Source organism: Roseobacter sp. SK209-2-6, from assembly GCF_000169455.1.
GTDB lineage: Bacteria > Pseudomonadota > Alphaproteobacteria > Rhodobacterales > Rhodobacteraceae > Pseudophaeobacter.
This window is the reverse complement of record NZ_AAYC01000011.1, coordinates 57672-114432: the sequence shown is the minus strand read 5'-3', so window position 1 is coordinate 114432 and position 56761 is coordinate 57672. Positions and strand designations below refer to the sequence as shown.

At 58.5% G+C, this 56761-nt stretch carries 52 protein-coding genes and 1 pseudogene (1 of these 53 running past the window's edge); 20 read left to right on the top strand and 33 right to left on the bottom strand.

The window, feature by feature from the left end; all coding sequences use genetic code 11:
- Positions 1-61: 61 nt before the first annotated feature.
- The 6 genes from lpdA to RSK20926_RS16365 are packed head-to-tail and all read right to left on the bottom strand — an operon-like array spanning position 62 to position 8923.
- The gene (lpdA, locus tag RSK20926_RS16390; protein ID WP_037255433.1) at positions 62-1759 is read right to left on the bottom strand and encodes a dihydrolipoyl dehydrogenase; all 1698 of its coding nucleotides are present in this window, start codon (positions 1757-1759) and stop codon (positions 62-64) included.
- A gap of 12 nt (positions 1760-1771) precedes the next feature.
- Positions 1772-3076, bottom strand: coding sequence for a 2-oxo acid dehydrogenase subunit E2 (locus RSK20926_RS16385; protein WP_008208398.1), 1305 nt, complete (start codon positions 3074-3076; stop codon positions 1772-1774).
- 13 nt (positions 3077-3089) lie between these two features.
- Entirely contained in the window at positions 3090-5771 is a 2682-nt protein-coding gene (gene mdeB, locus RSK20926_RS16380) for an alpha-ketoglutarate dehydrogenase (protein ID WP_008208395.1), read from the bottom strand.
- A 33-nt stretch (positions 5772-5804) separates the two neighbouring features.
- Positions 5805-6356, bottom strand: coding sequence for an OsmC family protein (locus RSK20926_RS16375; RefSeq protein WP_008208393.1), 552 nt, complete (start codon positions 6354-6356; stop codon positions 5805-5807).
- The gene (locus RSK20926_RS16370; RefSeq protein ID WP_037255428.1) at positions 6346-7695 is read right to left on the bottom strand and encodes a trans-sulfuration enzyme family protein; all 1350 of its coding nucleotides are present in this window, start codon (positions 7693-7695) and stop codon (positions 6346-6348) included. Before RSK20926_RS16370 ends, RSK20926_RS16375 begins: the two co-directional genes overlap by 11 nt.
- Before the next feature lie 28 nt (positions 7696-7723).
- The gene (locus RSK20926_RS16365; RefSeq protein ID WP_008208390.1) at positions 7724-8923 is read right to left on the bottom strand and encodes a methionine gamma-lyase; all 1200 of its coding nucleotides are present in this window, start codon (positions 8921-8923) and stop codon (positions 7724-7726) included.
- 84 nt (positions 8924-9007) lie between these two features.
- Between RSK20926_RS16365 and RSK20926_RS16360 the strand changes: the two genes are divergently transcribed.
- Positions 9008-9493: an Lrp/AsnC family transcriptional regulator gene (locus RSK20926_RS16360; protein WP_008208388.1), complete on the top strand. Its 486-nt coding sequence runs from the start codon at positions 9008-9010 to the stop codon at positions 9491-9493.
- 68 nt (positions 9494-9561) lie between these two features.
- Here the strand turns inward: RSK20926_RS16360 and RSK20926_RS16355 are convergent, their stop codons facing one another.
- Positions 9562-10488: a glutathione S-transferase C-terminal domain-containing protein gene (locus tag RSK20926_RS16355; RefSeq protein WP_008208386.1), complete on the bottom strand. Its 927-nt coding sequence runs from the start codon at positions 10486-10488 to the stop codon at positions 9562-9564.
- An 80-nt stretch (positions 10489-10568) separates the two neighbouring features.
- A complete protein-coding gene (locus tag RSK20926_RS16350; protein ID WP_157133158.1) occupies positions 10569-11534 on the bottom strand; it encodes an MBL fold metallo-hydrolase in 966 nt (321 codons plus the stop codon).
- A gap of 156 nt (positions 11535-11690) precedes the next feature.
- Here RSK20926_RS16350 and RSK20926_RS16345 point away from each other — a divergent pair, with 156 nt between their 5' ends.
- Complete coding sequence (locus RSK20926_RS16345) at positions 11691-12044, top strand: winged helix-turn-helix transcriptional regulator (RefSeq protein ID WP_050773112.1); 354 nt, start codon at positions 11691-11693, stop codon at positions 12042-12044.
- A 49-nt stretch (positions 12045-12093) separates the two neighbouring features.
- Here the strand turns inward: RSK20926_RS16345 and RSK20926_RS23210 are convergent.
- Positions 12094-12910 (bottom strand): annotated as a pseudogene (locus RSK20926_RS23210) (LysR family transcriptional regulator).
- Between the two features lie 77 nt (positions 12911-12987).
- On the opposite strand from RSK20926_RS23210, the gene RSK20926_RS16335 reads away from it, so the two are divergent.
- A complete protein-coding gene (locus RSK20926_RS16335) occupies positions 12988-13392 on the top strand; it encodes a hypothetical protein (RefSeq protein WP_008208377.1) in 405 nt (134 codons plus the stop codon).
- 82 nt (positions 13393-13474) lie between these two features.
- Here RSK20926_RS16335 and RSK20926_RS23205 read toward each other — a convergent pair whose 3' ends face one another.
- The 8 genes from RSK20926_RS23205 to hutI all read right to left on the bottom strand — a co-directional run bounded on the left by RSK20926_RS23205 (position 13475) and on the right by hutI (position 23002).
- The gene (locus tag RSK20926_RS23205; RefSeq protein WP_332306549.1) at positions 13475-13873 is read right to left on the bottom strand and encodes an invasion associated locus B family protein; all 399 of its coding nucleotides are present in this window, start codon (positions 13871-13873) and stop codon (positions 13475-13477) included.
- A gap of 808 nt (positions 13874-14681) precedes the next feature.
- Positions 14682-16256, bottom strand: coding sequence for a methyl-accepting chemotaxis protein (locus tag RSK20926_RS16325; RefSeq protein WP_008208374.1), 1575 nt, complete (start codon positions 16254-16256; stop codon positions 14682-14684).
- Positions 16244-16543 (bottom strand): hypothetical protein, encoded by a 300-nt coding sequence (locus RSK20926_RS16320; RefSeq protein WP_008208373.1) that lies wholly within the window; start codon positions 16541-16543, stop codon positions 16244-16246. Before RSK20926_RS16320 ends, RSK20926_RS16325 begins: the two co-directional genes overlap by 13 nt.
- 371 nt (positions 16544-16914) lie before the next feature.
- Positions 16915-17604, bottom strand: a complete 690-nt coding sequence (locus RSK20926_RS16315; protein WP_008208372.1) for a UTRA domain-containing protein — start codon at positions 17602-17604, stop codon at positions 16915-16917.
- Positions 17605-17761: 157 nt separating this feature from the next.
- Positions 17762-19444: a urocanate hydratase gene (gene hutU / locus RSK20926_RS16310; protein WP_008208371.1), complete on the bottom strand. Its 1683-nt coding sequence runs from the start codon at positions 19442-19444 to the stop codon at positions 17762-17764.
- A complete protein-coding gene (gene hutG, locus RSK20926_RS16305) occupies positions 19441-20244 on the bottom strand; it encodes an N-formylglutamate deformylase (RefSeq protein WP_008208370.1) in 804 nt (267 codons plus the stop codon). The genes hutU and hutG overlap by 4 nt, the downstream gene beginning before the upstream one ends.
- Complete coding sequence (gene hutH / locus RSK20926_RS16300; RefSeq protein ID WP_037255482.1) at positions 20241-21779, bottom strand: histidine ammonia-lyase; 1539 nt, start codon at positions 21777-21779, stop codon at positions 20241-20243. Before hutH ends, hutG begins: the two co-directional genes overlap by 4 nt.
- 11 nt (positions 21780-21790) lie before the next feature.
- Positions 21791-23002 carry an imidazolonepropionase gene (hutI, locus tag RSK20926_RS16295; protein ID WP_037255479.1) on the bottom strand — a complete coding sequence of 404 codons (1212 nt, stop codon included), beginning with the start codon at positions 23000-23002 and terminating at the stop codon, positions 21791-21793.
- 83 nt (positions 23003-23085) lie between these two features.
- Between hutI and RSK20926_RS16290 the strand changes: the two genes are divergently transcribed.
- Complete coding sequence (locus RSK20926_RS16290) at positions 23086-24456, top strand: formimidoylglutamate deiminase (RefSeq protein WP_037255477.1); 1371 nt, start codon at positions 23086-23088, stop codon at positions 24454-24456.
- An 82-nt stretch (positions 24457-24538) separates the two neighbouring features.
- On the opposite strand, the gene RSK20926_RS16285 is transcribed toward RSK20926_RS16290, so the two are convergent.
- Positions 24539-25567: an alpha/beta hydrolase family protein gene (locus tag RSK20926_RS16285; RefSeq protein WP_008208364.1), complete on the bottom strand. Its 1029-nt coding sequence runs from the start codon at positions 25565-25567 to the stop codon at positions 24539-24541.
- Positions 25568-25697: 130 nt separating this feature from the next.
- Between RSK20926_RS16285 and RSK20926_RS16280 the strand changes: the two genes are divergently transcribed.
- Positions 25698-26786 (top strand): helix-turn-helix transcriptional regulator, encoded by a 1089-nt coding sequence (locus RSK20926_RS16280; protein ID WP_008208362.1) that lies wholly within the window; start codon positions 25698-25700, stop codon positions 26784-26786.
- A 59-nt stretch (positions 26787-26845) separates the two neighbouring features.
- Here RSK20926_RS16280 and RSK20926_RS16275 read toward each other — a convergent pair whose 3' ends face one another.
- A complete protein-coding gene (locus RSK20926_RS16275) occupies positions 26846-29194 on the bottom strand; it encodes a methyl-accepting chemotaxis protein (RefSeq protein WP_037255423.1) in 2349 nt (782 codons plus the stop codon).
- 418 nt (positions 29195-29612) lie between these two features.
- Between RSK20926_RS16275 and RSK20926_RS16270 the strand changes: the two genes are divergently transcribed.
- The 5 genes from RSK20926_RS16270 to RSK20926_RS16250 all read left to right on the top strand — a co-directional run bounded on the left by RSK20926_RS16270 (position 29613) and on the right by RSK20926_RS16250 (position 34925).
- The gene (locus RSK20926_RS16270; RefSeq protein WP_008208357.1) at positions 29613-30464 is read left to right on the top strand and encodes a LysR family transcriptional regulator; all 852 of its coding nucleotides are present in this window, start codon (positions 29613-29615) and stop codon (positions 30462-30464) included.
- A 187-nt stretch (positions 30465-30651) separates the two neighbouring features.
- Positions 30652-31791 (top strand): amidohydrolase, encoded by a 1140-nt coding sequence (locus tag RSK20926_RS16265; protein ID WP_008208355.1) that lies wholly within the window; start codon positions 30652-30654, stop codon positions 31789-31791.
- Between the two features lie 95 nt (positions 31792-31886).
- Positions 31887-33080: a diaminopropionate ammonia-lyase gene (locus tag RSK20926_RS16260; RefSeq protein ID WP_008208354.1), complete on the top strand. Its 1194-nt coding sequence runs from the start codon at positions 31887-31889 to the stop codon at positions 33078-33080.
- Positions 33070-34242, top strand: coding sequence for a M24 family metallopeptidase (locus RSK20926_RS16255; RefSeq protein ID WP_008208353.1), 1173 nt, complete (start codon positions 33070-33072; stop codon positions 34240-34242). The genes RSK20926_RS16260 and RSK20926_RS16255 overlap by 11 nt, the downstream gene beginning before the upstream one ends.
- Positions 34243-34475: 233 nt before the next feature.
- Positions 34476-34925 (top strand): Lrp/AsnC family transcriptional regulator, encoded by a 450-nt coding sequence (locus RSK20926_RS16250; RefSeq protein ID WP_008208352.1) that lies wholly within the window; start codon positions 34476-34478, stop codon positions 34923-34925.
- 23 nt (positions 34926-34948) lie between these two features.
- Here the strand turns inward: RSK20926_RS16250 and RSK20926_RS16245 are convergent, their stop codons facing one another.
- The 7 genes from RSK20926_RS16245 to RSK20926_RS16215 all read right to left on the bottom strand — a co-directional run bounded on the left by RSK20926_RS16245 (position 34949) and on the right by RSK20926_RS16215 (position 41862).
- Positions 34949-35800, bottom strand: a complete 852-nt coding sequence (locus RSK20926_RS16245) for a hypothetical protein (RefSeq protein ID WP_008208351.1) — start codon at positions 35798-35800, stop codon at positions 34949-34951.
- Positions 35801-36015: 215 nt separating this feature from the next.
- Positions 36016-37239 carry an NADH:ubiquinone reductase (Na(+)-transporting) subunit F gene (gene nqrF, locus RSK20926_RS16240; RefSeq protein WP_008208350.1) on the bottom strand — a complete coding sequence of 408 codons (1224 nt, stop codon included), beginning with the start codon at positions 37237-37239 and terminating at the stop codon, positions 36016-36018.
- Positions 37240-37255: 16 nt separating this feature from the next.
- The gene (gene nqrE, locus RSK20926_RS16235; RefSeq protein WP_008208349.1) at positions 37256-37864 is read right to left on the bottom strand and encodes an NADH:ubiquinone reductase (Na(+)-transporting) subunit E; all 609 of its coding nucleotides are present in this window, start codon (positions 37862-37864) and stop codon (positions 37256-37258) included.
- A complete protein-coding gene (locus tag RSK20926_RS16230) occupies positions 37864-38517 on the bottom strand; it encodes an NADH:ubiquinone reductase (Na(+)-transporting) subunit D (protein WP_008208348.1) in 654 nt (217 codons plus the stop codon). The genes nqrE and RSK20926_RS16230 overlap by 1 nt, the downstream gene beginning before the upstream one ends.
- A complete protein-coding gene (locus RSK20926_RS16225) occupies positions 38517-39323 on the bottom strand; it encodes a Na(+)-translocating NADH-quinone reductase subunit C (protein ID WP_008208347.1) in 807 nt (268 codons plus the stop codon). Before RSK20926_RS16225 ends, RSK20926_RS16230 begins: the two co-directional genes overlap by 1 nt.
- Entirely contained in the window at positions 39316-40515 is a 1200-nt protein-coding gene (locus RSK20926_RS16220) for an NADH:ubiquinone reductase (Na(+)-transporting) subunit B (RefSeq protein ID WP_008208345.1), read from the bottom strand. Before RSK20926_RS16220 ends, RSK20926_RS16225 begins: the two co-directional genes overlap by 8 nt.
- Positions 40516-40518: 3 nt before the next feature.
- Entirely contained in the window at positions 40519-41862 is a 1344-nt protein-coding gene (locus RSK20926_RS16215) for a Na(+)-translocating NADH-quinone reductase subunit A (RefSeq protein ID WP_037255421.1), read from the bottom strand.
- Between the two features lie 199 nt (positions 41863-42061).
- On the opposite strand from RSK20926_RS16215, the gene RSK20926_RS16210 reads away from it, so the two are divergent.
- Together RSK20926_RS16210 and nqrM are read left to right on the top strand one after the other, a co-directional pair.
- Positions 42062-43087, top strand: coding sequence for an FAD:protein FMN transferase (locus RSK20926_RS16210; protein ID WP_037255418.1), 1026 nt, complete (start codon positions 42062-42064; stop codon positions 43085-43087).
- A 12-nt stretch (positions 43088-43099) separates the two neighbouring features.
- Complete coding sequence (nqrM, locus tag RSK20926_RS16205) at positions 43100-43348, top strand: (Na+)-NQR maturation NqrM (RefSeq protein WP_008208341.1); 249 nt, start codon at positions 43100-43102, stop codon at positions 43346-43348.
- 124 nt (positions 43349-43472) lie between these two features.
- Here the strand turns inward: nqrM and RSK20926_RS16200 are convergent, their stop codons facing one another.
- Positions 43473-43661 carry a hypothetical protein gene (locus RSK20926_RS16200; RefSeq protein ID WP_037255415.1) on the bottom strand — a complete coding sequence of 63 codons (189 nt, stop codon included), beginning with the start codon at positions 43659-43661 and terminating at the stop codon, positions 43473-43475.
- An 80-nt stretch (positions 43662-43741) separates the two neighbouring features.
- Between RSK20926_RS16200 and RSK20926_RS16195 the strand changes: the two genes are divergently transcribed.
- Complete coding sequence (locus tag RSK20926_RS16195) at positions 43742-44263, top strand: CBS domain-containing protein (RefSeq protein WP_008208336.1); 522 nt, start codon at positions 43742-43744, stop codon at positions 44261-44263.
- Between the two features lie 103 nt (positions 44264-44366).
- On the opposite strand, the gene RSK20926_RS16190 is transcribed toward RSK20926_RS16195, so the two are convergent.
- On the bottom strand, positions 44367-45161 hold the full coding sequence (locus RSK20926_RS16190) for an IclR family transcriptional regulator (protein WP_008208335.1): 795 nt from the start codon (positions 45159-45161) through the stop codon (positions 44367-44369).
- A gap of 108 nt (positions 45162-45269) precedes the next feature.
- Positions 45270-45968 carry a GntR family transcriptional regulator gene (locus RSK20926_RS16185; RefSeq protein ID WP_008208334.1) on the bottom strand — a complete coding sequence of 233 codons (699 nt, stop codon included), beginning with the start codon at positions 45966-45968 and terminating at the stop codon, positions 45270-45272.
- A gap of 175 nt (positions 45969-46143) precedes the next feature.
- Here RSK20926_RS16185 and RSK20926_RS16180 point away from each other — a divergent pair, with 175 nt between their 5' ends.
- The 3 genes from RSK20926_RS16180 to RSK20926_RS16170 all read left to right on the top strand — a co-directional run bounded on the left by RSK20926_RS16180 (position 46144) and on the right by RSK20926_RS16170 (position 49350).
- On the top strand, positions 46144-47229 hold the full coding sequence (locus RSK20926_RS16180) for a TRAP transporter substrate-binding protein (protein ID WP_037255471.1): 1086 nt from the start codon (positions 46144-46146) through the stop codon (positions 47227-47229).
- Between the two features lie 74 nt (positions 47230-47303).
- The gene (locus RSK20926_RS16175) at positions 47304-47807 is read left to right on the top strand and encodes a TRAP transporter small permease subunit (RefSeq protein WP_037255412.1); all 504 of its coding nucleotides are present in this window, start codon (positions 47304-47306) and stop codon (positions 47805-47807) included.
- Positions 47800-49350 carry a TRAP transporter large permease gene (locus RSK20926_RS16170; RefSeq protein ID WP_008208331.1) on the top strand — a complete coding sequence of 517 codons (1551 nt, stop codon included), beginning with the start codon at positions 47800-47802 and terminating at the stop codon, positions 49348-49350. The genes RSK20926_RS16175 and RSK20926_RS16170 overlap by 8 nt, the downstream gene beginning before the upstream one ends.
- A gap of 260 nt (positions 49351-49610) precedes the next feature.
- Here the strand turns inward: RSK20926_RS16170 and RSK20926_RS16165 are convergent, their stop codons facing one another.
- From RSK20926_RS16165 to RSK20926_RS16155, 3 genes are all read right to left on the bottom strand, one after another.
- Positions 49611-50000 (bottom strand): type II toxin-antitoxin system death-on-curing family toxin, encoded by a 390-nt coding sequence (locus RSK20926_RS16165; protein ID WP_008208330.1) that lies wholly within the window; start codon positions 49998-50000, stop codon positions 49611-49613.
- Entirely contained in the window at positions 49997-50221 is a 225-nt protein-coding gene (locus tag RSK20926_RS16160) for a MazE family transcriptional regulator (protein ID WP_008208328.1), read from the bottom strand. Before RSK20926_RS16160 ends, RSK20926_RS16165 begins: the two co-directional genes overlap by 4 nt.
- A gap of 95 nt (positions 50222-50316) precedes the next feature.
- On the bottom strand, positions 50317-51465 hold the full coding sequence (locus RSK20926_RS16155) for a lytic murein transglycosylase (protein ID WP_008208326.1): 1149 nt from the start codon (positions 51463-51465) through the stop codon (positions 50317-50319).
- 237 nt (positions 51466-51702) lie between these two features.
- Between RSK20926_RS16155 and RSK20926_RS16150 the strand changes: the two genes are divergently transcribed.
- From RSK20926_RS16150 to RSK20926_RS16135, 4 genes are all read left to right on the top strand, one after another.
- On the top strand, positions 51703-53319 hold the full coding sequence (locus RSK20926_RS16150) for a DUF4153 domain-containing protein (protein ID WP_050773105.1): 1617 nt from the start codon (positions 51703-51705) through the stop codon (positions 53317-53319).
- Positions 53297-53980, top strand: a complete 684-nt coding sequence (locus tag RSK20926_RS16145) for a response regulator transcription factor (protein ID WP_008208322.1) — start codon at positions 53297-53299, stop codon at positions 53978-53980. Before RSK20926_RS16150 ends, RSK20926_RS16145 begins: the two co-directional genes overlap by 23 nt.
- Positions 53977-54966: a sensor histidine kinase gene (locus tag RSK20926_RS16140; protein ID WP_008208320.1), complete on the top strand. Its 990-nt coding sequence runs from the start codon at positions 53977-53979 to the stop codon at positions 54964-54966. The genes RSK20926_RS16145 and RSK20926_RS16140 overlap by 4 nt, the downstream gene beginning before the upstream one ends.
- 68 nt (positions 54967-55034) lie before the next feature.
- Positions 55035-56351 (top strand): lytic murein transglycosylase, encoded by a 1317-nt coding sequence (locus RSK20926_RS16135; RefSeq protein WP_008208318.1) that lies wholly within the window; start codon positions 55035-55037, stop codon positions 56349-56351.
- A gap of 9 nt (positions 56352-56360) precedes the next feature.
- Here the strand turns inward: RSK20926_RS16135 and RSK20926_RS16130 are convergent, their stop codons facing one another.
- Positions 56361-56761 carry the 3' portion of a hypothetical protein gene (locus tag RSK20926_RS16130; protein ID WP_157133156.1) on the bottom strand. It continues 322 nt past the right edge of the window, so 401 of the gene's 723 nt are visible here — the last part of the coding sequence; the start codon falls outside the window, past its right edge; it ends in the stop codon at positions 56361-56363.

Here is a 56761-nt window from a genome sequence, read left to right as displayed (position 1 = left end):
AACTCATTTATGTAAAAAAGCCGCTTGCAGCATGCATTCAGCCCGGGCACCTTTAATTGCATCAAAGATCCGTAATGGTGCCCTCAAAGACCTCAGCAGAAAGCCCAATGGTTTCTGAAAGCGTTGGATGTGGGTGGACCGTCAGGGCGATGTCCTCAGCGTCCGCACCCATTTCAATCGCAAGGGAAACTTCGGCAATCAGATCCCCTGCGCCCTGCCCCACGATACCCGCTCCCAGCACACGTTTGCTACTGGGGTCAAAGATCAGTTTGGTCAGCCCTTCGTCGCGCCCCATGGACAGGGACCGCCCCGAAGCCATCCAGGGAAAGACTGCTTTCTTGATGGCAATGCCCTGCACTTTGGCTTCGCTCTCTGTCAGTCCGACCCAGGCGATTTCCGGATCACAGTAGGCAACTGAAGGGATCACCGCCGCATCAAACGCGGCCTTCTGCCCGGCGATGACCTCTGCTGCGACATGGCCTTCGTGTACGGCCTTATGTGCCAACATTGGTTGGCCGACGACATCGCCAATAGCAAAGATATGCGGCACATTGCTCCGCATCTGGCGATCAACAGCAATGAACCCAAGGTCATCGACAGCGACGCCTGCCGCTTCAGCTGCCAATCTGGTCCCATTGGGTTTGCGCCCAACAGCCACAAGGATCTTGTCAAAGCTCTCCTGGAAACTGTCGCCGCCTTTTTCGAAGGTAACCAGCAGCCCCTCCTCCTGCGCGTCCACTGCCGTTACACGCGTTGTAAGGTGGATGTTTTTGAACTTGGTCGAGATGCGCTTCATCAATGGGGCGACAATATCCTTGTCCGCACCAGGAATGATCTGAGGCATCATTTCAACCACCGAGACCTCTGCGCCAAAACGCTGGTAGACCTGCCCCAGTTCCATACCGATAATTCCGCCACCCAAAACCAACATTCGGGCAGGAATATCTTCCAGCGCTAGGGCACCGGTGCTGTCGATGACACGGGGATCTTCAGGCAAGAATGGCAGACGCACGGGGCTGGAGCCCGCAGCAATGATTGCATGCTTGAAGCCAATGGTCTTCTCACCATCGGGTATTGTGACACTCAGCTGATGCGAGCCGGAGAACCGGCCAGTGCCTTGGATCACCGTTACTTTGCGCTTTTTCGCCAATCCGTCCAGCCCGCCGGTCAGACGCGCCACAATGCTCTCTTTTCGGGCACGAACCTTTTCCAGATCGAACTGTGCTGTACCAAAATCAACGCCATGGGCGGCAAGATCCTCTGCCTCATCCATGACTTTTGCAACATGCAGCAGTGCTTTGGATGGGATACAGCCGACATTCAGGCAAACACCGCCCAGGTTTGCCCCACTATCAACTAGGGCTACAGATTGCCCAAGGTCTGCCGCACGGAAGGCCGCGCTATAGCCGCCAGGGCCTGCGCCAATGACAACGGTATCAAACATCTGGTCGCTGTTGTCTGCAACTGGTGCCGGTGCTGCTGCAGGTTTTTGCGAGCTGAGCGCCGCTTCCTGCGCTACCCCTTGCGACGGTTCAATCCGCATCACAAGAGAGCCTTGGCTTACAGTGTCACCTTCTGCGACCAGAATCTCGGACACGGTCCCAGCAAATGGAGCTGGTATATCTAAAGTGGCCTTATCACTTTCAAGCAGCAAAATCGGGTCATCTATGGCAACGGTATCGCCCACCGCCACGTTGATTTCGATCACCGGCACATCGCTAAAGTCGCCAATATCGGGGATTTCCACATTCATAGTCATGATCTGTCTCCGTTACAGGCTGATACGCCTAAAATCCTGCAAGATTGCCTGCACAGATTTCAGGAAGCGTGCGGCGGCCACACCATCAACAACGCGGTGATCCCAACTCAAACTCATGGGTTGGATAAGCCGTGGCTGAAAGGCATCGCCATCCCAAACCGGTTGGATCGAAGAGCGCACCATGCCGAGAATAGCCACCTCTGGCGCGTTGATGATCGGTGTGAAATTATCGCCGCCAATTCCGCCGAGGGAAGAGATTGTGAACGTCCCACCCTGCATGTCTGCAGATTTCAGTTTTCTGTCACGCGCCTGTTGCGCCAAGGAGGCCATTTCCCGGGAAATCTCAGAGAGACTCTTCTGGTCTGCGTCCTTGATTACCGGAACCACCAACCCATCTGGCGTATCTGCGGCCACACCAATGTGGTAATAGTCCTTCATCACCAGTTCATCGCCATCAAGCGAACTGTTGAAGGTCCGGTGTTGTTTCAATGCGGCGACCACAGCTTTTACAACAAACGCCAGAATGGTCATTTTTGACCCGTCTTTCGCTTCGCTGTTCACCTGTTTGCGGAAGGCTTCCAGATCCGTGATGTCGGCGCTTTCAAAGTTGGTCACATGCGGGATGATGACCGAATTGCGCGCAAGGCTAGGGCCCGAGATTTTGGCGATACGTGAAAGTTTCTGGCGGGAGGTTGGACCAAATTTGGCAAAATCCACCTGCGGCCAGACGGGCAGCTCCAGGCCAAGCCCGGTGCCAGAGGGTGCGGTTTTTGGCGATTGAAGCGCCGTCTTCACAAAACCTGCAACATCTTCGCGAGTCACACGCCCTTTGACACCGCTACCGGAAACCTGACTGATATCGACCCCTAGTTCACGGGCAAATTTTCGGATCGACGGGGAAGCATAGACCATATTGTCCGCAGTCGGCCCGGGCAGCGGAGTGGCCACTGGAACAGTTGGTTGTTCCGCAGGCGCTACCGGTGCAACTGCTGTTTTTGTTTCAGCAGCGGGTACTCCAATTTCTGGCTCCACTGCAGGTGCAGGAGCAGCAGCTGCGCTTTCATCTGCGGCATCACTGGTAACCTCAAGCCGGGCGACAAGATCCCCCTTTGAGACTGTGTCCCCCTCTGCCAGCAAAAGCTCGATCAGCTTGCCACCCTGTTCCGCTGGTACATCCAGCGTCGCCTTATCGCTTTCCAGCACCATGATCGTGTCATCTTCGGCAATTGTATCACCAACCGAAATGGGAATTTCAATCACCGGGACATCGTTGAAATCGCCAATATCGGGCACACGCAGTTCAATTGTATTTGTCATGATCTTTGCCCCCTCACACGGTCCACGGAGCTGGTTTGTCAGCACGCATGGAGAATTTCTCCAAGGCACTCGCCTGCACTTCGGCCTCTAGCGTGCCCTCACGAACCAGGGCTTCGATAGCAGCCAGCGCGATATGGTAGCGATCAACCTCGAAGAAGGAGCGCAGGTTTGCACGCTGATCGCTGCGCCCAAAGCCATCGGTGCCCAGTGCAACAAAACGCTGCGGCAGGTGCTGGGCAATCATCTGGGGCACTGCACGCACATAGTCCGTGGCAGCGATGACCGGCAGCTTGCAACCCAGCTGCTTTTGCACATGAGACTGGCGTGGTGCCTTCAGCGGATCGTACCGGTTCAGGCGTTCCGTCTGTTCGGCGTCACGGGAGAGTTCCGAGAAACTCGTCGCGCTAAAGACGTCGCTTGCGATGCCAAAATCGCGTTCCAGCAATTTGGCGGCCTCTATTGTTTCAAGCAGAATAGTACCTGCACCAACCAGATTAACCCGCGCATCAACCTTGGCGTCCCCAAAGCTTTCGACCCGATGCAGACCTTTGATTATGTCGTCTTCCGACCCTTTAGGCAGTGAGGGCTGCGCGTAGTTCTCATTCATCACGGTGATGTAGTAGAACTCGTCGATCTGCTCTTCCATCATGCGTTTGCTACCTTGGTCCATGATCACCGCCAGCTCATAAGCAAAAGCGGGATCATAGCTGCGGCAGTTGGGCACGGTGGCTGAAATCAGATGACTGGTGCCATCCTGATGCTGCAGCCCCTCCCCGGAGAGGGTGGTCCGGCCCGCTGTAGCCCCCAGAAGGAAACCACGGGAGCGTTGATCCGCAGCCGCCCAGATCAGATCACCGACCCGCTGAAAGCCAAACATCGAATAGTAGATGTAGATCGGCAGCATTGGCATGCCGTGGATCGAGTATGAGGTGGCAGCGGCTGTCCAGGAGGAAAGCGCTCCGGCCTCGGTGATGCCCTCTTCCAGCATCTGGCCGTTTTTAGCCTCTTTGTAGTACATCATGGAGCCCGCATCTTCGGGCTCGTAGAGCTGTCCATCAGGCGCATAGATCCCGATTTGGCGGAAGAGATTGTCCATGCCAAAGGTGCGCGCTTCATCTGCGACGATCGGCACCAAACGCGGACCAAACGCCTTGTCTTTGAGCATCCCGCCCATCATGCGCACCGCCGCCATTGTGGTGGACATCTCTTTGCCATCCGCCTCTAGGGCGAATTTTGCGTATTTTGCGACATCAGGCACTTTGGCAACCGTGTTCTCCGGTGCTTTGCGCTCTCGCTTGGGCAAAAAGCCCCCCAATGCCGTGCGACGTTCGCGCAGGTATTCCATTTCGGGGCTGTCGGCCTCTGGTTGGAAAATGCGGAATTTCTCCACATCTTCGTCAGACATGGGCAAATTAAAGCGGTCGCGGAACTGATACAGCGCTTCGGTGTCCAGCTTTTTCGCCTGATGCGCAATCATGCGGGATTCACCCGCACCCCCCATGCCATAACCCTTTTTGGTCTTGGCAAGGATCACGGTAGGGCGCCCTTTATGCGCCTTGGCAGCGGCAAAGGCAGCATAGAGTTTCCGGAAATCATGGCCGCCGCGTTTGAGATTGTTGATCTCTTCCTCGGTCATATGGCTGACCAGCTGCGCCGTACGTGGATCTGCATTGAAGAACTTGTCGCGGTTATAGTCCCCGTCCTTTGCGCCCAGGTTCTGATATTGGCCGTCCACTGTTTGCGCAAAACGGCTGAGCAGCACATTGTCCTTGTCGCGCGCAAACAGCTCATCCCATTCGCTGCCCCAAAGAACTTTGATCACGTTCCAGCCCGCACCGATAAAGAGGGATTCCAACTCCTGAATGACCTGGCCGTTGCCCCGCACAGGTCCATCCAGACGTTGCAGGTTGCAGTTCACAATGAAGGTCAGATTGTCCAGGCCCTCGCGCGCGGCGAGGGTCAGGCCAGCGATGGATTCCGGTTCATCCATTTCCCCGTCGCCATAAACGCCCCACACGTGCCGCCCTTCGGTCTCTGCGAGACCCCGGTCTTGCAGATAGCGCATGTATCGCGCCTGATAGACCGCGCTGAGAGGGCCAATCCCCATTGAACCCGTTGGCACCTGCCAAAAATCGGGCATCAACCAGGGGTGTGGATAGGAACACAGACCATTCCCGGCAACCTCCTGGCGGTAGTTGTCCAATTGCTCCCGGCTCAGTCGTCCTTCGAGGTTTGCACGCGCATAGATACCCGGCGCGGAATGGGGCTGAAAATAGACCAGATCACCCCCGAAACCCTCTGTCCTGGCCCGGAAAAAGTGATTGAACCCCATCTCAAAGATTTCCGCCGCCGAGGCATAGCTCGCGATATGTCCGCCAAGACCGCCATAGGCTTCATTTGCACGCACAACGGTAGCCAGTGCATTCCAACGAATGATCGAGGTCAGGCGGTTTTCGATCTCCAAATCACCGGGATAGACCCCCTGCTCCTCTACGGGAATAGTGTTCCTGTAGGAGGAATAGGGCTGCTCCCCTGTCAGCAATCCTTCGACCCGGGCCTTGTCCTCTAGCGCTTTCAGGATGTGCTGGGCACGTTCTGTACCAGCGACCTCCTTTGTGCTGACCAATGCGTCAATCCATTCCTGGGTTTCTGCGGGATCGGTGTCGGTTTCGGAGTTGTGCAAAGAAAGTGTCATGGGGTCTTCCGGAGATTGGTCTTTGAGAAGGGATCAGGTGGAGATTGGAGTGCTGAGAACCTCGCCCTTTAGCTGAACCGGGTTCATGATGGTCTGTGCATTTGGACTGTGAGCAATTGCCTTTTTATGCAGGTCTTCGAATTGCTCTTTGGTTCCGTCACCTACCACATGGATCCTGTAGGAGAGTTCAGGAAAACCAATGGCGGAATTTGTGCCCAACCCCATAAATCCGCGCAGATCCAATTCACCATCAAAGTCGATCTTGACGGATTCCAGTTGGATCCCCTCGGCGGTTGCCCCTGTAACAAAGGCCACCATCATGCAGGAGCCCAGCCCCGACATCAGCAGCTCCTGCGGGTTGGGACCGTGGTTATTGCCCATGAGCTGCCGTGGTTCGTCCGCTTTCCAGCTAAAGGATCGGCTGACACGATGAGGCCCGACCAACATAGGTTTGGTCTCGGTCTTTGAACGCGTACCGCTTTCCCAATCGATTTCGATGCCATAGCGCATCAGCCCCTCTTCCGGGCTATCGCTCACTTCGTTGACAAATTCACTCAGAGCGGCTGCCGGGATGCTATTTCGCATGGGATATTTCCTTATTTTCAGCAGGTTGAGTGGGGATCTCCCTTGAGATCCGCTTCAAAGCCTGGTCAAAATCTTGAATAAGATCAGCGGCATCTTCGATGCCAACAGATAAGCGGACGCAGCCGGGATCAATCCCGATTTCAGCCCGTTGCTTGGAGGTCATGGTTGCCTGAGAAGAATTGAAAGGCAGGCTAATCAGGCTTTCGACTCCACCCAGACTAGTGGCCTGTTTTGGGAGGTTCAGGTGGTCCAGCAAAGCCAGCGCCGCCATGTCGCCGCCTTTGACAAAGAAGGTCACATTGCCCGTTCCCATCTTCATCAAGCTTTTGGCCAGGGCATGATCGGGATGGCTTGGCAACATGGGATAGAGCACCTTTTCCACCATCGGGTGGCTTTCCAGGAACTTGGCCAGGGCCGTGGCGCTTTCTTCATGGGCGCGCATGCGGATTGGTAGGGTTTTCAATCCGCGTTCCAGCAAGAAACAGGCATGTGGATCTAGTGACCCGCCAAAGTTCAGGAGCCTGGGCCAGACCGTATCAACCAGCTTACGTGGGCCGGCCACGACGCCTGCGATCAAATCAGAATGCCCATTCAGATATTTGGAGGCAGAATGGATGACCAAGTCGACCCCCAACTCCAGCGGGCGCATCACAGGTGGCGGCGCAAAGGTGCTATCAACAATCAGGCGAAGATTGTGACGTTTTGCGATCTCAACCAAGGCCGGGATGTTCACAACCTTCAAAACCGGGTTGGTTATTGCTTCGAAATACAATGCCTGAGTGTTGGGCTGAATTGCTTCTTCGATGGCGTCCAGATCATAGGAATCCACCAGCGTCGCTGACATCCCAAAGGATGGAAACTCTTGATTGAACAGATTGTAGGTGCCCCCATAAAGGTCGCTCGCCGCGACCACATGTGCCCCCTTGTCAACCATCGCCAGGACGCCGGCGGTGATGGCCGCCATGCCAGAGCTGAAGACAATCGCAGATTCAGCACCTTCCAGTGCAGCCAGCTTCTCTTGGACGGCCCATTGGGAAGGGTTTCCATAGCGACTGTAGATAAAGCGATCACGGGCAAAACCACCTTCGACCGATTCATACTGATCGTCGTTCAGCACAAAGGTTGATGTTTGATAGATCGGGGTGCCAACGGCGCCCGTACGCGGGTCATCATGGGTCCCGGCATGAACTGCGCATGTTGACAAACCCAAGGAGTTGACATGATCAGCCCCCATGAATGGGCCGGCCTGACGTTTGCGCTCAAGAGTGTCCAGCCAGCTGTCCTGAGTTCTGTTTGGCGCCTTGCTGGAATGGTCGCCTCTAATTTCTGTAGTTGTCATCTTGCTCTCCAATCCGGTTTGGGAAGCCTTAGGCGGCTGCGCTGTTATGCTGTCCCAAAGCGCGCATCAGATCGCTCAGGATGTCATCGACGTCCTCCAGACCGACGGAGAGCCGTAGCAGACCTTCGCCGATACCGTGTTTCGCGCGTTCTTCCGGGGTATAGGTCGAATGTGTCATGGAGGCGGGATGCTGGATCAGGCTTTCCGCGTCCCCCAGGCTGACAGCCCGCTGGATCATGGACAGCCTGTTCATAAAGGCAATGCCGCCCTCTTTGCCGCCGACAACTTCAAATGGGATCATGCCACCGAAATTGGCCATCTGACGCCGCGCCAGATCACCCTGTTCGAAGCTCGCTAGCCCAGGATAATAGACCTTGGCCACCGCCGGGTGTGCCTCCAACGCCTGGGCAACTTCCAATGCAGATTTGCAGTGCCGCTCAACCCTTAGCTGCAGGGTCTTGAGGCCGCGCATAACCAGCATTGCGGTCATCGGCGCCATCACCGCGCCAGTCATGTCTTTCAATCCGACCAGACGAATATTGGTGATGTCTTCCGCGGAGCCTACCACAATCCCGGCAATCAAATCGCCGTGGCCACCCAGATATTTGGTTGCAGAATGCACGACGATATCCGCGCCATGCTCGATCGGGCGGGTCTGCACCGGGGTTGCATAGGTGTTATCAACAACGACTTTGGCCCCCGCTCGATGCGCAATTTTCGAAATCGCAGCGATATCCACCAGCCGGTTGTTTGGGTTCGCCGGTGTCTCGAAATAGACCACACGTGTGCGATCACTGATAACCTCTTCCAGGTTGGATGGGTCCGTCATGTCCACCGGACGCACCGAAACATCAAACCGGGTAAGACCATGGGTCAAGAAGGCAAATGTGCAGCCATAGAGCGTCTTGTCGATGATCACCTCATCGCCCGCGCGGACCAGAGACCAGAGGGTTGAGGTGATTGCCCCCATACCAGAAGCCGTGCCCAGCCCAGCTTCGGCGCCTTCCAGGGTCGCCATGCGTTGTTCCAACAGATCAAGCGTTGGGTTGGAAATCCGTGAATAAAAATGACCGGATGCTTCACCTGCAAACATCGCCCCGCCAGCTTCAGCGCTTTCAAAGGCAAAGGTTGATGTCATGTGGATCGGCGGCGTCAAAGCGCCCTCGTTTTCCTGTGGATCATACCCGTGATGGATTGCTCGCGTGGCGAAACCCTGTGAAGTGGTCATTTGTTGCTCCTCATGTGGACAACGAAATTTGCGCACAGGCTGAGGGAAATTTTATTGCGAACTATGCTCAAGTTGATATGAAAAATGGCAGATTATGCCAACGAGGAGCAAAGGATGGATCAGATTGACCGCCAAATATTGAGAACCCTGCAATCGGAAGGGCGTATCACGAATCAAGATTTGGCCGAGAAGGTCGGCCTCTCGCCCTCTCCTTGCTTAAGACGCTTGCGTAATTTGGAGACCACGGGAGCCATAAAAAGCTATAGCGCGGATGTTGATCCGGTTGCCTATGGTTTGCCCATTGTTGCGTTTGTGAATGTCCGACTGGAGCATCACAACGGTGATGCGGTTCAACACTTTGAGCGGAAAATTGCTTTATTCGACGAGGTGCTCGAGTGCTTCATGCTGACCGGCGGAACGGACTATTTCCTGAAGGTCATGGTATCCGGGCTGGGTGCCTATGAGGATTTCATCCGCAACAAGCTGCACTCGATCGGTGGGGTCGGATCAATTGATAGCAGTTTCGTCTACGGGGTCGTGAAAAAGACCAGTGTTTTCCCAATGTTATAGTAGGTAGCGGGCCTAGCAAAACAAGCCTAAGGTCTTCGACACTAGTGCTTTATACCCCCGTCTCGCCCTCACGCGAACGGATCTGGGGTAAAGGGTATAATGTAGTGCCCGTCATCCATCGTGTGGCGGATTGGAAAACCAATCTCATCAAAGTAGTGCCTGCGATAGTCGTCAACTGCCACGGTTTCTGCAATGCCTTCCAGCTGAGCAACACGTTTCAAATGGGCACTCAGGCTGGAGTCATCGCTCCAACGCCGATGCTGGATTTGGAACGCACCTTGATAGGCCACGTCAAACCTTATGCCTGTGGCAAAAATCATGAGATCGGCTAATGTCGGGCTATCACCATAGGCATAGCCATCGCAGACCAGCGTGCTGACCTGCTGCAGCGTATCCTCAAGTGCCGCAATGGCAGCATCATAGTCTTGCTGAGTGGTGGCAAATCCAACCTTGTAGACCCCCACATTCAGAGCATCGTGGATCCAATCGCATAGTTCTGCAAAACCCGTCTCATTGGGAATAAGATGTGGGCCAAACGCTATCGCCAGCGCTTGAATGATGTCCAGCGACTCCGCTGAAGCGATGGCCTGAGCGTCACAATCCCATAGCACAGGCACAGTTACTCGCCCGGAATAGGCTGGGTCAGATGCAGTGTAGACCTGCCAGAGATATTGACCTCCTATGGGTGAGGTCGCTCCGGCCTCAAATGTCCAACCCTGCGGGTGCCCCAACCAAGGAGCACAATGGGTCACGCCGATTTTAGCGTCCGGCAAAAGGGCCAGCATCATCAGCACACGATGGGCAAAGGGACAGGCCTTGGCGGCATAGAGTTGATAGCTCTCTGGCCGCTGGCGCAAACGATCAATGTCGATCTCAACCCGGGCCGCTGGCGTTTTAAAACTCTGCTGAAAGTCGCTGTTGCGGTCCGGCATAGTGTTTAGATCCGCATGCCATTGGCCTTGACACAGGCCACGTCTCGGGATGCTGCTCATCATGATTGCCTCATCGAGATGAAGGGAGCAGGCACAAGGCCTGCTCCAATCGGGAAAACCTGATGGATCACTGAAAGGTTCAATCAGACCTCAAAACGGTATTCGCCGGGCTGCCAGGCATATGCCTCCCCGGCGCGCAACACACGGCCAAAACTGGGAAACGGCAGGTGCGCCGATGCAACCAGAACACCCTCACCAGCGGCCATATCCAACAGCTTGGCACGTGTTGCCTTTCCAGTGGCCCCATCAACGTCAAAGGCCAGACCCGCTTCGGGGTGCTCGAACTGCACTGATGCGATGCCGCAGGCATCCCCCCAGATCAACAGATCTTCACCACGGGACGACAGGCGATAGCCGCTATGGCCGGGGGTATGCCCATGAAGTGGCACCGCCGTAAGCCCTGGGAGCACTTCGGGAGCGCCAGAGAAGACATTGAGGCGTCCGTCATAGGCCGCCTTTACGCCGAGCGCCGCATCAAACCAGGGTCTGGCGAAATCAGGCGCATTGGACTGAGCGGTTGTCGATGTCCAATGGTCGAACTCCAGTCTGGCGACGTGGATCTGTGCATTCGGGAAAACTGCGGCGCCGTTTTCCAGCAGGGCCCCGATATGGTCCGGGTGCATGTGGGTGATCAGAATGTCATCCACCTGATCCGGTGTATGGCCCGCCGCTGCCAGCGCAGAAAGGAATTTTCCCGCGGTCGGGCCAAACAGATCCGCCGAGCCAGTATCGACCAGAACCAGGCGATCGCCCTGATTGATCAGATAAGAGGTTACACCAATCCTAATAGAGCCATTGTCGGGAAGGCCGGCGGCGGCTGCCAACTCTTCAACGGTGGCTTGCTCAATCCCGGTCCAGAACCCATGGGCAACATCAATATAGCCGTCTAGCAGGGCCGTGACCTGGGCCTCCCCCACCTTGCGACGATAAAATCCCGGTGCCTGACCGGTTGCGCGTGGCGCCTTGGCCGAAGCCGCACCTGACAAAGTGGTTGCAGCAGCGGCAGCGGCGGCGGTTCCAAAAACCTGTCTGCGTGTCAGTGATGTCATCATTGATCTCCTTGCAATTCTTTCGCAAGCCAATCCGGATGACGCAGGCAGCGCGGCCGAACTGCATCCGTGGCTTGCATCGATTGAATCAGAGGATAAGATCAAGGGCACCACAGAAGAAGTACGCACCTTTTGGTTCCTATGGGATTTTCACATATGCTTGATATCAAGCCTGACCCCTATATCGCTCTCTGCCCGTCGCGCCAGATCATCGCTGTGATCGGGGATAAGTGGTCTTTACTGGTCATCCCCCTCTTGCTGGAGGGGCCGATGCGCAACGCCGAATTGATGCGTGCGATTGAGGGAATCTCGCAGAAAATGCTAACTCAGACCCTAAAAAGGCTGGAGGAGTACAATCTGGTGATCCGCCAGGACTATGGCGAAGTCCCGCCTCGGGTGGACTACCGCCTGTCCCCGCTTGGGCTGTCTCTGGCTCAGGTAATCGGCACCCTCGACAACTGGGTCATCGAGAATTTTGACGCGATGACCCAGACGCAAAAACAGGCCTGATCAACGGAGAGGTCAGGTCGCGTTTGCTGCCTCTGGCCCCATTGTTGCATCAAGCCATGGCGCGTTTCATGAATTTGACAAAGGCCTGAATCAGAGGATTCCCACGGTTGCTGGAATGATAAAGGCACCAGATTTCAGAGGTCTCTGTGACCTCCAGCCCCTCGATTTTGTGCAACCCCTCGGTCAGGGCAGGAAGATCCGGCAGCAAAGAAACACCCAGATCCTCCCGGACCGCTTTGATCATGAGGTTCATGAAATCAAGACTGGTAACGGAGGCGCTGGGGACAGCGTTTCTGGCAAACCACCTGCGGATAGGGTGCTGTGCCAGCCCGCTACCCGGGATCAGCCAATCCAGATCCCCGATCTGCCGCCATATAGCCTGGCCCACCGACCGCAACAAATCCCAACCGGGTCAGGAACTGTCCAAGCAGTTGACCTGGCGGGTTGGACGAGGGGCGCACAGCCAGATCAAAGCCACGTTCCCAGAGTTTCGCAAACTGGTTGCTGGTGCTGAATTCAATTTCGATCTGCGGCACCTCGCGCCTGAACTGTGCCAAGTTCGGCAGGATAAAGTGCTCCAAAAGAACGTCCGTTGTCGTGATGCGTAACCGCCCGGTCAGCTGCTCTTCCAGACCAGAACAGATCCGATCCGCATGAGACAGGGATTCACTGATTTCACGCCCCCGTTCAGCCAGTTCTGCGGCTGCGGGAAAGGGCTCGAATCCGGTCTTTGAGCGGGAGAAAAGCGGTGCTCCGACCTTTGTCTCGATCCGTTTGATGGCCCGAAATACTGATGAGACATCCCGATCCGGAAACAACCCGGCCCGTTCAAGTGTCCCCTCGCAACACAGAGCCAACACCACCATCAGATCATCGCTCGTCAGTTTCATCGGCAACTCCGAAACAGTTGGTTGCAGCGCTGCATATTTAGCTCCTCTGCCATTTGCTTAGGTTCAATCCCATCAACTTCGCCCGGCCCGTCAACGGCACTCCGTCGCTGGCCGTCATTGCTAAAGGAGCTCAAATCAAGGGTATTTTCAAACTTGTGGCCGCCGCCGCAGTTTCCTTCGCCGCGGCCACTGCCGCTGTTGCAGACACCGGCCTGATGACCAAATTCGACGACATCCAATGGACCCCGATCGAAGGCACTCCGATGTCGCTGTCCAATCTTTGGGGCGACCGTGACAGTTGGCCCTGTGCTATGTACCTCAAAATGCCAGACGGATTTGCCGTACCGGATCATGCCAATACCTACGCCTTCCATGGCGACGCTTGTATAAGTGTGGAAGACTGTGTTCTCTTCATCTTTCAAGACGGCAAGGGAGATGCGATTTTCCACAGCGAATAACGCACCTCACACGGTCACGAGTACAGCCACCCCCATAGCGGGACGGCTTTTGCTTGTTGAGGAACAATAGAAAGTAGATTTGTCACTGACGCCGTTGCCATTCGGCCTCATAGGTTGCAAAAGCCTCCGCAAACCCCTCCAAGGGCCATTGCAAATTGAAGTGGCGGCCGCGGCTGTCAGCAAACTCAAAATGAAAACTTCCGCCCTGAAGCTTTGCCTCAAGGAGTTGCGCTGGGGCCTCTGCTTCCAGGCTGCAGTCCGCCCAAAGCAGGCATTGACGATCTGTCATCTGCCAGGTGGTGCCATTATCCAGATCTATCCGAAGACCATCAGCAACAATGGCGGTCCCTGGCTCGGGTCCAAACTTCACATCATGCCCGCCAAGCCTCTCCTTTTGCGGTGTCATAAAGGTGAACAATGCGCCTAACCGAGGCGCTGGGGCGTAAACATCAACCCAACGAATGTAGCATCGTTGCCTCAAAGAGCCGTCTTCTTCGCGCTCATCACAGAAACTCTTCCAAATGCCATGGGCCCATAATGCGTGACACGCCAGTTTCCTGCCGTGTCACGCCCCTGCAGATCCTAGGCCGCGGCGGGGCCTTCCGCCAGCAGTAGCCCCATGCCGATTGCCAAATCGCGCAGCAAAGTCATCCGGCCTGTCCGGCCAGTTGGCCTGCGGCTTCCAATGCGGCCAGCCACTCTTGGCCATGCACCGAAACAATGGCACCGCCCTAGAACACAAAAAATGGTGGGTAAACATATTCCAGCTGAGGTGCGGCAAGGCGCAGGATTGGATCGCGTTCCCCGTAAACCCCAGTCTTTGGCCCGTCACTCTTTGGCCGCCGCAAAAACACGCACAGCCGAACTGACGACCGCTTTGCTCTCGGAGTGAGCGGCAAAAGCATTCCTAAAAAGTGTTGCGGGGGGCAAACCTCCCGCAAATCACTTTTGCTCAACCCCCACTCTCGACTGGCCCCACTCTCAGACGTCCATTGAGATCAGAAGATCAACAGGCCCACAACTACAGCACAACTCACTGGATGGTAGTTGGTAGAAGGGCTCGTGAGCTGCATTGCGCAACCATGTTTATGATGCGCCCTATCAGAGCGGCTATTCATGATTGAATACGCTTTGAGCCCCCTCATCCACAATGATTGCCAGTCAGACAGGCCAAGCGGATGTTTCGCATCCACCTAAAACGCTTTTGACTGCGAAGAAACGCAACGGATCCTGACTGGCGTTTCTTCGCTGCATAGAGCAATCAATCCCGATCCGGGCAAGCCTGTAGTTCAGGCCGCCGCTGCAGAAATTGCATGTGCCGAGCTCTCGGAAGAGAAATGCCCCACGAGTTCCGCAAGCTTCTGAGCATCTGAATGCAGCATGTGACCGGCTGAGTTGGCTTCTTCGACCATGGCCGCATTCTGCTGTGTCACGTGATCCAGCTGGCCAACACCGGTGTTGATCTCGCTCAGGCCTATGGATTGCTCAGCGGCACCTTTGGCGATGTTGGAAACCAGTCCAGAGATCTGGTTCACACGTTCTACGATGCTCTCAATCGCATCACCGGCTTTACCAACCAGATCGACCCCCTGCTCAACATGCTCAGAGCTTTCATGGATCAGTGTTTTGATCTCGGTTGCTGCATCCGAAGAGCGTTGCGCCAGGCCACGTACCTCGGACGCGACCACGGCAAAGCCTCTGCCTGCCTCACCGGCGCGGGCAGCTTCCACCCCGGCATTCAAGGCCAATAGATTGGTCTGAAAGGCAATATCATCGATCACGCTGATGATGCGCGCAATCTGCGTGGCAGAGTTTTCGATCTCGCCCATTGCCGAAACGGCATCTCTGACAATCTGCCCACTGTTGACCGCTTCGTCTCTGGCCTCACCCATGGTGGCTTCGACGCTTTTTGCCCCTTCGGCAGCCGATTTCACAGAAACAGTCAGTTCCTCCAGTGCTGCGGCTGTCTGTTCCAAAGTCGCGGCCTGGCTTTCGGTTCGGTTGGACAGATCTTCTGACGCCTGGCTAATTTCGGTTGCCCCGCTGTTGATGCTATGGGTTGCATCCAGAACCTGATCGATCGTTTCCTTCAGTGTATCAACCGTCGCGTTGAAGTTCTTTTGCAGCAGGCGGTATTCTGCCGGGAACTCCTCATCAATACGGCTATCCAAACGGCCATCTGCCAAATCACAGAGATGGTCCCCAACGATGCCGACCACGCGCTCGGCGTCCTTCTTGTTTTGTGTCGCCTCTGCCTCGGCACGGGCGGCTGCTTCTGCCTGCTCCTGCGCGGCTTTTTGTTGTTGCTTTAGTGCGGCATCCGCCGCTGCACTTTTGCGCAGGCTAATCAGCAAGACGCCCGATTCCAGCAAGACAATGCCCGCGTGCAACACCGTACGCTGCAGGTTTTCAGCCAATCCACCGCTTGGATAGACCAGGGTCGGCAACAGGAAGCTAAAGGAGATATGATGCAGCGCCACAAGAACCGTTGCAAAGAGCAGCGCATTGGCATTGGCCAGAGTTGATACGATGGCCAGCGCTGCAAAGAAGAGCATATGCGCATCCAGCTGCCAGGCGTGCCCGCTCAGGGAAGCGGTGAACAAAATGCAGTGTCCGATGAAACAGAAACTCAGCAGATAGTCCCGGGTTGAATCCGCCAGTTTTTGCGAAAGGAATGCCAAGGCCCCCAAGGTCAGTCCAAGGGTTGCAAACAACCACCATCCCGCACCATCGTTCAAGAAATAGGCGGCCAGGGCCGGAAGCGGGACCAAAATCCAGCTGGAGATCTGCTGAATGCGCCGTTCCGTTGCATCAGTCCCCAGGGAACCAGTCTTTGGAAGCGCGGATGTCATCAGTTTGCGCATAGTTCTAAAACCCTCTTTCCATCTACAACCAGCCAAGCTCCCTGATTGTAGAGTTGATCAATGCTGTGTGGAGACTGCAGCAAAACCAGAGCCCCCATGGGTGCCCGTTCTGGCGTGACTTCCAGCAATCCGTTTTTTGCTGCAATAACCGCCGCGCTCTCTCCCCATGGAGGCGCGATAACCAATGCCACCTCCCCCTCTGAAGGGCGGCTTTGCGCAGCCAATAACAGAACAGGCGAACAAAGTACGACGGCGGCTGCACCGAGAATCAGAAACAGATTTTGCATGGAGTCCCCTTTGTGAGGGTTGTGCAGGAAACTCGTTACCAAGTTCTTGAAAGAACGAGCTCTATCCTGCTGGGCCTTTGTGTTTTCTTTCCGGCGTTACAACCGCACCTCTCTCCTGTGCAAAACAAAGCACAGCCAGCCGGTATTCAGGATCAAACCGAGTACAAGGTCATGCCAAGCTCCGAACTTGCAAAAGCAATAAGCCGCCTTCTAGAAGTAGCGGTGGATAGATTGTTTTGGCTTTGGCATTAAGGACGTTGAGCAGTTCCTGCGACATGCCGAACCTGCTTCTTTTAGGTGGTCCTGGGCAAAAAACCCAGGCACCACCCGCTAACCCAACTTTCCCCGGTTGTGCCAAAGCGCCTTTGATTTCAATAGCGAGTGGTCATTCGGTGGCCTGGGCGGAAATACTGGCGCACAAAGGTGACCGCCTCCCCTTCCAGACGGGTTGAACGCTCCACCGTGAAGAGGGCCGCGCCACGGGTGCAGCTCAGGCAATCCGCTAGGGTCTCATCGGCGCTGGCGGCGGAAAAGCTGATCTCCGCATCGGAGAAGGGCACAGTTGCCACCAGCCACTCATTGGGGCCAAGCGTGGCAAAATCCGCCGCTTCCGCCTGTGGCAGCAATGCCAGATTGATCCAGCGGTCCTCATATTGATAGGGGTTGCCGTCGGCGTAATGCATGCAGGTGAGATGCAGAACCGGGGTGCCTTCGGGCAGCTGCAACCGGGCGCGCAGCCAGCCGGGCGCCGCGTCCTTGCTGCGGCTGATCAGGGCATAGCGGTATTCACCGTTCTGCTCTTCAATCTCGTCGCGCACCACCGGGATCGCGAAACGTGCCTGCCGCACCGGCGCTATGCGCACGCGGGTGCCCGCTTTGCGGCGGCGTTCAATGACGCCCTCATCCGCCAGCTCCCGCATGGCCCGGTTCACCGTGGCGCGGGCGCAACCATAGCTTTCGGCCAGGTCCATCTCATTGGGAATCAGAGCGCCCGGCGCCCATTCCCCGGCAGAAATCTTACGCATGATGTCGGCTTTGACATCCCGGAAAGTGGCTTTCATCGCGTCGGGTCCATTCAGCTGTTATGACTACGCATAACAATATTTTGTCTGAATGTATAGGCAAACGCGGGAAGGCGCTTTGCACCTTCCCAAAATCAGCCACGGCCCTCATTTTCTCCAAAACTCGTTGCAGTTTCAGACTTCAAGCCGTTTCTATTCAGCCCAGGATCCCCGGCAGGCGCAGTCCATGTTCGCGGGCGCAGTCCTTGGCGATCTCATAGCCCGCATCCGCATGACGCCAGACGCCAGACGCCGGGTCGTTCCACAGCACCCGCTCCAGCCGCTTGGCCGCCGCATCCGTGCCATCGGCGCAAATCACCACGCCGGAGTGCTGCGAGAAGCCCATACCAACGCCGCCGCCATGGTGCAGCGACACCCAGGTAGCGCCCGAGGCGGTATTGGTCAGCGCATTCAGCAAAGGCCAGTCGGAAACGGCGTCAGAGCCGTCCATCATTGCCTCGGTCTCACGGTTGGGAGAGGCCACGGAACCTGAATCCAGGTGGTCGCGGCCAATGACAACCGGCGCTTTCAGCTCGCCGTTCCTGACCATCTCGTTGAAGGCTAGTCCCGCCTTGTGACGATCGCCCAGGCCAATCCAACAGATCCGCGCGGGCAGGCCCTGAAAAGCAATGCGCTCCCGCGCCATGTCCAGCCAGTTGTGCAGATGGGTGTTCTCGGGGAAGAGTTCCTTCATCTTGGCGTCGGTCTTTGCGATATCCTCCGGATCGCCCGACAGGGCCGCCCAACGGAAGGGGCCAATGCCGCGGCAGAACAGCGGACGGATATAGGCCGGCACAAAACCGGGGAAGTCAAAGGCGTTCTCCAGCCCTTCTTCCAGCGCCATCTGGCGGATATTGTTACCGTAATCCACGGTAGGAATGCCCATGGCATGGAATTTGCACATGGCATCAACCTGCACTTTCATGGAGGCGCGCGCGGCCTTGTCGACGCCCTTGGGGTCGCTCTCGCGGCGCTCTTTCCACTCGCCCATGGTCCAGCCCAGCGGCAAGTAGCCATTTACCGGATCATGGGCAGAGGTCTGGTCAGTGACGATATCGGGGCGCGCACCGCCCGCTTCGGCGCGGCGCAGGATCTCGGGAAAGATCTCGGCCGCATTGCCCAAGAGGCCGACAGATTTGGCCTCACCGGCTGCGGTCCAGCGCTCGATCATCTCCAGCGCTTCGTCCAGGCTCTCCGCCTTTTCGTCCAGGTATTTTGTCCGCAGCCGGAAATCGATGCTGTCGGGGTTGCACTCCACCGCCAAGCAGCAAGCGCCGGCAAAGACTGCCGCCAGAGGCTGGGCGCCGCCCATGCCGCCCAGGCCGCCAGTCAGAATCCATTTGCCGGTGAGGGCACCGCCATAATGCTGGCGGCCCGCCTCGGCAAAGGTCTCATAGGTGCCCTGTACGATGCCCTGGGTACCGATGTAGATCCAGGAGCCGGCCGTCATCTGGCCGTACATCATCAGGCCCTTTTTATCGAGCTCGTTGAAGTGGTCCCAATTGGCCCAATGGGGCACCAGGTTGGAGTTGGCGATCAGCACACGGGGTGCGTCCGCGTGGGTCTTGACGATGGCGACCGGCTTGCCAGACTGCACTAGGAGGGTCTCGTCCTCTTCCAGATCCTTAAGGCTCTCGACCATAAGGTCAAAGTCTTTCCAGGTCCGTGCCGCCCGGCCGATGCCGCCGTAAACCACCAGCTCATGCGGGTTTTCCGCCACATCGGGATGCAGGTTGTTCATCAGCATCCGCAAGGGCGCTTCGGTCATCCAGCTCTTGGCGTTGAGCTCGGGTCCGGTGGGCGGGAAGATGTCACGGGTGTTCTTGCGGGGATCGGTCATGAGTTTCCTCCGGTTTGCGGGGCCCAGGCGGCCAGGCTTTCAAGAATGTCTTTGAGATGGGCGCGCAGGCGGACTGCCTTGGCGCTGTCATAGGTCCAGGGGGCGGCCTCTAAGGTCAGATAGGTGCTTTGCGCCAGTTCCATCTGGATCGCATGCAGCCCCTCGGCGGGGCGCCCGTAATGGCGGGTGGTCCAGCCGCCCTTGAAGCGGCCATTCAGCACCGATGTATAGCCCTCGGCACTGGCGCAGCGCGAGACTACCAGCTCTTCGATCAAAGGATCGCAGGTCGCGCCCATATTGGTGCCGGTGTTGAAATCCGGCAGCACGCCCTCAAACAGAAAGGGGATTTGCCCCCGGATCGAGTGGCAGTCGTAAAGAATGGCAAAGCCGTGCTTGGCATTCACCCGCTGCAGCTCTGCCTCCAGCGCCGCGTGATAGGGTGCGTGGAACGCCGCGCGGCGGGCTTCGATATCCGACTCTGTCGGCGGCACATCCCAGATGTCACGCCCTTCAAAATCCGTGAGCGGCACCAGGGTGGTGGTGTTCTGCCCGGGATAAAGCGAGACACCGGAAGGATCCCGGTTGGCGTCAATAACATAGCGGTGGAAAGTGGCGCGCACTGTGGTGGCACCAGGCAAAAGCCCATCGTAAAGCTGGTGGATATGCCAATCGGTGTCATCCAGCCCCCTGCCCCGCGCATTCAACCTGGCCAGGACCTCCTCGGGCACATAGGTCCCGGTATGGGGCAAGCCCAGCACCACGGGGCTGTCGCCGCGCGTGATTTCAACGGGGTCGATCATGCGCCCAGCTCCGGCATGCCGATGCCTGTGCCGCTGGCGATGTCACCGCTGGCGATGAGAGTAGAGGCTGCCTCGATATCCGGGGCGGTATAACGATCATCCCCAAGCGGCGGCACCACTGCGCGCAGGCGCGCCATGACACCCTGCAGAGTCTCACTGGTGGGCAGCGGCGCGCGGAACTCAACCCCTTGCGTGGCGCAGAGCAGCTCCACGCCGAGGATGCGCTCCAGGTTCTCCACCATTTGCGCCAGGCGCCGCGCGCCATGGGCAGCCATCGAGACATGGTCCTCTTGGTTGGCCGAGGTCGGGGTAGAGTCCGTGACGCAAGGATTGGCGAGATGCTTGTTCTCGCTCATCAGGGCGGCGGTAGTAACCTCGGCAATCATATAGCCGGAGTTCAGGCCCGGGTTCGGCGTCAGGAAGGGCGGCAGATCATGGCTGAGCACCGGATCGACGATCAGCGCGATGCGGCGCTGCGCGATGGCGCCGATCTCTGCCACAGCCAGGGCGATCATATCGGCAGCGAATCCCACCGGCTCAGCATGGAAGTTACCTCCGGAGACAATCAGCCCGGCCTCTGACAGGACCAGCGGATTGTCGGTGGCGGCATTGGCCTCGATCTCCAGCGTCGTAGCGGCTTGGCGCAGGACGTCCATCGCAGCACCCACCACCTGTGGCTGGCAGCGGATGCAGTAAGGGTCCTGCACCCGGGTGTCATCTTCGCGGTGGCTTTCGCGAATTACAGAACCAGCCAAAAGCGCGCGCATGGTCGATCCGGCCTCAATCTGACCACGATGGCCCCGCAAGCTATGGATCTCCGGCTGCAAAGGCGCGGTGGAGCCCATGATGGCGTCAGTGGTCAGGGCCGAGGTGACCAGGGCGCTTTGTGCCGCCTGCCAGGCCCCGAAGAGGCCTGCCAGGGCAAAGGCGGTCGAAAACTGCGTGCCATTGATCAGCGCCAGGCCCTCCTTGGGGCCCAAAACCACCGGCTCAAGTCCGGCCTTTGCCAGGGCTTCGCCGCCGGTCATGACCGCGCCGCCGAATTCTGCCTCTCCGGCCCCCATCATCACCGCCGCCATATGCGACAACGGCGCCAGATCGCCCGAGGCGCCGACGGAGCCCTGCGCCGGGATCACCGGGGTGACGCCCTTTTCCAGCATGGCCTCGATCAAGTCGATCAGCTCCAGCCGCACGCCGGAGGCGCCGCGCCCCAGGCTGAGCAGCTTCAGCGCCATCATCAACCGGGCATGGGCGCGCGGGATCGCCGGGCCGACACCGCAGCAATGGCTGAGGATCAGGTTGCGCTGCAGGGTAGCGGTATCCTCGGCTGCGATCTTTACGCTGGCCAATTTGCCAAAGCCGGTGTTGACGCCATAGACAGCGGCCTCACCCGCTGCCGCAGCTGCGATGCGCGCTTGCGCGGCCTCAATCGCCGGGCGGCAAGCGGTATCCAGCCGCACCGCGCATTCCTCGCGGAAGACACGCTCAAGATCGGCCAGGGAAACGGCGCCGGGGGTCAGGGTCAGGGTGGTCACGGATTGCGTGGTCACAGTTTGCCTCCAAAGATACGGGCATGAAGCGGGTTGAAACCGATACGGTAGGCGAGCTCTGCCGGGTGTTCCGCGTTCCAGACAGCCAGGTCAGCGCGCTGGCCGGCGGCAATTCGGCCGCAGTCCTTCAGGCCCAGAGCCTGGGCCGCATGGGCGGTGACCCCACGCAGAGCCTCTTCGGGAGTCATGCGGAACAGGGTGCAGCCCATGTTCATGGTGAGCAAGAGCGAGGTCATCGGCGCCGAGCCGGGATTGCTGTCTGTGGCCAGCGCCATCGGCACGCCGGCCTCGCGCAACAGATCAATCGGCGGCGCCTGGGTTTCGCGCAGGGTATAAAAGGCGCCGGGCAGGATCACCGCCACGGTACCGGCCCCGGCCATGGCCGCGACGCCCGCTTGATCCAGGTATTCGATGTGATCCGCCGAAAGCGCGCCATAGCTGGTGGCCAGCTTGGCCCCGCCCAGGTTCGACAACTGCTCTGCATGCAGTTTCACCGGCAGGCCCAGGTCGCGCGCGGCATCAAAGAGCGGCACAAGCTGGTCCGGCAAGAAGGCGATGCCTTCGCAGAAAGCATCCACAGCATCCACCAGACCTTCAGCATGGGCCTCTTTCAGCACCGGAATGCAGAGATCGGCGATATAGGCCTCGGGCCGGTCCTTATATTCCACTGGCACCGCATGGGCGCCCAGAAAACTGGTCACCACCCGGATGGGGCGGTGCTCTTCCAGCGCACGGGCGGCGCGCAGCATGTTGAGCTCGGTCTTCCGGTCTAGCCCGTAGCCAGATTTCACCTCGATCAGCGAGACCCCCTCGGCCAGCATCGCATCGACGCGCGGCAGGGCCTGGGCGATGAGATCTTCAACTGAGGCGGCCCGCGTTGCCTTGACCGTGGAAATGATGCCGCCGCCGGCGCGGGCGACCTCTTCATAAGAGGCGCCGTTGAGGCGCATCTCGAACTCCACCGCCCGATGGCCGCCATGCACCACATGGGTGTGGCAATCGATCAGCGCCGGGGTGACCAGCCGGCCGCCCAGCGAGTGCCGGGTCCACGCAGCGTAGTCTGCGGGCAGGTCCTGTTCCGCGCCCACCCAGGCGATCTTCCCCTCCGATACCGCAATGGCAGCCGCATTGATCAGCCCATAGGCCGCAGCCCCATCTGCCATGGTGGCCGCACTCAAGTCGGTGAAAACCTGGTTTTCCGCCTGCATCTGATCCTCTTCGATGTGCAAATCTTCTCTTTTCTAGTACAAATCAATATGGCATATGTCTATACATAAAATCGAGGTGGATGATGACGGCACTTTTTGCAAAACGCGCCCTGCTGCCCGGCGGATGGGCAGAAAATCTACGGCTTGAGATTGAATGCGGCCATATTTCAACGCTGGCTGCAGATGGCATGGCCCAGCCCGGCGACACTCAGGTCGACACCCTGCTGCCAGCGCTCGCTAACCTGCACAGCCATGCCTTCCAGCGCGCCATGGCCGGCATGACTGAATACCGCATGGCGGGGCGGGACAGTTTCTGGACCTGGCGCGATCTGATGTATCGTTTTACCGCACAGCTGTCGCCAGAGCAGATCGAGGCCATAGCCGCCCTAGTCTATCTCGAGATGCAGGAAGCGGGTTATGCCTCGGTTGGGGAGTTCCACTATCTGCACCACCAGAAAGATGGCAGCGCCTATGATAACCTGGCGGAGCACTCGGACCGGATCATGGCGGCCGCGCTTGAGACCGGCATCGGCCTGACCCATCTGCCGGTGCTCTACAGCTATGCTGGAGTGGGCGAAAAACCCCTGGAAAGCGGCCAGGCGCGTTTTGGCAATGACATGAGCCGCTTCTGCAGGCTGGTGGATCAGGCTAAGGCCCATGCCGCCGGTCAGCTGCCCGCAGATTGCCGGGTCGGCATTGCGCCGCATTCGCTGCGAGCAACCTCGCCGCGTGACCTGGAGGACGTTCTGCAGGCCCATGGGGAGGGCCCGGTCCACATCCATATCGCCGAACAGCCGAAGGAAGTTCAGGAAGTCCTCGAAGGAATGAGCGCGCGACCCGTCGAATGGCTACTCGAGAACGCACCGGTTGATGCCCACTGGTGCCTAATCCACGCCACCCATATGACCGATGAAGAAACCCGCAATATGGCCGCCAGCGGCGCAGTAGCGGGGCTTTGCCCGGTGACCGAGGCCAATCTCGGCGACGGGCCTTTCAACGGGGCCACCTATCTGCAGGCGGGCGGCGCTTTTGGGGTTGGATCGGATTCCAATGTGCTTATCTCGCTGACCGAAGAGCTGCGCACCCTGGAGTATTCGCAGCGACTGCGGGACCTGTCGCGCAATGTGCTGGTGCCCGGCAGCGAAGGCTCCGTCGGTCAGACGCTCTATTGCGGCGCGGCTGCTGGAGGGGCGCAGGCGCTGGGACGCAAATCAGGCCGGATCGAAACCGGCCAGCTGGCTGATCTGGTGGCCATCGACAGCCAGGACCCTGCCCTCTGTGCCTTGCAGCCAGAACAGATCCTGGACGGGTTGGTCTTTGCTGCCAAGGACCATGTAGTGACAGATCTTTGGTCCGGAGGCCGCCACATGGTACGCGATGGAAGCCACATCGCCCGTGACAGCATCCTCAAGCAGTATCGCAAGGCCATTGAGGAACTCGTGGATAGCCTGTAAGAGATCTATCCTTTGAAGAAGATGGAGAGGCATTGTCTGATTGACAGAGCACCAGGCCTCTCCAAAAGTGCTAAGAACACCCTCAGCGCAGGCTTTCAAAGAACGTCAGAACCTCCGCCGCGATTTTTTTCTGCTCTGAGCGCCGCATGTCACCGCCCTCATAACAAACCACCTCATCCCCCGGATTTTCCTCTGCCAGGATTTCTTCAGCGCCAGGTTTGCAGACCCCCAGAAAGTCAAAATGGGCCAGCTCCGAGGGTTCACGATAGGTCACGTTAGGGGCCATTGCAGCCAAAGCACGCGCTTCTGTTTCGAGATTGAGGCCTGCGGCTGCCCTGGGCGCACCGTAAACCAGCAATGGCTTTTCGATTAACCCAAGGCTGGCTGGGGCAAAACTCTGTGTGCCTCCCAAATCAAACACCGCAAAACCTTGAATCCGTGGATCAGTTAGGTCTGCCTCCATCGCTCTCTGGTCCTGCGCTGTCTTTGCGATTTCCCACCTCTCAAAAACCCCACAGGCGAGGTCACTGGAATGCGCAGCGCAGAAGGTTGCGGAATGGGCCGCATCATATCGTCCACCAGCCAGAGCAATCGCAGTGAAACCGCCAAGAGAATGTCCCGCCATATAGATCCGGTCGGGATCTATCCGCAGTGCCTCGGCAGAGGGCGCTAAAAAGTGGTCAATCACGCGCGAAATATCTCTGGGCCGCTCCCAGAGCATGCGGCTTTGCTCTGCATCACGCAGCCAAGTTGACGTGCCAGGATGATTGATCGTGGCAACGACATAGCCTTGACGAGAGAGAGCGGCAGCCAGCCAACCTTGGTTCATAGCATTGCCATACATTCCGTGGGACAGCACCAATAATGGAAGATCCCCCTCTGCCGGGGTGGCATCTGGAATGGCCATGTTGCCTTCCCAGACAATACTGCTGTGCTGTTCCTCTTGCCCCTCGACCTCCTGCGTTGGATACCAAACAAATCCCTCCAGTGGGCGTTCCGCGCCAGCATCTGCAATTTTCAGGTCGGACAACCCGGATTGATAGGGAGCGGCATTCAGTGCCTGCACCAGAGCGGCACATGTCAGGGCCGCTGACAGGACTAGGTTTTTCACGTTGGATCCTCCGTTTGCTATGTGTTCTGGTCTGGAGATTGCCTAGGAAGATCGTTGAAACAATGCGATCAGTGCGTTTGTCCTGTCCTCAATCGGGTTTCAGGACAGAGTGAGACAAGAAAGAGGACAAATGAGTCAAAGCGCCCTACTGGATCTGCCGCTCCCACTGTTCACCGCAGCGCTCTGCTTTGCTGTTTCGGTGCTGCTCTGGCATCGGGAGATAGGCCATGCGCTGGCGAGCAGGGTCTTTGCGGGTCTGTTTTTTCTTTTTGCAGTGGAGTCGCTACTGGTCTCGCTTCGCTTTGGCTACGGATATTCCGAGCTGATCGTTCTGCAGCGCCTACTCCCGTTGTTTGCTGGGCCTCTGACCTATATTGGCTTTGCGCTGTTTGCTGTTTCTGACAGACGCGCCTCACGTTTGATTGGCTGGCATATCAGTATCGCCACCACACTTGCCATTTTGATCTCTGTCGGCAGCCAAATTCTGGGGTCGGAGCTATCGGGGCTGGTCGATTTGCTGATTGCCCTCAGCTATACCGCGTACCTTTTGCTTATCCTGCGCCTGCACCATCAGGGTGCAGATGCTTTGATTCAAGCTAGGTTCGACACCGCGCGCCTGCTACGCCGGTGGATGCTCTGGGCGATTTTCCTGCTGGCGGGCCTGTTGCTTCTGGACAGCGCGATAGCGCTGAGTTTTGCCCTGCAAGATCTGCACTATGCCATGGGATTGATGTCGGTTGGCTCTGTCATCCTAGCCGCCCTGCTGATCCTCATGCTGGTTAAATTGCCCCAATCGACACGCGCAAACCGAGTATCCCTCTCCGATCAACAAACCGATACAGGCGAACAGGGGGAAGCCGCAAGTTTAGAGCAGGCAACGCGAAAACTACTGCTGGAATCCCAGTTATACCTAGATCCCGAACTCACCGTGCAACGGCTGGCGCGCCGCCTTCATGTCCCTGAACGCTCACTCTCTACCGCAATCAATCAAAGCCAAGGCATGAATATCTCGCAATATGTCAATGGTTTTCGACTGGAACATGCGGCCAACCTACTGCGAGGCAGCACGCTCAACATTGGAGAAATCGCCCGGCAATCCGGCTTTCTAACCCGGTCAAATTTCTATCGTGAGTTCAAAAGAGCCTATGATCAAACCCCTTCTGACTGTCGTGCCAAAGCACAGGAAAGGGGTTCAAGCCGCCCCACCAAAAATAGATAACCGCCCCCAGCCACCTAGGCAGAGAGCGGTTAACCCGTGTCCTGTAAGGTCAGGCGTATTTAGAAATCATCCCACATCTTTTGGGCCGCATTTCCATCCACAGCCGTGGCAGCAGCCGCAGCAGGCTCCATCGCCCAGTCATCTTCCCCATGGGCCGAAGGCGTTGAAGAAGCTGCCTGACTGGGTTTTGGAGCTGCAATAACGCTGCCTCCCTTCACCCGGAACCGGCCAACCAGTTCTGTCAGATTCTGCGCATCTGTCTTCAGCATATGACCTGCGGCCGTTGCCTCTTCCACCATGGCGGCATTCTGCTGGGTCACCTGATCCAGCTGGGTCACACCGGTGTTGATTTCGCCCAGGCCGGTGGACTGCTCCACCGCGCCCTCAGCGATATCGGTCACCAGGCTGGAGATATGGCTGACACGTTCCACAATGCTATGTAGTGCCTCCCCGGCCTTGCCAACCAGATCCACGCCACGCTCCACCTGTTTGGAGCTGTCGCCGATCAGGGTCTTGATCTCCATCGCCGCATCAGAGGAGCGCTGCGCCAGGGCACGCACTTCAGAGGCCACAACCGCAAAACCCTTACCCGCTTCGCCAGCCCGTGCGGCTTCGACCCCGGCGTTCAGAGCCAAGAGGTTGGTCTGGAAGGCGATGTCGTCAATCACCGAGATGATCTGTGCAATGCTGGAGGAGCTCTGCTCGATCTCGGTCATTGCCGCAACCGCGCTCTGGACAACCTCACCGCTATTTTCGGCCTCGGCTTTTGCTTCTCCCATAATGTTTTCCACACTACGGGCGCCTTCAGCAGCGGATTTGACTGATGCGGTCAGCTCTTCCAGGGCCGCTGCGGTCTCTTCCAGTGTTGCCGCCTGGCTTTCGGTCCGATGAGAGAGATCATCCGAGGACTGGCTGATTTCAGCGGCACCATTGCTAATGCTCGAGGCGTTGTCGATGACCTGGCTTACGGTATTGCTTAGCGTTTCAACGGTCTTGTTGAAATCGGCCCGCAGCTTTTCATGCTCGCCGGGGAAGGCTTCTCTGATCACTTCAGAGAAGTCGCCGTTGGACAGGCGCAGCAGACCTGCACTGAGTGTTTCGACCACTTTTGCCTGAGCCTTCTGGTCCTCACGGCGCGCATCTTCTGCGATCCGGGCCTGCTTTAGGTCGGCCTGCATAGAAACCAATGTCTTACCGATATCGCCGATCTCATCCCCACGGGAGGCGGAGGTCACTTCGGTCTCCAGATCACCAGCGGAAACCGCGTTCATCTGTTCGCAAATACGGCCAACGGGTCCTGTGATAGAACGGGCAAACAGCATGCCGGCCACTGACATGAGGATGGATACGCCAATACCAACCCCAACCAGTATATTGCGCTTGTTGTTTACCGGAGCCATGATTTCACTCACGTCCTGCTCCGCAATGATAGCCCAATTTGCATTGCCCAAGTCGAGAGGTCGGGTAAAGGCGACCGCCGCATTTCCGGCCAGCCCCGTCGCCGCCTCAAAGAAATGACTGTTACCATCCATAGCGGAAGCAATATGTTCGCTGGCAGGCATCTGATCCAGCACTTGATACCCACCTTCGAAACGGGAAGTTGTGCGTGCCAGATGATCGGAACCAACCAGATAAATCTGCGTGGTTTCGCCAAGCCCTTCGACGTTGTTGACAATCTGACCCAGCATCGCAACCGGGATCTGCAGCGCAGCAACACCAACCAGCTTGCCTTTCAGATTATAAACCGGGGAGGCAACAAAGGCTGCAGCGGCCCCAAAGCTTGGCGCATAGGGCTTCATGTCGTTGAAATAGACCCCCCCTTGTTTACCGCGCTTTGCATCCCGGAAAACCTGGCCCAGGCCAGAATCCTTATACGCACCATTCATAAGGTTTGTCGCATAGTCCATTTCCTTGAAGACCGAATAGACAATATCGCCCTCTAGATTGATCAGGAAAGCATCATAGTAACCTTTGGTATCAATCAGCGTGCGGAGCCCGGAGTGATAGTGGTAGTGATCCTCATGATAGGCCTCACTACCCGGTGCCCGATCCATCAGGTGCTTGGACCCGGTCTCATTCGGGTTATCGGTAATGTAGGATTTCTGCAGAGCTGCTTCTGCATTCCCTCCTAGACCAGCCCAGGATTTGCTAAAAGCTTCCAGTGCTTCGGAGGTTGCAGGGGATGCTGCAAGGGTCATCAGATCGGAATCGACACCTTCCATAAGCTGTTTGATTGCAGCTTTTCTATCAGAAACCAAAGAAGACATTTGATTTTGAATATTGGAATAGGCATATCGCTGTACATTATACACACTGATGCTGATCAAAGCGGCAGCAATGAATATACTGAAGCTTACGATAAAGAGCGGTAATTTCTTAGAAAGCTTCATCGATCGCATGTCTAACATGGCATTCCTCATTCACTTGGCGCATTTTCACCTCCCAGCTGCACCCCAATTAGTTAACAACTCGACAACTGCAGCCTAGGATTGTTTCACCGTTAATTCATGCATTTAAAAAAGGGATTTTTCGGCTAATTAGGTTTCATTTTGATCCTGCATATATCCTTTTGGATGATTCAGATATTTTCAAATAATTTAAAATTTTAACCTTTCCGGAAATCTCTCTCTGTGCATTTTGACCGATTCGCGAAGCATTTTCTTGAACCGTGTCACCTTTTCTGACCCCTCTTCAGAGCGAGATGCCTGGCTAAACCGCTGAACAGCTGCAGGCAGAACAACCTCAAACAAATTTCGGTGCCGTAAATTTTTTTGTCATCCAAATGTGGAAATTGAAACAGAGCCAAGGATATGAAATATCAATCTCATGCAGATGGCAGCGATAGAAACCTTTCTTCAAATTATCGAACACGGCGGCTTTCACGCAGCCGCGCGCCAGTTGAATCTTCCACAGACAACTGTGAGCGCCCGTATTCGCACCCTGGAAGATGCGCTCTCAAACAAGCTTTTTGAACGCGGCGCCTCTGGCAGCACTTTGACGCGATTTGGTGAAGAGTTCCGTCCCTTCGCCCAGGAGATGGTCAGCCTTTGGAAAATCGCAGCAACTGAATTGCCTGATCGCATGACTTCCCGCCTTTCGCTCCGGGTTGGCGCGCAACTCAGCATCTGGGACCCGCTGCTGGTGGATCTTGCCATCGCGTTAGAGCAAGGTTTTGGCAAGCTGGTTTTTGCGCTGAATTTTGATCACACGCTGGATATGGGCGAAGCGGTCGGCAACCATATCCTGGATCTGGCCCTCAGCCATGAAAAATCAGGCGATCCACGGGTTTCACATCAGCAGCTTGCCCCAGAACTCCTACTTCCTGTTGCGACCCCTCCTGAAAGCGGCCGGGCAGAGGATCAGCTGTTCATCAATCTCGACTTGGGTGAGCATTACAGAAACGCAGTACAACAGCGCATTCCACAGCAAACAGGCCAGAACTTGTTTCTCGGCAATTGCCTCATGGCTTTGCGGTATATGCTCAAACGTGGTGGTCAAGGGCTCTTTCCACGATACCTGGTTGACCCCCACCTGGAAGAGGGCCGCCTGATCCTTCTGCCTCAATCCGAGCCACTCTCCCTGCCCTGCTATCTGATCAGCAGGAAAGACAGCCCCGCCCGGGAGCAACACCAGCAAGTGGCATCCTGTCTGTCTGATCTGCGCTCTGTTTCTGAATAGCGGCGCATTCTCATAGAGAGTGTCAGCGGGGAAGTGCGCAGGAGCAAACCGGAATTCCGTTTTTCCGCACGGAACACCCCAAGCATGATCTTTTTCTCTGCCAGCCTGCTGAAACTTTGACGCCATTAGTCGCCTAACCGGGCTACATTGATTGCCAATGCAAACCTTCGATTGACGAGCGTAAAACATGGATGAGTTGCACCAGCGTTTGACCCAGATGCGTCAGGCCTTTCACCAGGACCCGGAGCTGGGCTTTGACGAGCACCGCACCAAAGCGAAGGTCGCCCGGCATCTGCGCGGCCTGGGTCTTGAGGTGCATGACGAAGGCTGCGGCGTGATCGGCCTTTTGCGGGCGGGCAGCGGCAATCGCGCTATCGGCCTGCGCGCCGATATGGATGCGCTGCCGATCACTGAGGCCAGCAGCCACGGCTATGTCTCGCAAAATCCCGGCGTCATGCATGCCTGCGGCCATGACGGCCATATGACCATGCTCCTGGGGGCGGCAGAGAAGCTTGCCGCCGATCCCGGCTTTGACGGCACCGTGGTCTTTATCTTTCAGCCCAATGAGGAGCACGGCCTCGGCGCCAAGGCGATGATTGCTGAGGGCGTGCTGGAACGTTTCCCGATGGAAGAGGTCTTTGCCATCCACAATCTGCCCGGAGCACCGCTGGGTCAGGTCTCCACCCGGCCGGGGCTGATCTGCTCCAGCGAGAGCCTGTTTGAGATCACTATTCATGGCCAGGGCGGGCATGCCTCGATGCCGCAGGTCGGGGTGGATGCCATCACCGTGGGCGCGGAGCTGGTGCTGGCGCTGCAAACAATCGTCTCGCGCAAACTGGCACCCGGTGCCGGAGCGGTTGTCTCGGTGACAGAGTTCCTCACCGACGGGCAGCGCAATGTTCTGCCCGGCACCGCAACGCTGAAAGGCGACGTGCGCGCCCGTGCGCCGGAAGACCGTGAGGCCGTCGAGCGCTTCATGCGCCAGATCGTGCAAGGCGTAGCCGCCACCCATGGCATTTCGGCAGACATGACATTCAACACCGAATTCATCGAGACCATCAACGCCCCAGAGCCCACCGCTGCGGTGGCCGCCACGGCGCGCGGCATGGATCTCGACACCATCAGCAACCGCACACCGATGAGCTTCTCCGAGGATTTCGCCCATTTCTGCGCTGCGGTTCCGGGCTGCTTTATGCTTCTGGGCAATGGTGAGGAGGGCCCCCAAGGCCAGCCGTTGCATTCCGATGATTATGATTTCAACGACGCACTCCTGCCGATCGGCTCGGACCTCTGGGCCGCATTGGTGCGCAACCGCCTGCCCGCATAATCCGGCCCCACTCCCTGCGGGGCCTAATCGCATACCGCAAAAAACCGGGGCCGGTCTGGCCGGATCCCGCGCTTCAAACTCCAAAGGACCGTCCGATGTCAGATCTTCTGCCTGCTGCCAAACTGGGCCATATCGCCGCCACCCGCAAAGAGGGTGACGCCGCCTTCCGGGTCCTCTCAGTCGAGGATTTCGCCAATTCCCGCGCCGAGATCACCCAGTGGGAGGGCTATGCGCCCACGCCGCTGGTCTCTCTTTCGGCCCTCGCCGCCGCCATCGGCGTGGGTGAGATCCACTACAAACACGAAGGTCCACGCTTTGGCCTTGGCAGTTTCAAAGCGCTTGGCGGCTCTTACGCAGCACTGCGCGTGCTGCAGCGCCAGATCTCGGCCAAGCTGGGCCAGGAAGTCAGCCTCGAAGACATCCGCCTGGGCAAATACAAGGACGAGGCGGCCAAGATCACCCTGGTCTCTGCCACCGACGGCAACCATGGCCGCTCCCTCGCCTGGGGCTGCCAGCGCTTTGGCGCCCCCTGCCGGATCTATATCCACGCCGAGGTCAGCGAAGGCCGTGCCGAAGCCATGCGAGAGTTGGGCGCCGAGGTGATCCGCATCACTGGAGATTACGATGAATCCGTGGTGCTGGCCAAGACCGAGGCCGAAGAAAACGGCTGGTTCGTGGTCTCCGACACTTCCTGGGAGGGATACTCCGAACCGCCCCGCGACGTTATGGCCGGCTATGGCGTGATGACCAGCGAGATCTGCAACAGTCTTGGCACGCCCCCCAGCCATGTCTTCCTGCAGGGCGGCGTCGGCGGCTTGGCGGCGGGCGTCGTCGCGGGCCTGCGCCAGCACTGGGGCAAAGAAGGTCCACGCGTGGTCATCGTGGAGCCTGAATTGGCTGCCTGCCTCTTTGAGAGCGCGCGCAACGGCGAGGCCACCAATTTTGCCATCCAGGAAGAAACCCTGATGGCGGGCCTTTCCTGCGGCGAGCCCTCCGGCATGGCCTGGGAAGTGCTGAGCGAAGAGGCTGATGACTTCCTCACCATGCCCGAAAGCCTGGTGGCCCCGGCGGTGCGCCTGCTGGCCCGCCCACTGCCCGGCGATGAGGCCATTGAGGCCGGCGAAAGCGCCATTGCGGGCCTCGCCGCCCTGATCGCAGCGCGGCAGGACGCGGATCTCTCTGCCAAGCTGGGCCTGGACGCAAACTCCCGCGTTTTGCTCATCGGCTCTGAGGGTGTGACCGACCCGGCCATCTTCGCGCAGATCATGGAGGGTGCGGATGCGGCCTGACGCCCCTTCCCGCGGGTTTGAGACCGCGGAATTTGCGGCCCGCACCGAAAAGGCCCAGTCGCTGATGGCAGCGACTGGGCTCGACGGGATCCTGCTGCTCAGCGAGCCGGATGTGCGCTATTTCAGTGGTTTCCACACCCTGTTCTGGCAAAGCCCGACCCGGCCCTGGTTCCTGTTTCTGCCCGCCAGCGGCAAGCCCATTGCGGTGATCCCGGAAATCGGCGCGGCGCTGATGCGCCAGACCTGGGTCGAAGACATCCGAACCTGGAGCGCCCCCAACCCTGCCAATGACGGCATCTCGCTGCTGACGGAGCTGTTGTCGCCTCTGGCGGAACGCGGCGCCACACTGGGGATCATGAAGGGCCATGAGACCGGCTGGCGCATGCCGCTTGGCGATTGGGAGCGCCTGGTCTCGCAATTGCCCGGGTTGCAATTCGGCGATGCCACCGCTCTGGTGCAGGGCCTGCGCATGGTGAAATCCGAGGCCGAGGTCGCCAAGTTGCGCCATATCTGCGGCATAGGCTCCGCCACATTCGAGCGCGTGCCGGAATTTGTCTCGGCAGGCATGCCGCTGGAGGAGGTCTTTCGCGCCTACCGCCGCGAAGCGCTTTTGCAGGGTGCAGATGATGTGCCCTATCTGGTCGGCGGCGCCGATCAGGGCGGCTATGAGGATGTGATCTCCCCGCCCTCGCGCCGGCCCTTGCAGCAAGGGGATATCCTGATGCTGGACACGGGCTCTACTTGGGACGGCTATTTTTGCGATTTTGACCGCAACTGGGCCATAGGCACGCCGGACGATCTGTCCCGCCGCGCCTATGACACCCTCTGGCGCGCCACAGAAGCCGGGTTTGCCGCCGCGCGTCCCGGCAACAGCTGCAGCGGCCTCTTCCAGGCGATGCAGGGCGTCATTGCGGAGATGGATGATCAGGGCGGCGACATCGGGCGGCTGGGCCATGGCCTCGGCATGCAGCTGACCGAACAGCCCTCGCATGCAGCCTTTGACCAGACCGAGCTGAAAGAGGGCATGGTGCTGACGCTGGAGCCCTCTCTCGGTTACGGCCAGGGCCGCATCATGGTGCATGAGGAGAACATCGTGATCCGCGCTGACGGCGCCGAGATGCTGACCAAACGCGCCGCGCCGGAACTCCCGGTTCTGGGCTGATACCCTAATGACCGCAGACCGCCCCCTTCAAATGGCACCGAGAGCCTCGTTCTGAGAATCCGAAACGGTTTTCTTGACAGGCGCTGCCCGGCCTTTTGAAGGGGCAGCGCCTGACCTTGGGATCTCCTGCAAGCGTTGCTACTTACAGTGATGAGGCTCCAAATCGCCGCAATACTCACGCAGGGGTGACGAATTTGGTTGCCTGCACCCCCATTTGTGATCTTTATCACCCCATGGATGAAAAAGACCGCGAGATTCTGAAACTGCTGCAGAGCAATGCCCGGCTCACCGCCGATGCGCTGAGCGCCGAAGTCGGCCTTAGCCCGCCTGCGGTGCAAAAACGGCTGAAACGGCTGCGCGACACTGGCGTGGTCGAGCGCGAGATCGCAGTACTCTCTCCCACAAAACTGGGCCGCGAAATGACGCTGATTGTCGAAGTGGTGCTGGAACGCGAGAACTGCGGCCACCTGGAAACCTTCAAACGCCGCATGCGCGAGGCCCCGCAGGTGCAGCAATGCTACTACGCCACCGGCGAGGCGGATTTCATCCTCATCGTGGTGACCGGCGACATCAAGGAATATGAGGCCTTCACCCAGGAGTATCTCTTTGACGAATCCAACGTGGCGCGCTTCACCACCTCGGTGGTGATGGACCGGGTGAAGGTCTCGCTGGATATTATTTAGCAGTGGACGGGAACTGATCTTAACTACTCAGAATAGTCACAAAACGAAACCTGCACGTGCTCGTATTTTTCCCTAAGCCGCGAAACATCTGCATCTGGGACACGAATCCCATCTAACCAAATACTTTTGAGTGCGGGCAGCTTTTCTATCCTGGGCAAAACGCCCTCTGCTGTCAGTTCGGTTTGGTTATCGTAACCGCCAACCGACAGATACTCCAAATTCGGCAGCTCAGAGAGCATCTCAAGATCCTTTTCCTCGATTCTGAGCGCCCAGATATCAAGTTCTCTCAATTGCTTCATGGCGCAGACGCGCTTTAGCCCACTGCTCGTCACCCTAGTGCCCTGAATGAACAGCCTTTGGATACTGCCAGAATGAGAAAGTGTTTCTGCCAATCCGTCATCCAGATTTGACGCCCCCAGATCCAAGCTTTCGAGAGAGTCCATCTCGAGAAGTGCTGAAACAGCACGAGTAGAAAGCCCGGAGTTTTCTGCGCGCAGAGATTTCAATCCCGTCAGCCTTGCAATCTGTTGCAAATCTCCACTTGTGGCCCAACCCACCCCGACCGTGCTGAGCGAAGCCGGTAGCGGCATCCCCTGCAAGCCCCCATGGGTTCGAAGATTGAGAACATGGAGTTCTTCCAGACCCCGTACCGACATGAGTTCCCGGAACGCCGCCTTTGTAACATCGCACCAGAGCTCAACCTCCTGAATGGAGGGCCATGTGCAGAGTTCTCGCGCCTTTTTGATATCAAAAAGGCACCCTCGCCCGGCATGAAACTGACGAATTGCCCCACGAGGCCTTAACCCTCGCAGGTCTTTTCTTGTTAGTCTTCCTTCAAGCGAAATTGTTTCGCCGACGGCGTTCTCATCACTCATGTTTAGCCTATGGTTAGTTTTCAATACTCACAGACACCGAACTATCCTGAATTCGCAGAACAACCCAAACCCAGACAAAAAGCTGGGTCACACCCGCGCCACGTGCGGGCGCATTCGTACCTGCTCAAGGGCAGGCGCGGCCCTCTGCCATGAAACAAAAGAAGGCGGCCCCCCAAGAGGGACCGCCCTTGTTCTTACAGCGTATCCAGCGCGCCTTAGCCGCCAAAGTCGTCCAGCATGATGTCTTCGCGGTCGACGCCCAGATCCAGCAGCATGTTGATCACCGACTGGTTCATGATCGGCGGGCCGCACATGTAGAACTCGCAGTCCTCGGGCGCCGGGTGGTTCTTCAGGTATTCTTCGAACAGAACATTGTGGATAAAGCCGGTGTAGCCTTTCCAGTCGTCCTCTGGCATCGCGTCCGACAGGGCCACGTGCCATTCAAAGTTGTCGAACTCTTCCGCCAGCTGGTCGAAGTCCTCGACAAAGAACATCTCTTTCTTCGAACGCGCGCCGTACCAGAAGGAGATCTTGCGGTCGCGGTTCTGCAAGCGCTTGAGCTGGTCGAAGATATGGCTGCGCATCGGCGCCATGCCGGCGCCGCCGCCGATAAAGACCATCTCTTTCTGGGTGTCGCGGGCAAAGAACTCACCGAAGGGACCGGAGATCGTCACCTTGTCGCCGGGCTTCAGGTTGAAGATGTAGCTCGACATCTGACCGGCCGGGATCCCCTCAGAGCCCGGAGGCGGCGAGGCGACGCGGACGTTGAGCATGATCATGCCCTTTTCATCCGGGTAGTTGGCCATGGAATAGGCACGCTCGACCGGCTCGGTGACAGTGGAGGTAAACTGCCACAGATTGAAGCGGTCCCAGTCCTCGCGGTACTGCTCTTCGATGTCGAAATCGGTGTACTTCAGCGCATGCGCAGGGGCTTCGATCTGGATATAGCCGCCGGCGCGGAAGTTCACATCCTCGCCTTCGGGCAGATCCAGAACCAGCGCCTTGATGAAAGTGGCAACGTTTTCGTTGGAACGCACGGTGCATTCCCACTTTTTGACGCCGAACACTTCTTCCGGCACTTCAACGTCCATATCCTGCTTTACCGCCACCTGACAGGAGAGCCGGTCGCCGCAGGAGGCTTCACGCTTGGTGATATGGCTTTCCTCGGTGGGCAGGATCGACCCACCACCGGAATGCACCTTGACCCGGCATTGCGCACAGGTACCGCCACCGCCGCAGGCTGAAGGCACAAAGAGCTTCTCTGCCGCCAGGGTCTGCAGCAGTTTGCCGCCGGCAGGGACCGAGATGGTCTTCTCACCGTTGATGGTGATGTTCACATTGCCGGTGGAGACCAGTTTTGAACGCGCCGCGATGATGATCGTGACCAGGGCCAGAACGATCAGGGTAAAGAGCAGGATGCCCAGAGCAAAAGTTGTCATCAGTTCCGCCCTCCCCTTACAGCTTCACGCCGCTGAAAGACATGAAGGCCATAGCCATCAATCCAGCGGTGATGAAGGTGATGCCGAGGCCCTGCAACCCATCGGGGATGTCCGAGTACTTCAGCTTCTCGCGCACGCCCGCCATGGCGGTGATCGCCAGCGCCCAGCCAAAGCCGGAGGAGACGCCGTAGGTGACACTTTCGGCAAAGCCATAGTCGCGTTCCACCATGAAGAGCGAGCCGCCGAGGATGGCGCAGTTCACGGTGATGAGGGGCAGGAAGATCCCCAGCGCGTTGTAGAGCGGCGGGAAGTATTTATCCAAGACCATCTCAAGGATCTGCACCAGCGCCGCGATGACGCCGATGTAGGAGATCAGGCCGAGGAAGGTGAGATCAACCTCACCGAAGCCCGCCCAGGCCAGGGCGCCCGGCGCCAGCAGGTAGGTCAGGATCAGGTTGTTGGCGGGCACGGTGATCGACTGCACGATCATCACCGAGATGCCAAGACCGATCGCGGTCGAGATCTTCTTGGAGACGGCGATGAAGGTACACATGCCGAGGAAGAAGGAGAGGGCCAGGTTCTCAACAAAGATCGCCTTGACCGCAAGGGACAGCAGCGCTTCCATCAATGGGCCTCAACTGTTTGAATTTTATGTTCACGCTCTTCGACCTGTTCCGGTTTCCAGGTGCGGAAACCCCAGATCAGAAGACCGATGATGAAGAAGGCCGAGGGCGGCAGCAACAGCATGCCGTTTGGCACATACCAGCCGCCGTTGTTCACGGTCTCCAGGATTGTGACCCCAAAGAGGCTGCCAGAGCCGAAAAGCTCGCGGAAGAAACCGACCAGCATCAGGATCAGACCATAGCCCAGCCCGTTGCCGATGCCATCGATGAAAGAAGCCATAGGCGGGTTCTTCATGGCAAAGGCTTCGGCGCGGCCCATTACGATACAGTTGGTGATGATCAACCCGACAAAGACCGAGAGCGTCTTGGAGATCTCAAAGGCATAGGCTTTCAGCACCTGATCCACCAGGATCACCAAGGAGGCGATGATCACCATCTGCACGATGATCCGGATGGAACTGGGGATCTGATTGCGCAGGATCGAGATGAACATCGACGAGAACGCCGTCACCAAGGTCACCGCGATGGTCATCACCAGCGCCACTTTCAGCGAGGAGGTCACCGCCAGGGCGGAACAGATGCCCAGCACCTGCAATGTGATCGGGTTGTTGTCGACCAATGGGTCGAGCAGCATTTCCCTGCGTGTCTGGGCCATCAGAAATCTCCTGCTTTGAGATTGGCGAGGAAGGGCGCATAGCCGGTTTCACCCATCCAGAAGCGCACCAGGTTATCGACACCAACCGAGGTCAGCGTTGCACCGGACAGCGCATCGACGTGGAAATCGGCACCCGCCGCCGGGGCGGTCTTGGCCACGGTGATCTGCAGATCACCGTTTTCGTCGGTCAGACGCTTGCCACTCCAGAGCGCTTTCCAGCGCGGGTTGTCCACCTCAGCACCGAGGCCGGGAGTTTCTGCATGGCTGTAGAACTGCAGACCGAAGATGTCATTGCCGTTTTCCTCAACCGCGATAAAGCCATAGAGCGTCGACCACAGGCCGTAGCCATGCAACGGCAGGATCACCTTGTCGATCTCGCCTGCGTCATCCTTCAGAAGGTAGACGGTCATGAACTTGGACTGGCGCCCGATCGAAGCCGGGTCTTCTTCCAGCGCGATGGAGGTCGCCGGATCATCGGCGGATGCGCGGTCGTCAAAGGTCGCCGCGTCGAACTGGTCGGTGAAGCGGCCGGTGGCCAGCTCCAGCACGCGCGGTTCAAACGAGGCGGCGAAAGCCTCGGTGATGTCAACGCCGGGCTCATAAAGGCCCGCGACCTGCAGGATGTTGACCTGCTTATCCTTCAGCTTGTTGATCTCCTGCGTCGGACGCAGGGCAACAGCAGCTGCCGAAACAATCATCGAGGCGCAGAGGCACAGGGCGATGGCGACAAAGAGGGTCTTGCCGGTGGAATCCGGAGAGGCTTCGAGGAAGCGCTGGATTGCACCCTTGTTTTGAGCTTCAGACATGGCGCTTCGCTCTCCGTTTGATATTGGCCTGCACGACGAAGTAGTCGATCAGCGGCGCAAAGACGTTGCCGAACAGGATGGCGAGCATCATGCCTTCGGGGAAGGCCGGGTTGATCACCCGGATCATCACCACCATGAAGCCGATGAGCGCGCCGTAGATATAGCGGCCCATATTGGTGTGGCTGGCGGAAACCGGTTCGGTGACCATAAAGACCATGCCAAAGGCAAAACCGCCGGTGACCAGATGCCAGTACCAAGGCATCGCAAACATCGGGTTGCTGTCAGACCCGATAGCATTGAGCAGCAGCGAGAAGCCCACCATGCCCGCCATGCAGCCGACGATCAGGCGCCAGTTGGCGATCTTGGTGATCAGAAGGAAGGCCAGGCCGATGAGGCAGGCCAGGGTCGAGGTCTCCCCGAAGGAGCCCTGAATGGTGCCGATGAAAGCGTTCATCCAGGTAACGCCATTGGCCGCCAGCTGATCAAAGCCCTGCGAAGCGGAAACCGACAGCGCGGTCGCGCCAGAGAAACCGTCAACAGGCGTCCAGATGGTGTCGCCGGACATATAGGCCGGATAGGCAAAATAGAGAAAGGCACGGCCGGTGAGGGCCGGGTTCAGGAAGTTTTTGCCGGTGCCGCCAAAAACCTCTTTGCCGATGACCACGCCAAAGGAGATGCCCAGAGCCACCTGCCAGAGCGGGATGCTCACCGGCACGATCAGCGCATAGAGCATCGAGGTCACCAGGAAGCCTTCGTTGACCTCATGGCCGCGCACGGTGGCAAAGAGCACTTCCCAGATGCCGCCCACCACCAGCGTGGTGATATAGATCGGCAGGAAGTACAAAAGCCCGTGCACCATATTGCCAATCGGGTTCTGGGGATCAAAACCGATGCCGAGGAACTCGATGATTGCGGCACGCCAGCCCGAGGCCCCATAGGTGCCGATGGCGGTATTGACCTGCAGGCCAGTGTTATAGAGACCCATCAGGATACAGGGGATCGTGGCGATGACCACATAGGTCATGATCCGCTTCATATCCACATAGGAGCGCGCATGCGGCGCCGCGGTGGTGACCGTCTTCGGGGTGTAGAGGAAGCTTTCCACCATCTCATAGACGGGGAAGAGCTTCTCCCACCTGCCGCCCTTGGTAAAGTTCGGCTCGATGCGGTCGAAGAAATTACGCAGACCCAAGGCTTATCCCTCCTTCTCGATCTTCGTGAGGCTGTCGCGGAGGGCGAGACCATATTCATATTTTGCGGGACAGGCGAAACCGACGAGGCCCAGGTCCTCTTCGTCCAGCTCCAGTGCACCAAGCGCCTGCGCCTGATCGGTGTCCATCACCAGCAAAGCGCGCAGCAGCTGTGTCGGCAGGAAGTCCTGCGGCATCAGCTCTTCAAAGGTGCCGGTTGGCACCATGGCACGGCGGCCGCCGTTCAGGTTCGAGGTCAGCGCATAGAGTTTCTTGGAAAACAAGGACCCTAGCACCGGCTGCACAGCATATTTGCTGGCCATGGGGCGAATCCAGCCCATGGGGATCTGCTTCTGGTCTTCCTCGATCACGGTCACCTGACGGGCGTAGCGTCCCAGATAACCATCAGCACCTTCACCGGCACGTCCCGACAGGATCGAGCCGGAGATCATCCGCGCTGGCACCGAAGTATCGATCCCGCCGACGGTCAGATCCGCCATCGATGCACCCTGAATGGTGCGCAGCAGGCGTGGCTGGCCAACCAGCGGACCGGAGAGGGCAATCACACGCTCGGAGTTGATCTTGCCGGTGAGCAGCAGGTGCCCAATGGCGATCACATCCTGATAGCCGATGCTCCAAACGGTCTTGGCCGCGGTGGGGGGTTCCAGGAAATGCATATGGGTGCCAGCCAGGCCTGCGGGGTGCGGGCCTTCAAAACTGGCGGCTTCGACGCCGGGCAGATCGGCGCCGGGCAGGGCCTCGCCTGCGCCCTGGCAAAGATAGGTCTTGCCCTCACTCAGCATCGCCACGGCCTTGAGGCCAGCCGCGAAGGCCTCTTTCTGCTCCTTGATGATCAGAGCAGCATCTGCGGCAAGCGGCTCGGACTCTATCGCGGTTACAAAAAGAGCCGCAGGGCGGCTTTCAGGGTCGGGCACCTTGGAATAGGGCCGGGTAAGGAAAGAGGTCCAGAGGCCAGCAGCGCACAAGCGCTCTGCCAGGCCTTCAGCGGTGGTGACATCACCAACGGCGCTAAAGTCTACCGGCTCTGCGGCAGCGGGATCGACTTCGATCTCGACGCTGATCAGAACCCGGCGCGCACCGCGGTTCACCGCCTTGACGCGGCCGGCCACCGGAGAGACCACCTGCGCTGCGGCGGTATCCTTATTGGCAAAGACCGGGGTACCGGCGGCGACAACATCGCCTTCCTGCACCGCAAGGCGGGGTTTAAGACCCAGGTAATCGCTGCCCAAGAGGGCAACGGTCCTGACTGCTGGACCTTCGTGAACTTCCTGGGCCGGAGCCCCTTCTACCGGAAGCTCGAGTCCTTTTCGTAGCTTGTAATGCCGCAACGGTTTCTCTTCTTCTCTGCTGCCGGTTCAGCGCCGGCATGTCCTGGCCGAAATTTCGGATTCGGCCTGCAAATAGTCTGATATGGTCCAAGTTCCCACCGGAAAAATCAAAATGTTTCCTATAGTGTCATTGGAGGCCTAGATTGACAGGGCCGCGAATAGCGTACAATAGAAGGGCGATTCAAGAGTAGGTGGACAGATGGCCCGGCTTCTTATTGTCGCTCTCGCGCTTTTTACTGCAGCATGCAAATCCGACCCGGTCACTTTGACCTTCAGCGGTGAGACTATGGGCACGACCTATAACATCACTGCGCTGGATAAGAGTGCTGATATTGATGCAGATGCGTTGGAAGTTGCCATTCAGGCACAGCTTAGCGACGTCAACAAAAAGATGTCCAATTGGGACCCCAATTCAGAGGTCTCGCGCTTCAATTCAGACAGTTCCACGGAACCAGTTGAAGTCTCTACGGAATTCGCCGAAGTGATGACTGCGGCCAATGAGATCCACGACAAGAGCAATGGGCTTTTTGACGTGACCCTGGGCCCGCTGATCGAGATCTGGGGCTTTGGTGCCCGCAATTCCGAAAGCCCAATCCCCTCGGATGAAGCCATCGCCTCAGCCCTGGAAGTGGTGGGCCAAAAGAAGGTCCTGACCCTCACCAGCAATCCGGACACGCTGCAAAAGAGCCTGCCGGAGACCTCTATCTACCTGGCCGCCATCGCCAAGGGCTACGGGGTGGATCAAGTTGCCGCAGTGCTGCGTGACGCGGGGATCAGTGATTACATGGTTGAGATCGGTGGCGACCTTGTCACATCCGGCCAGAGTCCAAGTGGCGAAAAATGGCGCATCGGCATCGAGCGCCCGGATGCGGTCAGCAAGACTGTTGAGGAAATAGTTGCGCTCTCTGGCCTCGGCATGGCCACCTCCGGCGACTATCGCAACTATTTTGAAGAAGACGGCGTGCGCTATTCCCACATCATTGATGCGGGTACCGGCCGCCCGATCACCCACGGCACCGCCTCTGTCACAGTTCTGGCCAAGGATGCGATGATGGCCGATGGCTGGGCCACGGCATTGTTGGTTCTGGGTCAGGAACGCGGCATGAAGATCGCCGAAGAAGAAGGCCTCGCGGTTTTGTTCATTGCGCGCAACCCCGAAACAGCCGAAATCGGTTTTGAAACCACCGTCAGCTCGCAGTTCGAGAAACTGCAGGCCAGTAAGTAAAGGCAGTCGCTCATGTCCACCTTTCTCCTCGCTTTTGGCCTTTTGGCACTTGTGATGCTAGGCATGTCACTGGGTGTTCTCTTGATGGGCAAAACCATCAAGGGCAGCTGCGGCGGGCTCAACGCCATTTCTGGCGCCGACAAATGTGTAGTCTGCAGCAAGGACATAGACCCCGACAGCCCGCTGCGCGACAAGCTGCAGTGCAAACGCGCGCGCAAAATGCTGGAACAGATGGAAGCCGAAGGCAACAAAGAGGCCTAGGGCCCCTCATTGTCCTCGGCAAGTCGAAAGCACTTACAATTCGTTGCGAAACCGGCCTTCGGCCTGCGCCTTGCCGGTCGGCCCCAGGCCTGACGCCGGGCCGCCCGGGCGCCGCGCCACCGGCTCAGCCCACCTCCAGCGGCACAAAGGCCAGCAGCAAAAGGCTAATGGCGGCGATCAGTCCAAAGAACCAAAGTTGCCAACGCGGCCCCTCTTCTTTCCAGACCCGCCGGTAACGCGTGCCTGCCAGCACCGCCGTCACAATCAAAATTGTAGCAGAAAAAGGCGACAGTATGAGGTCGTCAAAAAGCAAGGTCTTTCCCCAAAGGCATTTTCTCGTCTAAGCTCAATGACACAGTACTGGGTCAATAGACAACAGGAGAGCATTTGAGCATGCCAAGTTCGTTTCAGGCACCAAAACGTGGCGACAAGGCCAAAGAGACCACTCACAGCCAGTCCCTGATCAGCAATACTGCACAAGAGAACGCTACGGTCAGGAAACTGATTGATCACAAAGGTCGCAGCGTATTTTCGATCACGCCCGACGACACTCTCAGCACCGCCGTAAAGGTTCTGGCTGACAAGCATATCGGCGCCCTACTGGTAACTGATGCGGATGGCGCCCTTGTTGGCATCCTCTCGGAGCGCGACATCGTACGTAAACTGGCCGCGACTCCCGGTCAAACTCTGCCGCAGACTGTTGCCGAGAACATGACCAAGAATGTTCAGACCTGCAGCTTGGACGATCAATTGGTTGATGTCCTGAAAACCATGACCGATGGGCGCTTCCGCCATATTCCGGTGCTTGAGGATGGCAAGCTATGTGGCATGCTGACCATTGGCGATGTGGTGAACTACCGCCTGCTTGAGCTGGAATATGAGGCGATGCAGCTGAAACAGATGATAGTCGGCTAAACCCGCACTTTGCTGATTGGTACTCTAAGGGCCCGCGCTAACCGGGCCCTTTTTTGTTTTGTTGCCTTCTGAAGTTGCAGCGCTGAATACCCGTTCTCGCGGATCACTCTTCAGCCATGACCGGAAAGCGGCGACCGGTGATGTGCAGAAGCTCCTGCAGTGCTGCCACCAGGGCCGGGCCATGACTGTCGGCGATGCGTTTGTCGTCCAGATCCTGCGCACGCGCGCCAGAGAAAAAGACCACCGGCTCACCAAATTCAGATGGCCGATAGGGAGCAGCAATCGCATTGATCGACAGGTTATAGCGCTGGTCGCCCTGCACAAAAGCATAGCCATCATTTAACAGTTTGGCCTGATTGCGCTTGCGAGCCTCTTCATAGCGCTGGCGTTCTTCATCCGCCACCCCTGCCATCTGCTTTTGCAACTCACTGCGGCTGAGCGCCCCCAGGAAAGCTGCCCCACTAGAAGAGGTGAGAAGCGGCATCCGATAGCCAACATCCAGCCAGGTGGTTGTGGAGTTCTTTGGCCGCCAGGTTTTGACAATCAGCATCCTGTCGTCATCCTGGATGGCGACCCCCAGCAGGGTCATGGTCTCATCTGCAAGCCTCTGCATGATCGGCGCGGCGGTTTCGACAAAGCCAAAAGAGGCTCCGGCGATATTGCCAAGCGCCAGCGCCGCCGGGCCGAGCCGGTATTTCTCGTGGTGGCGGCCATGGGTCAGATAGCCCAGGGCGCATAGGGTGAAGGTCAGCCGTGACACGGTGGAGCGCGGCAGCCCGGTGCGCTCCGAGAGCTCCAGATTGCCCAGCCCGTCGTCATTGGGCCCAAAGGCCCGCAGAACGCTCAACCCCCGCGCCAGCGTATTGGCGAATCGCTTGTCGTCTTTCAGATCTCGCATGATACCGCGGGCCTTCTAGTGGTCTCGAATTCCATTATATAGAATTTTGACCCTGCGGAAAGTGCTATCTCCGGCCTCAAGGTATAGGAACGTGCAGAAACACACAGGCTATTTTGCGCGCGCAGTTAGTTGATACCCCGGCGCTGCAATGGCCCGCACACGGGTGATCGGCGCGCTATCGCTCCAGGTGGTACGCTCCATCACAAAGAGGGCCTCTCCCGCCTCGGTCTCCAGCAGCTCCGCCTCCTGCGGGGTTGCCTTTTTGGCCAAGAACCGCACCTCGCAGTCGCTGTAGGGGCGGTTGAGGATCAGCCATTCATTCGCGCTTTCGCGGGTCAGATCCACATCCAGGATTTCCGGAACGGTCTCCTGGCTGATCCAGCGATCCTCATAGATATAGGGGCGGTTGCCGGCCAGATGCAGCGCCCGCACATGCAGCATCTCAGGTTGATCCTGCAGCCCAAAAGAGGCGGCGGCGCTTCGCGAAATCTGCTCAATGCCCTGCGAGACCAAGAAATAGCCATAGTCCTGGCCCAGAGCCTCGACCTCCAGCCGGGTAATGGGAATGTCAAAGGTGGTGCGGGTCACCGGATGCGCCGCCACGGTGGTGCCACCCTTGCGGCGGCGTACCACGGTGCCTGTCGCTGCCAGCTCTTGCATGGCACGCTGCACCGTCGTGCGGGCACAGCCAAACTCCTGCGCAAGCTCCTGATCATTGGGCAGTTTGTCCCCCGGCAGAACCTCACGCGCCTGCACGCGGCGTTTGATCTCATCCCGGATGCTGGTCCAACTGCTGCGCGTGCTCACCTGATGTTTCTCCCCTGCCCGCAGGCCCTATAGCCGTCATCCGCACAAAAGCCAAACTCTGGTGCCTAGTACCAGTCCCCCGCCCCCGGATCTGGCCGATTGACAAATTATTATGTCCATGCTTAAAAATCTCAAGTACATGCTTAATAAAAGCATCACAAAACGGGGAGCCATCATGAAACGCAGAGACTTCATCAAGATCGGTGCCGCGGGCGCCGCCGCCTCCACCCTGGCCGCACCGGCTGTGGCCCAGGGCATCCGCCAATGGAATATGGTCACCGCCTGGCCGAAAAACCTGCCTGGCCCCGGTGTCGCAGCACAGATGCTGGCGGACCGGATCACCACGCTCTCCGGCGGACGTATCACTGTAAAACTGCATGCGGCAGGTGAACTGGTGCCCGGACGCGGCGTCTTTGATGCGGTCTCTGAAGGCACGGCGGAGCTCTATCACGCGGTTCCGGCCTATTGGGGCTCCAAATCCAAGGGCATCCTGCTTTTTGGCTCGCAGCCCTTTGGCCTTCGCGCGGATGAGCAATTCGGCTGGCTTTACCATGGCGGCGGCCAGGCGCTCTATGATGAGATCTACGCCCGCTTCAACCTCAAGCCCTTTCTCTGCGGCAACTCCGGCCCGCAATGGCAGGGCTGGTTCCGCGATGAGATCCACTCACTGGATGACCTCAAAGGCCTGAAGTTCCGCACCACCGGCCTGGCTTCCGAGATGTGCTCGAAGATCGGCATGGCCGTGCAGGCCATGGGGCCGCGCGACATGTTCCAGGCGCTGCAGACCGGTGCCCTGGATGCGGGTGAGTTCATCGGCCCCTGGACCGACAGCGCCATTGGCTTCTATCAGGTGGCCAAGAACTACTACTGGCCCGGCGTGGGCGAGCCCTCTTCCGCGGAAGAATGCGCCATCAATGCCACCGCCTATGCAGAGCTGCCGGATGATCTGAAACAGGCGGTCAGCTTTGCCTGCGAGAGCCTCTATAATCCGGTCTGGACCGAATACACCACCAAACACGCCAAGGCCCTGGCGCAGATGGTTGCCAATGAGGGCGTGCAGGTGCGCAACCTGCCCGCAGACGTGATCGCCGCCATGGGCGCCGCTGCGGCCGAGGTCATGGCTGAGCTGGCAGAAGATGAGGACGAACTGGTGCGCCGCATCACCGCCAGCTTTACCGAGTACCGCGACTCCGTTGGCTCCTACATGAGCTATGCGGATAACGGCCAGATGAACGCCCGCGCCAAAGTGCTGGGGTACTGAGGCGGAACGAACTAGACTGAAAACACGGCGCGGGTCCTCCTACGGCCCGCGCCGCTGTCATGAAAAGGGCGGAAATGCAGGGCTTTCTTCACTTCCTGGACGGCATCAGCCGGACCACGGGCAGCCTCACGCGCTGGCTGGCGCTGGGGATGCTGCTGGCGCAGTTTCTCATCGTCATTGCGCGCTATGTCTTTGGGCTCTCCTCCATCGCGGCGCAGGAATCAGTGCTCTATATGCATTCCGCCATGTTCATGCTGGGCGCAGGCTATACGCTGCTGATGGATGGCCATGTCCGCGTTGACATCTTCTATGACAAGCTGGGCTCCCTGGGCAAAAACCGCATCGACCTCCTGGGGCATCTTTGCCTGTTGATGCCCGCCATGGTCATGGTGATCTATTATTCCTGGCCCGCTGTCGCGAACTCCTGGAAGATCCTTGAGGGTCCTATTTCCGTGGGTGGCATCAAGGCGGTGTTCCTGCTGAAAAGCCTGATCCCCGCCTTCTGCATCCTGGTGCTGCTGCAATCCCTGGCCTGCGTCTTACGCATCCTTTTGGGCGGGGAGCGCGCCAATGGCTGAGTATCTCGATATCCTGATGTTCGCCGCCCTGGTTCTGGCCATTCTCTCCGGCTTTCCAGTGGCCTTTTCCATCGCCGGAACCGCCATTCTCTTTGCCATCCTGGGCTGGGCACTGGGGGTGATGAACCTCAACCTTCTGGGGGCCATGTCGCAGAGGATCTTTGGCCTGTTGACCAACAATGTGCTGATCGCCATCCCGCTCTTTGTGCTGATGGGCGCGATCCTGGAAAAGAGCCGTATCGCCGAGGATATGCTCGACACAATGGGCCGCTCCTTCGGACAGCTGCGCGGCGGGTTGGGGATCTCCGTCATTCTGGTGGGCATGCTGCTGGCGGCCTCCACCGGGATTGTCGGCGCAACCGTGGTCGCCATGGGCATGATTGCCCTGCCGACGATGCTGCGCGCGGGATATGACCCCCGCGTGGCCTCCGGACTGGTCTGTTCAGCCGGAACCCTGGGCCAGATCATCCCGCCCTCAACTCTGTTGATCATCCTCTCGGATGTGGTCTCTAATTCCTATCAGCAGGCCCAGTATGAGCAGGGCAAGTTCTCGATCGAGACCATATCCGTCGGGCAGATCTTTGCCTCTGCCCTCTTGCCGGGCCTCACCTTGGTGGGTCTCTATATCCTCTATGTGCTGATCCGGGGGGCGCTGCGGCCGCAGGATCTGCCCCCTGCCCCATCCGATCTGCCGCGCCCGCCTCTGGCAGAAGTGCTGCAAGCCATCCTGCCCGCGATCCTACTGATCCTGGCGGTGCTGGGCGCCATCCTCAGCGGCATTGCCTCCCCCACCGAGGCGGCATCGGTCGGCGGTATCGGTGCGGTGCTGATGGCTGCGGTCAAAGCAGGCGCCAACCGGCGTTTCTTGCTGATTGGCACCGCCTGCCTGATCCTCCTGGCGATTGGCGCAGGGCTGTTCCCGGTGCGTCTGCAACGCAGTGACCTGACCGGCGGCGACTATGCGCTGGGTGCCCTATATGTGCTGCTCACCCTTGCAGGGCTGGCGGCCATTCTGATGGCCCTGCGCAACCTTATTGCGGAGAAGGTACTGCAGCCGGCGCTGAATTCCACCCTCACCATGACCTCGATGATCTTTGCCACCATCCTGGCGGCTGGGATCTTTTCGCTGGTCTTTATCGGGCTGGGCGGCGAGGACCGGGTGCATGGGTTCCTGGCTGAGATGCCCGGCGGTCCGATGGGGGCGCTGGTCTTCTCGATGCTCTTCATCTTTGTCCTGGGCTTCTTCCTCGACTTTGTGGAGATCTCGGTGATCGTGCTGCCCCTGGTGCTGCCTGCGCTGATCCTGATGGGACATGATCCGATCTGGCTCTCGGTGCTGATTGCGATCAATCTGCAGACCTCCTTCCTGACACCACCCTTCGGGTTCTCGCTGTTCTACCTGCGCGGCGCAGCACCAAAGGAGATCACCACGGGCCAGATCTATGCCGGGGTTGCCCCCTTCATCCTGATCCAAGTGCTGGCGGTGGCGCTGATCTGGTTCCTGCCGCAGATCGCCACCTATCTGCCAAGGGTGATGTTCTAGGGCTTCTTCCTGAGTACCTTTGTCGGTTCGTTTGTGAAGTCCGGCCCGGCCATTGAGCCGGGCAGCGCCTGACCTTCCCATCAAACCGCAGGTTTGCCTCCGGCAAAACGGGAAGGCGCTATGCACCTTCCCGAGGTCAACCATTGCCCTCGAGCTCTCCAAACTGAGCTGCTGCTTGGACGGGTGACGCTCTAGGTTGGCACCCTGTTAAAAAATGGCATTGCACCTGAGCCCCCCAAGGAAAGGCATCACGCGCCTTTTCAAAGCGGCGTCATTCCCGCAGAAAGCCACTGGGAAAACTGCGCCTCATCCACGGCTCCGCGGGCAAGGTCCTCCATCATCCGCACGCCCTCTATTGGGTCCGGGCGGAAGTGATAACCATTGAGGCGCAGGAAAGTCACCGCCGTCACAAAGGCCGTGCGTTTGTTGCCATCCACAAAGGCATGGGCCTTGGCGATGCCAAAAGCATAGGCGGCAGCAATATCGGCCAGGGTTGCCTCCTCGGAATAGGCCGCAAGGTTCATCGCCCTTGCACAGCCCATCTCCAACAGCGCGCGGTCGCGCATACCCGGCGCGCCGCCATGGCGGGAAATCTGCCGGTCATGAAAAATGGTGACTACCGCCAGTGGCACCCAAATAGGCGGCGTCATGCCAGGGCCTGAAGCAGATCCCGGTTTTCGTCCATCACCGCCTCAGCCGCAGCCAAGGCCTCCGCCACCGAGGGGTCATGCGCCATCACCCGGAGGCTGCCGTCATCGCCGCGCACCACAAAGAGAGTATCACCCTCCTTGGCGTCCAAGATGGCCAGCATTTCTGTCGTCAGGGTAAGGACGGCAGAGTTGCCGACCTTGCGGATTTTGGTCTCGATCATCTCTGGCCCTTGCAGATTGGCGACTGTGTATATGAATGTATATACGTGAAGAACCGCCAATATTCAAGGACAGCGCGCGCCGCCGCCGATAACCCCTACCCCAGCCTGCGCAGCAGCTCTGGTGAAGGCTGGCCGGTCGCGGGCAGCCCGATGCTAGACTGATAGGCGCGGATGGCGGCCTGGCTATTCGGCCCCAGCACCCCGTCAGCGCCGCCGGTGTCAAAGCCCTTGGCGGTCAGACGCCGCTGCAGGGCGATGCGGTCATCTTTGGTCAAGCCATTGGCATCCGGCGGGAATTTGCCGCGCAGGGGGCCCGCACCGGCGATGCGGTCCGCCAAATGTCCGACACCGATGGCATAGGCATCCGAGTTGTTATAACGCTTGATGGCTCGGAAATTGCTGGTCACCGCAAACTTCGGCCCGCCCTCCTGCGGCTGGATCACGGTGCCGGATGGCGCCCCTGCCCCGGCCTCACCGCCCCAGCGCAGCCCCCGGGTCCATCCATTGCGCGCCAGATAGGCGGCAGTCGAAGCAAGCGCATCACTGGGATCCTCGGACCAGATATCACGGCGTCCGTCGCCGGTAAAATCCACCGCATAAGCCTGATAAGAGGTCGGAATGAACTGGGTGTGCCCCATGGCACCCGCCCAGCTGCCGGTCATCCGCGCCGGGCTGATATCGCCGTTCTGCAGGATCTTCAGCGCCGCAATCAGCTGTTTCTCAAAGAAACTGCCCCGCCGGCCGTCATAGGCCAGGGTCGAGGTGGCAGAGATCACCGGCACATCGCCGCGCCGCTCGCCGTAAAAGCTCTCCAGCCCCCAGATCGCGGTGATGATCTCTGCAGCAACGCCGTATTCCGCCTCAAGCCGCCGCAGGGTGCCCCCGTGGCGCTGATAGGCCGCACGGCCCTTGGTGAGCCGCTCGTCCGAAACCGCGATCGACAGATAATCTTCCAGCGTGCGCTTGAATTCGGTCTGGTTGCGGTCGCGCTTGATCACCCCCGGCAGATAGCCCGCGCCCCGGAAAGCTGCACGGAAGGTTGCATCACTGATGCCCGCCGCCTGCGCGCGGCCCTGAAAGGAGGCAACCCAGGCATCATAGCCCGCGTTTGGCACTGGCCGCAGATCCGCCGGTAGCCCCGGTTTCACCACGGGTTGCCCCGGCGTAGTCACGGAACTATCGCTGCAGGCCGCAAGGCCAAAGGCCCCCAACCCAAATGCAAAGCTGCGTCTTGTAAGGATCATCTATCTGCCCGCCTGTTTTAAGGTCCTTACCCCAAGTCTAGACGATCCCGACCCGCTTGCAACGCGTAGGCAGCCTTCGCAAACGGCTCTTTGCGAGGAATTGCCAGTTTCCGCCAAACGCAGCCACGCCTGAGCAAGTTTCTGCACATCTTCTGCACGTTTTTTGCGGGGGAACTGCGCAACCGCCCTGCCATCCAGAACAGAACAGAACAATGACCAAAACAAGCGGAGACAGTGATGACAGGCCAATTGACCCTTCGTGGCGTACCCAGATCGATCGCACAGGACAGCTGGTGGCTGACTGTAGAAGACAATGCGCAAACGGAGGAGCAGCCTCGGAGGGGCGTCCCCCGCTCTTCCGGCAGTTTGCTGCCGGAATCTGAGTATCGGATGGCGCTGATCCTGCTGGCGCTGACCGCTTTGGGGGACTTCCTTTTTTGGCAGTATCAACCGGGGTTGTCGCTGGCGCTGTTTGCCTTTGTGGTCTTCGCGGCAGTGTTGCTCTGTAGCCCACCGCAATCGGCACGCAATGCGACCCGCCCCGCCTTGCTGCTGCTCGCCTCTGCCCTGCCAGTGATCGAGCATTATCAGGCGCTTTCAACACTGTTTCTGGGCCTCGGCACTCTCATGGCGGTCAGCTGGTTGCGGCAGGAACCCGACACGCCGCTGCTGGATCTGCTTTCAGCCACCGGCAAACTGGCCAAGTCCCTCCCACTTGGCGGTATCAGGAATTTCCTTGCCCTGCTGCGCAGCCGAGGTGATAGCTCAGGTCCCCAACGAGCTTTGCTGCTGCAGGCGTTGCGCAACTGGGGTTTTCCCCTAGGCGGTACATTTTTGCTGCTCAGCCTGCTGGTTGAGGCCAATCCGGTGCTGGAACAGCAACTCGCGGGACTGATGGAGTTGGACTTCGATCTCGCCACCCTGATACGGCGCTTCCTGTTTTGGATTGGTCTCGCTCTGGTCATCAGCCCCGTTCTGACCGGACCTCACCCAGCGAAAGCAACACCACAGAAGGCAGAAGACACTCCTGAAGCGGTTGATGGAACGGCCAAACCAGCCGCCGGGCGCAAAAGCTGGCTGGGCCTAAACCCTGGCTCAGTGTTGCGCGCTCTGGTGGTTTTCAATCTGATCATGGCGCTTCAAACCGGCATGGACCTCTCGATCCTAATCGGCGGTGCAACCCTGCCCGAGGGGATAACCCTGGCGGAATATGCCCATCGTGGCGCCTATCCCCTACTGGTCACAGCCATGCTGGCGGGTGCGTTTGCCCTGGCCGCTCGGCCCTTTCTGAAGAGCCACAAGGCCCTGAAGCCTCTGGTTCTGATCTGGCTGGCGCAGAATGCGCTATTGGGCGTCACTGCCTATATGCGGCTGGACCTCTATGTCGAAAGCTTCGGCCTCACCTATCTGCGGGTTCACAGCATGATCTGGATGGCGCTGGTGATCGCTGGCCTCTTGCTGACCGCTTGGCAGATCCTGAGGGCACGCTCCAACCTCTGGCTTTTGCTGCGCTGCGCAGCCCTAGGCACAGCAACGCTCTATGCGGCCTGTTTTGTGAATTTTGCAGGGCTCATCGCCTATCAGAACCTCACCCGTGAAAACCCCAACCAGATCGACTGGTATTATATCTGCACCCTAGGCCCGATGGCTGCCAAGTCAGTCCAACTAGCACAGGAGGAGCGGCCAGAAAACCACCCTCCAAGCGGCTATGCCAATTGTTGGCCAGACATGAACGACCTGCTGGCAAAGCAAAACTGGCGCGAATGGGGCTTCCGGTCCTGGCGCCTCCGGGCCTATGCTGCGCCACAAACCACAACAAAGGCGCCGGGCCATGAAGATCCTGCTGGTAGATGACGATCCCCGCCTGCGCGAATTGGTGCGTATCGCATTGGAGCGCGCGGACTGGCAGGTGATCACGGCCGCTGACGGTCAGGAAGCGCTGCTGCATGCCGCGCGTGAAGCGCCCGATCTCATCGTGCTGGACATCGGTCTGCCGGAGCTCGACGGCTTTGAGGTTTGTCGCCGCATCCGCCAGCGCTCTGAGGTGCCTATCCTTTTCCTCACCGCGCGCGATGATGAGGTGGATTGCATCCTTGGCCTCGAGTTGGGCGCGGATGACTACGTCACCAAACCCTTCAGCCCGCGCGAACTGGTGGCGCGGATCAAAGCCATCGCCAAGCGCAGCCGCGCCAATGGAACGGTTCCGGTCAACCATGGTGCCCTGACGCTGGATCCACAGGCGCATCGCTGCTGGCTCAACGGTCAGGAAATTGCCCTCACCGCGCGCGAGCAAAGCATCCTGCAGCTGCTGACCAAAGCGCCAGGACGGCTCTGCAGCAAGCCGGAGCTGATCCACCATATTTGGGGCGCGGGCAGCCAGGTCTCTGACCGCACCCTCGACAGCCATCTGCGCAATCTGCGCGGCAAGTTCAGCGAAGCGGGCAATCCAGAGCTAATAGAAACCGTCCATGGCGCAGGTATCCGTTTGCGAGACAGCGGGCAGACTGGCGCATGAGGCCCCATCTTGCGCGCAAATGGCGCCCCTCACTGGCGCTGGTTCTGGGCGGCGGGCTGGCGGGCACACTGCTTCTGTCCTTTCTGGGGCTGGTGGCGCTGCGCTACCTCGGCCCCGAAATCGGCTTTCGCAACGCAGCTGCCCTGTTGGGGATCGGTATCTTACTGGCCACCGGGGTCTTGGGCTGGCTGCTGGTGCGCCTGTTGCTGCAACCGATCCAAGCCTTGGAGCACTATGCCGCAAAGGTCGTTGACCACCACCGGGATCAGGCCCTGCCGGAGGCCCCGGATCATGTGGGCACCCGAGAGCTGCGCAAACTGGCCGAAAACACCATCGGTATGGCCACCGCGCTGCACAATCGCGAGCTTTCGGTGCGTACTTTCACCGATCATGCCAGTCACGAAATCAAAACACCGGTGTCCGCCATCCGGGCTGCAACCGAACTGCTGCAGGATGGCCCGGGCCTCACTGAGGCAGACCAACAATTGGTCGATCAGGTCCTTGGCGCGACACGCCAAATCGAGACCCAGCTCGCTGCGTTGCGCGCGGTAACAAAGGCACGTGAAACCCGTCATCTAGGTCAGTGCCGGATCGCGGAGTTGCTGCCCTGGGCCACAGCGCAGTTTCCTTTTCTCAATGTCACCTGCATTGCTCCAGACCATGCGCTCCCGCTCTCTGAGGAAGGTGTGAAACTGCTTTTGACCCAGCTACTGAGCAATGCAAGCGAGCATGGCGCCAAGCAGGTCACGCTAACAGTCAAGCCTGGTGAAGGGTTGATCGACCTCTTGGTGCAAGATGACGGAACTGGCATTTCAAAGGGCAATGAACCCAGTATTTTTGACCCTTTTTTCACCACCAAACGCGCGCAGGGCGGCACCGGTATGGGTCTTACGATCCTGCGCAGCATGCTTTTGGCCCATGGTGGGGAAATATCTTATCTGCCCAGCCCCAAAGGCGCCTGTTTTCAGGTCCGGTTCTTCGATTAGAATAGGATCTGCCTAGCTCTTTTCGCGATAAATGACTGTTGCCGTGGAGATTTCACCCTAGCCCCGTAATGAAACAGGGCGCTAGTGTGGGCGGTGACTGCGACTGCTTCGGAGGGTCCTCCTTGTTTCTTTGCCGCTTGTTCTACCGGCCAGCCTGGCTCTTGGTCTTTTTGGTTGCGACCTTTTCAGTGGCGCCAGCCAGTGCTGCAAACCGGGCCAAGATTGAACGCCAATTCCAAACCTGGCTAAAGCAGGTGATCTGGCCACAAGCCCAGGCGGCGGGCGTATCGCAGCAGACCTTTCGCGCCGCATTTAAGGGCGTTACGCTGAATTGGGAGCTACCGGATCTTTCCCCGCCGGGCAGCAAACCCAGTGTTCCCAAACGACAGCGCCAGGCAGAGTTCAGCGCCCCGGCAAAGTACTTCTCTCGCGGCAGCCTGGATGGCACCACAGCCCAAGGTAAGCGCATGGCGCAACAGCATCGCACCGCTCTGAGACGGGCAGAGCAAGCGACCGGGGTTCCCGGTCGCATATTGCTGGCAATCTGGGGCCGTGAAAGCGCCTTTGGACGCGCCAAAATCCCCCATAACGCCTTTCAGGTCCTGGGGACCAAAGGCTTTATGGGACGGCGGGCCGAGTATTTCACCGAAGAGCTGCTGGCAGCGCTGCAGATTGCCGATGCGGGACATGTCTCGCCTGGCGCCATGAAAAGCAGCTGGGCCGGCGCCCTGGGCCAGCCCCAGTTCATGCCCGGAAACTTCCTGAAATTTGCTCGCGATGGTAATGGCGACGGGCGTGCAGACATCTGGAAATCCGAAGCAGATACCCTGATGTCGATCGCGCATTTCCTGGCCCAACATGGCTGGCAGAAAAGCCGCGACTGGGGCTTTGAGGTGAAACTACCTGCGACCGTCTCCTGCACCCTGGAGGGTCCGGATCAGGGGCGCCCTATCTCAGACTGGGAAGCGATGGGCATCAAACGGGTCTCTAACAGGCCCTTCCCTGCCCATGAACGCGCCGGTGAAGGGTTCCTGATGATGCCTGCAGGGCGCAATGGCCCTGCCTTCCTGGTCACTCCAAATTTCTATGTCCTGAAGGACTACAACAAAAGCGATCTCTATGCGCTCTATGTGGGTCACGCAGGGGATCGCATTGATTTTGGATCCGGTGATTTCACCCAGGGTTGGACCCCCGTGGACAGGTTGTTGCGCTCTGACGTGGCAAAGATGCAGGAAACCTTAGAGCGGTTGGGCCATGATGTCGGCGGCGCGGATGGGTTGGTCGGGTTCAAAACCCGCCGCAGCATCGGGCGCTGGCAGCAAGCAAATGGCCAGGAGGCCAGCTGCTTTCCCGATGCACGTCTTGTCAAACGGCTGCAACGCTGAGAGCTGCGCCTAGGCAGGCTCCTGTATCAACCGTTCCAGGAATTGCGCCGTGGTGCGCAGATGAGTCAGGATCCATCTGCGCATCTGTTCGGGGTCTCCCGGCATGCCGGCACCATCAAGGCTTATTGCCATCGCCGCTCTCTCGAGGTCTTGGAGCCACGCTTTAAGCCTGGTTTCGTCGCGTGTGGAGCCACCGAATTCCAAAAGCGTATCCCCCAGACAGCGCGCCAAAGCAAAGCGTCGCTGCGAGAAGACTGGTGCCCCGTTGCGATGTACCGTTTCAAAAACTGCGGCGCGCCCTTCGAATAGGATCCAGGCCGCCTCTATCTGTTTTTCACCACTACCTGCGGTGATGCCCTGTACCACCAATTGCCCGGTATCAATACAGAAATCCGCACCCGTGGGAACCG

Bases quoted from the DNA above. Each gene is read 5' to 3' on its own strand.
- RSK20926_RS16230 (WP_008208348.1), bottom strand. From the start codon at position 38,517: ATGGCCCAGACACGCAGGGAAATGCTGCTCGACCCATTGGTCGACAAC.
- RSK20926_RS16225 (WP_008208347.1), bottom strand. From the start codon at position 39,323: ATGTCTGAAGCTCAAAACAAGGGTGCAATCCAGCGCTTCCTCGAAGCC.
- RSK20926_RS16355 (WP_008208386.1), bottom strand. From the start codon at position 10,488: ATGATGAGCAGCATCCCGAGACGTGGCCTGTGTCAAGGCCAATGGCAT.
- hutU (WP_008208371.1), bottom strand. From the start codon at position 19,444: ATGACCGATCCCCGCAAGAACACCCGTGACATCTTCCCGCCCACCGGA.
- RSK20926_RS16155 (WP_008208326.1), bottom strand. From the start codon at position 51,465: ATGATCCTTACAAGACGCAGCTTTGCATTTGGGTTGGGGGCCTTTGGC.
- RSK20926_RS16315 (WP_008208372.1), bottom strand. From the start codon at position 17,604: ATGAAAGCCACTTTCCGGGATGTCAAAGCCGACATCATGCGTAAGATT.
- lpdA (WP_037255433.1), bottom strand. From the start codon at position 1,759: ATGACTATGAATGTGGAAATCCCCGATATTGGCGACTTTAGCGATGTG.
- RSK20926_RS16210 (WP_037255418.1), top strand. From the start codon at position 42,062: ATGGCCCGGCTTCTTATTGTCGCTCTCGCGCTTTTTACTGCAGCATGC.
- RSK20926_RS16280 (WP_008208362.1), top strand. From the start codon at position 25,698: ATGAGTCAAAGCGCCCTACTGGATCTGCCGCTCCCACTGTTCACCGCA.
- RSK20926_RS16385 (WP_008208398.1), bottom strand. From the start codon at position 3,076: ATGACAAATACAATTGAACTGCGTGTGCCCGATATTGGCGATTTCAAC.
- RSK20926_RS16270 (WP_008208357.1), top strand. From the start codon at position 29,613: ATGCAGATGGCAGCGATAGAAACCTTTCTTCAAATTATCGAACACGGC.
- nqrF (WP_008208350.1), bottom strand. From the start codon at position 37,239: ATGACAACTTTTGCTCTGGGCATCCTGCTCTTTACCCTGATCGTTCTG.
- hutG (WP_008208370.1), bottom strand. From the start codon at position 20,244: ATGATCGACCCCGTTGAAATCACGCGCGGCGACAGCCCCGTGGTGCTG.
- RSK20926_RS16350 (WP_157133158.1), bottom strand. From the start codon at position 11,534: ATGACATCACTGACACGCAGACAGGTTTTTGGAACCGCCGCCGCTGCC.
- RSK20926_RS16135 (WP_008208318.1), top strand. From the start codon at position 55,035: ATGAAACAGGGCGCTAGTGTGGGCGGTGACTGCGACTGCTTCGGAGGG.
- RSK20926_RS16195 (WP_008208336.1), top strand. From the start codon at position 43,742: ATGCCAAGTTCGTTTCAGGCACCAAAACGTGGCGACAAGGCCAAAGAG.
- RSK20926_RS16265 (WP_008208355.1), top strand. From the start codon at position 30,652: ATGGATGAGTTGCACCAGCGTTTGACCCAGATGCGTCAGGCCTTTCAC.
- RSK20926_RS16375 (WP_008208393.1), bottom strand. From the start codon at position 6,356: ATGCGAAATAGCATCCCGGCAGCCGCTCTGAGTGAATTTGTCAACGAA.
- RSK20926_RS16255 (WP_008208353.1), top strand. From the start codon at position 33,070: ATGCGGCCTGACGCCCCTTCCCGCGGGTTTGAGACCGCGGAATTTGCG.
- RSK20926_RS16170 (WP_008208331.1), top strand. From the start codon at position 47,800: ATGGCTGAGTATCTCGATATCCTGATGTTCGCCGCCCTGGTTCTGGCC.
- RSK20926_RS16275 (WP_037255423.1), bottom strand. From the start codon at position 29,194: ATGTTAGACATGCGATCGATGAAGCTTTCTAAGAAATTACCGCTCTTT.
- RSK20926_RS16360 (WP_008208388.1), top strand. From the start codon at position 9,008: ATGGCAGATTATGCCAACGAGGAGCAAAGGATGGATCAGATTGACCGC.
- RSK20926_RS16320 (WP_008208373.1), bottom strand. From the start codon at position 16,543: ATGCAAAATCTGTTTCTGATTCTCGGTGCAGCCGCCGTCGTACTTTGT.
- nqrM (WP_008208341.1), top strand. From the start codon at position 43,100: ATGTCCACCTTTCTCCTCGCTTTTGGCCTTTTGGCACTTGTGATGCTA.
- RSK20926_RS16290 (WP_037255477.1), top strand. From the start codon at position 23,086: ATGACGGCACTTTTTGCAAAACGCGCCCTGCTGCCCGGCGGATGGGCA.
- RSK20926_RS16145 (WP_008208322.1), top strand. From the start codon at position 53,297: ATGAAGATCCTGCTGGTAGATGACGATCCCCGCCTGCGCGAATTGGTG.
- RSK20926_RS16150 (WP_050773105.1), top strand. From the start codon at position 51,703: ATGACAGGCCAATTGACCCTTCGTGGCGTACCCAGATCGATCGCACAG.
- RSK20926_RS16180 (WP_037255471.1), top strand. From the start codon at position 46,144: ATGAAACGCAGAGACTTCATCAAGATCGGTGCCGCGGGCGCCGCCGCC.
- mdeB (WP_008208395.1), bottom strand. From the start codon at position 5,771: ATGACACTTTCTTTGCACAACTCCGAAACCGACACCGATCCCGCAGAA.
- nqrE (WP_008208349.1), bottom strand. From the start codon at position 37,864: ATGGAAGCGCTGCTGTCCCTTGCGGTCAAGGCGATCTTTGTTGAGAAC.
- RSK20926_RS16140 (WP_008208320.1), top strand. From the start codon at position 53,977: ATGAGGCCCCATCTTGCGCGCAAATGGCGCCCCTCACTGGCGCTGGTT.
- RSK20926_RS16345 (WP_050773112.1), top strand. From the start codon at position 11,691: ATGCTTGATATCAAGCCTGACCCCTATATCGCTCTCTGCCCGTCGCGC.
- RSK20926_RS16260 (WP_008208354.1), top strand. From the start codon at position 31,887: ATGTCAGATCTTCTGCCTGCTGCCAAACTGGGCCATATCGCCGCCACC.
- RSK20926_RS16250 (WP_008208352.1), top strand. From the start codon at position 34,476: ATGGATGAAAAAGACCGCGAGATTCTGAAACTGCTGCAGAGCAATGCC.
- hutI (WP_037255479.1), bottom strand. From the start codon at position 23,002: ATGCAGGCGGAAAACCAGGTTTTCACCGACTTGAGTGCGGCCACCATG.
- RSK20926_RS16190 (WP_008208335.1), bottom strand. From the start codon at position 45,161: ATGCGAGATCTGAAAGACGACAAGCGATTCGCCAATACGCTGGCGCGG.
- RSK20926_RS16370 (WP_037255428.1), bottom strand. From the start codon at position 7,695: ATGACAACTACAGAAATTAGAGGCGACCATTCCAGCAAGGCGCCAAAC.
- RSK20926_RS16365 (WP_008208390.1), bottom strand. From the start codon at position 8,923: ATGACCACTTCACAGGGTTTCGCCACGCGAGCAATCCATCACGGGTAT.
- RSK20926_RS16175 (WP_037255412.1), top strand. From the start codon at position 47,304: ATGCAGGGCTTTCTTCACTTCCTGGACGGCATCAGCCGGACCACGGGC.
- RSK20926_RS16165 (WP_008208330.1), bottom strand. From the start codon at position 50,000: ATGACGCCGCCTATTTGGGTGCCACTGGCGGTAGTCACCATTTTTCAT.
- RSK20926_RS16160 (WP_008208328.1), bottom strand. From the start codon at position 50,221: ATGATCGAGACCAAAATCCGCAAGGTCGGCAACTCTGCCGTCCTTACC.
- RSK20926_RS16325 (WP_008208374.1), bottom strand. From the start codon at position 16,256: ATGCGCAAACTGATGACATCCGCGCTTCCAAAGACTGGTTCCCTGGGG.
- RSK20926_RS16245 (WP_008208351.1), bottom strand. From the start codon at position 35,800: ATGAGTGATGAGAACGCCGTCGGCGAAACAATTTCGCTTGAAGGAAGA.